57 protein-coding genes, 3 tRNA genes and 1 pseudogene (2 of these 61 running past the window's edge) are annotated in these 55,124 nt (G+C 72.4%); 21 read left to right on the plus strand and 40 right to left on the minus strand.

Annotated features, from left to right (window positions below; translation table 11 throughout):
• Positions 1-994, minus strand: the 5' portion of a protein-coding gene (gene lpdA, locus PZC42_RS13110) for a dihydrolipoyl dehydrogenase (protein ID WP_277211809.1). 410 nt of this gene lie to the left of the window's left edge; only the first 994 of its 1,404 coding nucleotides appear in the window; its start codon is at positions 992-994; its stop codon lies off the left edge, out of view.
• Positions 995-1,062: 68 nt separating this feature from the next.
• Complete coding sequence (gene rnhA / locus PZC42_RS13115) at positions 1,063-1,497, minus strand: ribonuclease HI (RefSeq protein ID WP_277211947.1); 435 nt, start codon at positions 1,495-1,497, stop codon at positions 1,063-1,065.
• Positions 1,498-1,592: 95 nt separating this feature from the next.
• On the opposite strand from rnhA, the gene PZC42_RS13120 reads away from it, so the two are divergent.
• Complete coding sequence (locus tag PZC42_RS13120) at positions 1,593-2,456, plus strand: LLM class flavin-dependent oxidoreductase (RefSeq protein ID WP_277211811.1); 864 nt, start codon at positions 1,593-1,595, stop codon at positions 2,454-2,456.
• Positions 2,457-2,630: 174 nt separating this feature from the next.
• On the opposite strand, the gene leuD is transcribed toward PZC42_RS13120, so the two are convergent.
• Together leuD and leuC are read right to left on the minus strand one after the other, a co-directional pair.
• Positions 2,631-3,269, minus strand: a complete 639-nt coding sequence (leuD, locus tag PZC42_RS13125) for a 3-isopropylmalate dehydratase small subunit (protein ID WP_277211814.1) — start codon at positions 3,267-3,269, stop codon at positions 2,631-2,633.
• 28 nt (positions 3,270-3,297) lie between these two features.
• The gene (leuC, locus tag PZC42_RS13130) at positions 3,298-4,773 is read right to left on the minus strand and encodes a 3-isopropylmalate dehydratase large subunit (protein WP_277211816.1); all 1,476 of its coding nucleotides are present in this window, start codon (positions 4,771-4,773) and stop codon (positions 3,298-3,300) included.
• A 129-nt stretch (positions 4,774-4,902) separates the two neighbouring features.
• Here leuC and PZC42_RS13135 point away from each other — a divergent pair, with 129 nt between their 5' ends.
• The 3 genes from PZC42_RS13135 (at position 4,903) to PZC42_RS13145 (ending at position 6,690) form a co-directional block, all read left to right on the plus strand.
• Positions 4,903-5,622: an IclR family transcriptional regulator gene (locus PZC42_RS13135; RefSeq protein WP_106268618.1), complete on the plus strand. Its 720-nt coding sequence runs from the start codon at positions 4,903-4,905 to the stop codon at positions 5,620-5,622.
• Positions 5,623-5,722: 100 nt separating this feature from the next.
• Positions 5,723-5,890, plus strand: coding sequence for a hypothetical protein (locus tag PZC42_RS13140; protein WP_277211819.1), 168 nt, complete (start codon positions 5,723-5,725; stop codon positions 5,888-5,890).
• 2 nt (positions 5,891-5,892) lie between these two features.
• Complete coding sequence (locus PZC42_RS13145; RefSeq protein ID WP_277211821.1) at positions 5,893-6,690, plus strand: PH domain-containing protein; 798 nt, start codon at positions 5,893-5,895, stop codon at positions 6,688-6,690.
• Between the two features lie 82 nt (positions 6,691-6,772).
• Here PZC42_RS13145 and PZC42_RS13150 read toward each other — a convergent pair.
• From PZC42_RS13150 to PZC42_RS13160, 3 genes are all read right to left on the minus strand, one after another.
• Positions 6,773-6,845, minus strand: a tRNA-Glu gene (locus PZC42_RS13150).
• 57 nt (positions 6,846-6,902) lie between these two features.
• Positions 6,903-6,975 (minus strand) — tRNA-Glu (locus PZC42_RS13155).
• Positions 6,976-7,072: 97 nt separating this feature from the next.
• Positions 7,073-7,144, minus strand: a tRNA-Gln gene (locus PZC42_RS13160).
• A gap of 188 nt (positions 7,145-7,332) precedes the next feature.
• On the opposite strand from PZC42_RS13160, the gene PZC42_RS13165 reads away from it, so the two are divergent.
• Complete coding sequence (locus PZC42_RS13165; protein WP_277211822.1) at positions 7,333-8,097, plus strand: class I SAM-dependent methyltransferase; 765 nt, start codon at positions 7,333-7,335, stop codon at positions 8,095-8,097.
• On the opposite strand, the gene PZC42_RS13170 is transcribed toward PZC42_RS13165, so the two are convergent.
• On the minus strand, positions 8,066-8,965 hold the full coding sequence (locus PZC42_RS13170) for a LysR substrate-binding domain-containing protein (protein WP_277211824.1): 900 nt from the start codon (positions 8,963-8,965) through the stop codon (positions 8,066-8,068). The two genes, PZC42_RS13165 and PZC42_RS13170, sit on opposite strands and share 32 nt — an antisense overlap.
• Positions 8,966-9,035: 70 nt before the next feature.
• On the opposite strand from PZC42_RS13170, the gene PZC42_RS13175 reads away from it, so the two are divergent.
• Positions 9,036-10,157 carry a YeiH family protein gene (locus PZC42_RS13175; RefSeq protein ID WP_277211826.1) on the plus strand — a complete coding sequence of 374 codons (1,122 nt, stop codon included), beginning with the start codon at positions 9,036-9,038 and terminating at the stop codon, positions 10,155-10,157.
• 8 nt (positions 10,158-10,165) lie between these two features.
• Here the strand turns inward: PZC42_RS13175 and PZC42_RS13180 are convergent, their stop codons facing one another.
• From PZC42_RS13180 to PZC42_RS13195, 4 genes are all read right to left on the minus strand, one after another.
• Positions 10,166-10,915 (minus strand): HAD family hydrolase, encoded by a 750-nt coding sequence (locus PZC42_RS13180; RefSeq protein WP_277211828.1) that lies wholly within the window; start codon positions 10,913-10,915, stop codon positions 10,166-10,168.
• Positions 10,912-12,375: a glutamate--tRNA ligase gene (gene gltX / locus PZC42_RS13185; RefSeq protein ID WP_277211830.1), complete on the minus strand. Its 1,464-nt coding sequence runs from the start codon at positions 12,373-12,375 to the stop codon at positions 10,912-10,914. Before gltX ends, PZC42_RS13180 begins: the two co-directional genes overlap by 4 nt.
• Before the next feature lie 80 nt (positions 12,376-12,455).
• Positions 12,456-13,097 (minus strand): class I SAM-dependent methyltransferase, encoded by a 642-nt coding sequence (locus PZC42_RS13190; RefSeq protein ID WP_277211832.1) that lies wholly within the window; start codon positions 13,095-13,097, stop codon positions 12,456-12,458.
• Between the two features lie 48 nt (positions 13,098-13,145).
• Positions 13,146-13,931 (minus strand): fumarylacetoacetate hydrolase family protein, encoded by a 786-nt coding sequence (locus PZC42_RS13195; RefSeq protein WP_277211834.1) that lies wholly within the window; start codon positions 13,929-13,931, stop codon positions 13,146-13,148.
• 112 nt (positions 13,932-14,043) lie between these two features.
• Here PZC42_RS13195 and PZC42_RS13200 point away from each other — a divergent pair, with 112 nt between their 5' ends.
• Positions 14,044-14,946 (plus strand): DUF4190 domain-containing protein, encoded by a 903-nt coding sequence (locus tag PZC42_RS13200; protein WP_277211836.1) that lies wholly within the window; start codon positions 14,044-14,046, stop codon positions 14,944-14,946.
• Positions 14,947-15,020: 74 nt separating this feature from the next.
• On the opposite strand, the gene PZC42_RS13205 is transcribed toward PZC42_RS13200, so the two are convergent.
• On the minus strand, positions 15,021-15,989 hold the full coding sequence (locus tag PZC42_RS13205; RefSeq protein ID WP_306574912.1) for a class I SAM-dependent methyltransferase: 969 nt from the start codon (positions 15,987-15,989) through the stop codon (positions 15,021-15,023).
• A 74-nt stretch (positions 15,990-16,063) separates the two neighbouring features.
• On the opposite strand from PZC42_RS13205, the gene PZC42_RS13210 reads away from it, so the two are divergent.
• Positions 16,064-17,197 carry a heparan-alpha-glucosaminide N-acetyltransferase domain-containing protein gene (locus PZC42_RS13210; protein WP_277211838.1) on the plus strand — a complete coding sequence of 378 codons (1,134 nt, stop codon included), beginning with the start codon at positions 16,064-16,066 and terminating at the stop codon, positions 17,195-17,197.
• 18 nt (positions 17,198-17,215) lie between these two features.
• Here PZC42_RS13210 and PZC42_RS13215 read toward each other — a convergent pair whose 3' ends face one another.
• Entirely contained in the window at positions 17,216-18,055 is an 840-nt protein-coding gene (locus PZC42_RS13215; protein ID WP_277211840.1) for a PhzF family phenazine biosynthesis protein, read from the minus strand.
• Positions 18,056-18,083: 28 nt separating this feature from the next.
• Positions 18,084-18,248, minus strand: a complete 165-nt coding sequence (locus tag PZC42_RS13220) for a hypothetical protein (protein WP_277211842.1) — start codon at positions 18,246-18,248, stop codon at positions 18,084-18,086.
• Between the two features lie 114 nt (positions 18,249-18,362).
• Here PZC42_RS13220 and PZC42_RS13225 point away from each other — a divergent pair, with 114 nt between their 5' ends.
• The 3 genes and pseudogenes from PZC42_RS13225 to PZC42_RS13235 all read left to right on the plus strand — a co-directional run.
• The gene (locus PZC42_RS13225; protein WP_277211951.1) at positions 18,363-19,247 is read left to right on the plus strand and encodes a 3-methyladenine DNA glycosylase; all 885 of its coding nucleotides are present in this window, start codon (positions 18,363-18,365) and stop codon (positions 19,245-19,247) included.
• Positions 19,248-19,383: 136 nt separating this feature from the next.
• Positions 19,384-19,932 carry a sugar O-acetyltransferase gene (locus PZC42_RS13230; RefSeq protein WP_277211844.1) on the plus strand — a complete coding sequence of 183 codons (549 nt, stop codon included), beginning with the start codon at positions 19,384-19,386 and terminating at the stop codon, positions 19,930-19,932.
• Positions 19,933-19,955: 23 nt separating this feature from the next.
• Positions 19,956-20,198, plus strand: a pseudogene (locus PZC42_RS13235) (3-methyladenine DNA glycosylase); the annotation flags it as partial.
• A 30-nt stretch (positions 20,199-20,228) separates the two neighbouring features.
• Here the strand turns inward: PZC42_RS13235 and PZC42_RS13240 are convergent.
• Together PZC42_RS13240 and PZC42_RS13245 are read right to left on the minus strand one after the other, a co-directional pair.
• The gene (locus tag PZC42_RS13240) at positions 20,229-20,834 is read right to left on the minus strand and encodes an Ltp family lipoprotein (protein WP_277211846.1); all 606 of its coding nucleotides are present in this window, start codon (positions 20,832-20,834) and stop codon (positions 20,229-20,231) included.
• Positions 20,835-20,952: 118 nt separating this feature from the next.
• Positions 20,953-21,489 (minus strand): CGNR zinc finger domain-containing protein, encoded by a 537-nt coding sequence (locus PZC42_RS13245; protein WP_277211848.1) that lies wholly within the window; start codon positions 21,487-21,489, stop codon positions 20,953-20,955.
• A 39-nt stretch (positions 21,490-21,528) separates the two neighbouring features.
• Between PZC42_RS13245 and PZC42_RS13250 the strand changes: the two genes are divergently transcribed.
• The 4 genes from PZC42_RS13250 to PZC42_RS13265 all read left to right on the plus strand — a co-directional run bounded on the left by PZC42_RS13250 (position 21,529) and on the right by PZC42_RS13265 (position 26,717).
• A complete protein-coding gene (locus PZC42_RS13250) occupies positions 21,529-22,503 on the plus strand; it encodes an EamA family transporter (protein ID WP_277211850.1) in 975 nt (324 codons plus the stop codon).
• Between the two features lie 20 nt (positions 22,504-22,523).
• Positions 22,524-23,261, plus strand: coding sequence for an aminoglycoside 3'-phosphotransferase (locus tag PZC42_RS13255; protein ID WP_277211852.1), 738 nt, complete (start codon positions 22,524-22,526; stop codon positions 23,259-23,261).
• Between the two features lie 109 nt (positions 23,262-23,370).
• Positions 23,371-26,112: a DEAD/DEAH box helicase gene (locus PZC42_RS13260; RefSeq protein ID WP_277211854.1), complete on the plus strand. Its 2,742-nt coding sequence runs from the start codon at positions 23,371-23,373 to the stop codon at positions 26,110-26,112.
• Positions 26,113-26,219: 107 nt separating this feature from the next.
• On the plus strand, positions 26,220-26,717 hold the full coding sequence (locus PZC42_RS13265; protein ID WP_277211856.1) for a hypothetical protein: 498 nt from the start codon (positions 26,220-26,222) through the stop codon (positions 26,715-26,717).
• A 22-nt stretch (positions 26,718-26,739) separates the two neighbouring features.
• On the opposite strand, the gene PZC42_RS13270 is transcribed toward PZC42_RS13265, so the two are convergent.
• The gene (locus tag PZC42_RS13270) at positions 26,740-27,492 is read right to left on the minus strand and encodes a TSUP family transporter (RefSeq protein ID WP_277211858.1); all 753 of its coding nucleotides are present in this window, start codon (positions 27,490-27,492) and stop codon (positions 26,740-26,742) included.
• 82 nt (positions 27,493-27,574) lie between these two features.
• Between PZC42_RS13270 and ybaK the strand changes: the two genes are divergently transcribed.
• Positions 27,575-28,069 (plus strand): Cys-tRNA(Pro) deacylase, encoded by a 495-nt coding sequence (gene ybaK / locus PZC42_RS13275; RefSeq protein ID WP_277211953.1) that lies wholly within the window; start codon positions 27,575-27,577, stop codon positions 28,067-28,069.
• A gap of 4 nt (positions 28,070-28,073) precedes the next feature.
• Entirely contained in the window at positions 28,074-28,613 is a 540-nt protein-coding gene (locus PZC42_RS13280) for a putative immunity protein (RefSeq protein ID WP_277211860.1), read from the plus strand.
• A 27-nt stretch (positions 28,614-28,640) separates the two neighbouring features.
• Here PZC42_RS13280 and PZC42_RS13285 read toward each other — a convergent pair whose 3' ends face one another.
• Positions 28,641-29,042, minus strand: coding sequence for a YccF domain-containing protein (locus PZC42_RS13285; protein ID WP_277211955.1), 402 nt, complete (start codon positions 29,040-29,042; stop codon positions 28,641-28,643).
• Positions 29,043-29,123: 81 nt separating this feature from the next.
• Between PZC42_RS13285 and PZC42_RS13290 the strand changes: the two genes are divergently transcribed.
• Positions 29,124-29,870, plus strand: coding sequence for a YggS family pyridoxal phosphate-dependent enzyme (locus PZC42_RS13290; RefSeq protein WP_277211862.1), 747 nt, complete (start codon positions 29,124-29,126; stop codon positions 29,868-29,870).
• A 10-nt stretch (positions 29,871-29,880) separates the two neighbouring features.
• Here PZC42_RS13290 and lplB read toward each other — a convergent pair whose 3' ends face one another.
• Both lplB and cimA read right to left on the minus strand, forming a co-directional pair.
• Entirely contained in the window at positions 29,881-30,969 is a 1,089-nt protein-coding gene (lplB, locus tag PZC42_RS13295) for a lipoate-protein ligase small subunit (RefSeq protein ID WP_277211864.1), read from the minus strand.
• 34 nt (positions 30,970-31,003) lie between these two features.
• Positions 31,004-32,659, minus strand: coding sequence for a citramalate synthase (gene cimA, locus PZC42_RS13300; protein ID WP_277211866.1), 1,656 nt, complete (start codon positions 32,657-32,659; stop codon positions 31,004-31,006).
• Positions 32,660-32,970: 311 nt separating this feature from the next.
• Here cimA and PZC42_RS13305 point away from each other — a divergent pair, with 311 nt between their 5' ends.
• The gene (locus tag PZC42_RS13305) at positions 32,971-33,528 is read left to right on the plus strand and encodes a hypothetical protein (RefSeq protein ID WP_277211868.1); all 558 of its coding nucleotides are present in this window, start codon (positions 32,971-32,973) and stop codon (positions 33,526-33,528) included.
• Here the strand turns inward: PZC42_RS13305 and PZC42_RS13310 are convergent.
• From PZC42_RS13310 to PZC42_RS13375, 14 genes are all read right to left on the minus strand, one after another.
• A complete protein-coding gene (locus PZC42_RS13310) occupies positions 33,515-34,645 on the minus strand; it encodes a winged helix DNA-binding domain-containing protein (RefSeq protein WP_277211870.1) in 1,131 nt (376 codons plus the stop codon). The genes PZC42_RS13305 and PZC42_RS13310 overlap by 14 nt on opposite strands.
• A gap of 21 nt (positions 34,646-34,666) precedes the next feature.
• Positions 34,667-35,800, minus strand: a complete 1,134-nt coding sequence (locus PZC42_RS13315; protein ID WP_277211872.1) for a branched-chain amino acid aminotransferase — start codon at positions 35,798-35,800, stop codon at positions 34,667-34,669.
• Between the two features lie 115 nt (positions 35,801-35,915).
• Positions 35,916-36,959: a 3-isopropylmalate dehydrogenase gene (locus PZC42_RS13320; protein WP_277211874.1), complete on the minus strand. Its 1,044-nt coding sequence runs from the start codon at positions 36,957-36,959 to the stop codon at positions 35,916-35,918.
• 61 nt (positions 36,960-37,020) lie between these two features.
• Positions 37,021-37,416 (minus strand): VOC family protein, encoded by a 396-nt coding sequence (locus PZC42_RS13325; protein WP_277211876.1) that lies wholly within the window; start codon positions 37,414-37,416, stop codon positions 37,021-37,023.
• 68 nt (positions 37,417-37,484) lie between these two features.
• Positions 37,485-38,075, minus strand: a complete 591-nt coding sequence (locus PZC42_RS13330) for an ASCH domain-containing protein (protein ID WP_277211877.1) — start codon at positions 38,073-38,075, stop codon at positions 37,485-37,487.
• A gap of 128 nt (positions 38,076-38,203) precedes the next feature.
• Positions 38,204-39,232: a ketol-acid reductoisomerase gene (gene ilvC, locus PZC42_RS13335; RefSeq protein ID WP_277211879.1), complete on the minus strand. Its 1,029-nt coding sequence runs from the start codon at positions 39,230-39,232 to the stop codon at positions 38,204-38,206.
• Positions 39,233-39,320: 88 nt separating this feature from the next.
• Positions 39,321-39,842, minus strand: a complete 522-nt coding sequence (gene ilvN / locus PZC42_RS13340) for an acetolactate synthase small subunit (protein ID WP_277211881.1) — start codon at positions 39,840-39,842, stop codon at positions 39,321-39,323.
• A gap of 6 nt (positions 39,843-39,848) precedes the next feature.
• Positions 39,849-41,672 carry an acetolactate synthase large subunit gene (locus tag PZC42_RS13345; protein WP_277211883.1) on the minus strand — a complete coding sequence of 608 codons (1,824 nt, stop codon included), beginning with the start codon at positions 41,670-41,672 and terminating at the stop codon, positions 39,849-39,851.
• Positions 41,673-41,932: 260 nt separating this feature from the next.
• Positions 41,933-42,520 (minus strand): pyridoxamine 5'-phosphate oxidase family protein, encoded by a 588-nt coding sequence (locus PZC42_RS13350; RefSeq protein WP_277211885.1) that lies wholly within the window; start codon positions 42,518-42,520, stop codon positions 41,933-41,935.
• A gap of 21 nt (positions 42,521-42,541) precedes the next feature.
• Positions 42,542-43,348: an NAD-dependent epimerase/dehydratase family protein gene (locus PZC42_RS13355; protein ID WP_277211886.1), complete on the minus strand. Its 807-nt coding sequence runs from the start codon at positions 43,346-43,348 to the stop codon at positions 42,542-42,544.
• Positions 43,345-45,069: a class I adenylate-forming enzyme family protein gene (locus PZC42_RS13360; protein WP_277211888.1), complete on the minus strand. Its 1,725-nt coding sequence runs from the start codon at positions 45,067-45,069 to the stop codon at positions 43,345-43,347. The genes PZC42_RS13355 and PZC42_RS13360 overlap by 4 nt, the downstream gene beginning before the upstream one ends.
• Positions 45,066-46,250 carry a cytochrome P450 gene (locus tag PZC42_RS13365; protein WP_277211890.1) on the minus strand — a complete coding sequence of 395 codons (1,185 nt, stop codon included), beginning with the start codon at positions 46,248-46,250 and terminating at the stop codon, positions 45,066-45,068. The genes PZC42_RS13360 and PZC42_RS13365 overlap by 4 nt, the downstream gene beginning before the upstream one ends.
• A complete protein-coding gene (locus PZC42_RS13370; protein WP_277211892.1) occupies positions 46,247-47,029 on the minus strand; it encodes a glycosyltransferase family 2 protein in 783 nt (260 codons plus the stop codon). The genes PZC42_RS13365 and PZC42_RS13370 overlap by 4 nt, the downstream gene beginning before the upstream one ends.
• Positions 47,026-48,120 (minus strand): 3-oxoacyl-ACP synthase III family protein, encoded by a 1,095-nt coding sequence (locus tag PZC42_RS13375; RefSeq protein ID WP_277211894.1) that lies wholly within the window; start codon positions 48,118-48,120, stop codon positions 47,026-47,028. Before PZC42_RS13375 ends, PZC42_RS13370 begins: the two co-directional genes overlap by 4 nt.
• A gap of 88 nt (positions 48,121-48,208) precedes the next feature.
• Here PZC42_RS13375 and PZC42_RS13380 point away from each other — a divergent pair, with 88 nt between their 5' ends.
• The gene (locus PZC42_RS13380) at positions 48,209-49,510 is read left to right on the plus strand and encodes a cytochrome P450 (protein WP_277211896.1); all 1,302 of its coding nucleotides are present in this window, start codon (positions 48,209-48,211) and stop codon (positions 49,508-49,510) included.
• Between the two features lie 18 nt (positions 49,511-49,528).
• Here the strand turns inward: PZC42_RS13380 and PZC42_RS13385 are convergent, their stop codons facing one another.
• The 3 genes from PZC42_RS13385 to ilvD (PZC42_RS13395) form a co-directional block, all read right to left on the minus strand.
• A complete protein-coding gene (locus tag PZC42_RS13385; RefSeq protein WP_277211898.1) occupies positions 49,529-50,209 on the minus strand; it encodes a 4a-hydroxytetrahydrobiopterin dehydratase in 681 nt (226 codons plus the stop codon).
• A 64-nt stretch (positions 50,210-50,273) separates the two neighbouring features.
• Entirely contained in the window at positions 50,274-51,062 is a 789-nt protein-coding gene (locus PZC42_RS13390; protein WP_277211900.1) for a hypothetical protein, read from the minus strand.
• A gap of 80 nt (positions 51,063-51,142) precedes the next feature.
• On the minus strand, positions 51,143-52,855 hold the full coding sequence (gene ilvD, locus PZC42_RS13395) for a dihydroxy-acid dehydratase (RefSeq protein WP_277211902.1): 1,713 nt from the start codon (positions 52,853-52,855) through the stop codon (positions 51,143-51,145).
• A 72-nt stretch (positions 52,856-52,927) separates the two neighbouring features.
• Between ilvD (PZC42_RS13395) and PZC42_RS13400 the strand changes: the two genes are divergently transcribed.
• Positions 52,928-53,347, plus strand: coding sequence for a Uma2 family endonuclease (locus PZC42_RS13400; protein ID WP_368860273.1), 420 nt, complete (start codon positions 52,928-52,930; stop codon positions 53,345-53,347).
• A gap of 27 nt (positions 53,348-53,374) precedes the next feature.
• Here the strand turns inward: PZC42_RS13400 and PZC42_RS13405 are convergent, their stop codons facing one another.
• Positions 53,375-53,878 (minus strand): GNAT family N-acetyltransferase, encoded by a 504-nt coding sequence (locus PZC42_RS13405; RefSeq protein WP_277211906.1) that lies wholly within the window; start codon positions 53,876-53,878, stop codon positions 53,375-53,377.
• A gap of 2 nt (positions 53,879-53,880) precedes the next feature.
• Positions 53,881-55,124 carry the 3' portion of a dihydroxy-acid dehydratase gene (ilvD, locus tag PZC42_RS13410; RefSeq protein ID WP_277211908.1) on the minus strand. 619 nt of this gene lie beyond the right edge of the window, so only the last 1,244 of its 1,863 coding nucleotides appear in the window; its start codon lies off the right edge, out of view — the gene reads right to left on this strand; the stop codon is at positions 53,881-53,883.

Consider the following 55,124-nt stretch of genomic DNA (forward strand, 5'->3'; position numbering starts at 1 on the left):
CGGCGGCGACGACGCCCTGCGCCTCGGCGACGTGCGCGAGCATGAGCTTCGCGGTGACGTCGCCGATGGCGTAGATGTGCGGCACGTTGGTGCGCATGTGGTCGTCGATCGCGATGGCGCCGCGCTCGGTGAGCTGCACGCCGGTGTTCTCCAGGCCGAAGTTCTCGACGTTCGGCGCGAAGCCGACCGCCATGAGGACCTTGTCGACCTCGAGGGAGCCAGGCTTGTCGTCCTTGACGCCCTTGTACGAGACGGTGACCGAGGAACCCTTGTCCTCGACCGTCTGCACGGCCGTGGAGGTCAGGATCTTGACGCCGAGCTTCTTGTACTGCTTGGCGATCTCCTTCGAGACGTCCGCGTCCTCGTTCGGCAGGGCGCGGTCGAGGAACTCGATGATGGTGACGTCCACGCCGTAGTTCTTCAGGACGTAGGCGAACTCCATGCCGATGGCGCCGGCGCCGACGACGGCGATCGACTTCGGCAGCTCGCGGGTCATGATCTGCTTCTCGTAGGTCACGACGTTGTCGGAGAGCTCGACGCCCGGCAGCAGGCGGACCTTCGAGCCCGTCGCGATGATCGCGTTGTCGAACGTCACCGTCTCGGTGCCGCCCTTGTTGAGAGTGACCTCGATGGTGTTGGCGTCGCGGAACGCGCCGCGGCCGTCGTACTCGGTGATCTTGTTCTTCTTCATGAGGAAGTGGACGCCCTTGGTCCGGCCGTCCGCGACGTCGCGGGACCGGTCGAACGCCTTGCCGAAGTCGAACGACACGTCACCCGACATGCCGAAGAAGTCGGCCTGGTGGGTGAACAGGTGCGCGAGCTCCGCGTTGCGCAGCAGGGCCTTGGAGGGGATGCAGCCCACGTTGAGGCAGACACCACCCCAGTACTTCTCCTCGATGATGGCGACGGACTTGCCGAGCTGGGCCGCACGGATCGCGGCGACGTAGCCGCCGGGGCCAGCTCCGAGGAGGACGACGTCGTAGTGGGAAGCCATGAGGCCACCCTATGAGGTGTCACGGCCTGCTGCGGCGTGACGTGCGTCGCACCCGCCCGGTGGCCGGTTCAGCGCACCGAGTCGACGCCGTCGTTGGCGAGCTGGTCGGCTCGCTCGTTGCCGGGGTCCCCGGCGTGCCCCTTGACCCATACCCAGCTGACCTGGTGGCGCGCCACCTCGGCGTCCAGGGCCTGCCAGAGGTCGACGTTCTTGACCGGCTTCTTGGCCGACGTCATCCAGCCGTTGCGCTTCCAGCCGGCGATCCAGGTCTTCATCCCGTTCATGACGTAGGACGAGTCGGTGTGCACCGTGACGGCGCTCGGCTGCTTGAGGGCGCGCAGTGCCTCCACCACCGCCGTCAGCTCCATGCGGTTGTTGGTGGTGAGCTTCTCCCCGCCGAACAGCTCCTTGGAGTGCCCGCCGGACTTCAGCAGGGCTCCCCATCCCCCGAGCCCGGGGTTGCCCTTGCAGGCCCCGTCGGTCCACATCTCCACGATCGGCATGTCACTCACGCGGGTCACCCTATGTCCCCCACGGTCCGGTCGATGTCAGGGGTGCGGCCTAACGTCACCGGGAGGGACGACGACGGGAGGTCACCATGAGGTTCGGCTTCATCGGCAGCTACGGGAGCCCCGTGCAGCAGGTGCACCTGGCCCAGGAGTGCGAGGCGCACGGCTGGGACGGGTTCTTCACCTGGGACGGCGTGAGCCTGGACGACGAGGGCTTCGGCGCACATCCGACCTGGGACCCGTTCGGCCTGCTCGCGGCCGCCGCCGCGGCCACGGAGCGGCTCACGCTGGGCGCGATGATCTTCGCGCTCCCCCGCCGTCGCCCCTGGGAGCTCGCTCAGCAGGCCCTGACCGTGGACCACCTCTCCGGTGGCCGTCTGGTGCTCCCTGTCGGGGTGGGGGTGCCGATCGACCGCGCCTTCACGTCGGTGCCGGGGCAGCCGACGACGCTGCGCGACCGCGCACACGCCCTCGACGAGGTGCTCGCCTGGCTCGAGCGTTCGTGGTCCGGCGAACCGTTCGAGCACCCCGGCGAGCTGGTGAGCACCGGGACGTTCCAGTTCCCGGTGCCGCCGGTCCACGGACGGATCCCGGTGTGGCCGGTGGCCGTCTGGGACGCACAGCGGCCGCCACGGCGCAGCCTCGACCGCGCCCTGCGCTGGGACGGGATCGTGCCGCAGGTGCGCGGCGACTCCCCCGAGGACGCCGAGGCCGGCCCGGACCAGATCCGCGAGCTCACCCGCTGGATCGCCGAGCACCGGGACAGCGACGCCGGGCCGTTCGACGTCGCCATGCAGGGCAGGCTCGACGCCGACCCCGCCGTCGCGCAACGTCAGGCCCGCGCCGCCGCGGACGCCGGCGCCACCTGGTGGATCGAGTCGTGGTGGGACCCCATCACGGCCACGCCCGAGAGCCTCCTCGAGCGCGTCCGGCAGGGCCCGCCGCAGCTCTGACGCCCACCCACTGACCCGGCGACGCCGTTGCACGAACGAGGACGACGCACGAACGGGCGGGCTGACGATTCCGCGCGCGGTCGTCAGACGGGAAGCGCAGGGCGCGCAGCGCCCGTGAGCGCGACCGCGCGCGGAATCGTCAGCCCGCCCGTGAACGCAAGCCGGATACGAGCGTCAGGACACCGGACGCGCAGGCTCGATCGGGACGTTCGGCAGGTGCTTGGCCGGGAGGGTCTTCGGACGCCACGAGGCACGTGTCGCCTCGAACGCGGTGATGTCCGCCTCGTTCTGCAGGGTCAGGCCGATGTCGTCGAGGCCCTCCATGAGGCGCCAGCGGGTGTACTCGTCGATCTGGAACGGCACCGTGACGTCGTCGGCGTGCACCGTGCGCGCCTCGAGGTCGACCGTGATCTCGGTGCCGGGCTTGGCCTCGAGGATCTTCCAGAGCAGCTCGATGTCCTCCTGGGCGACCATGCCGGCGACGAGCCCCTGCTTGCCGGAGTTGCCGCGGAAGATGTCGGCGAAGCGCGAGGCCAGCACGACGCGGAAGCCGTAGTCCTTGAGCGCCCAGACGGCGTGCTCGCGCGACGAGCCGGTACCGAAGTCGGGGCCGGCCACGAGCACGGAGCCGGAGGAGTAGGCCTCCTGGTTCAGCACGAACGACGGGTCGCCGCGCCAGGCCGCGAAGAGGGCGTCCTCGAAGCCGGTGCGCGTCACCCGCTTGAGGTAGACGGCCGGGATGATCTGGTCGGTGTCGACGTTGCTGCGACGCAGCGGCACCCCGACGCCGGTGTGGGTGGTGATCTTCTCCATGGGAACTCCTGTAGGAAGCGCGGGGGGCTCAGACGAAGGACGGGGCGTCGAGCGGCGCCAGCGGGGTGCCGTCGAAAGTGATCAGGTCGACGTCGCCGGGCAGGTCGAGGTCGGACAGCGAGGACAGCGTGCCGCGGATCGCGGTGGCGGCCGCGACGAGCGGCGAGACCAGGTGGGTACGCCCGCCCTTGCCCTGACGGCCCTCGAAGTTGCGGTTCGACGTCGACGCCGCGCGCTCGCCCGGCGCGAGCTGGTCGGGGTTCATGCCGAGGCACATCGAGCACCCGGCGTTGCGCCACTCGGCGCCGAAGTCCTTGAAGATGGTGTCGAGGCCCTCGGCCTCGGCCTGCAGGCGCACGCGGGCCGACGCCGGCACGACGAGCACGCGCACGTCGTCGGCCTTCTTGCGGCCCTGGACCACCTTGGCGACCGACCGGAGGTCCTCGATGCGCCCGTTGGTGCACGAACCGATGAAGACCGTGTCGACCTTGACGTCGCGCAGCGGCATCCCGGCCTCGAGGCCCATGTACTCGAGCGCCCGCTCGGCGCTGACGCGCTCGCCCTCGTCGGCGATGTCGGCGGGGACGGGCACGTTCGCGGACAGGGGCAGGCCCTGACCGGGGTTGGTCCCCCACGTGACGAACGGCTCGAGGTCGGAGGCGCGCAGGACGACCTCCTCGTCGAACTCGGCGTCGTCGTCGCTGCGCAGGGTCTTCCAGTACTCGACGGCGGCGTCCCAGTCCTCGCCCTCGGGCGCGTGCGGGCGCCCCTTGAGGTACTCGAAGGTGGTCTCGTCGGGGGCGATCATGCCGGCGCGCGCACCGGCCTCGATGGACATGTTGCAGATGGTCATCCGCGCCTCCATCGAGAGCCTGCGGATGGCCTCACCGCGGTACTCGAGCACGTAGCCCTGCCCGCCGCCGGTGCCGATCTTGGCGATGATCGCCAGGATGATGTCCTTCGACGTCGCGCCCGGGGGCAGCTCGCCGTCGACCGTGATCGCCATGGTCTTGAACGGCGCGAGCGGCAGGGTCTGCGTGGCGAGCACGTGCTCGACCTCGGAGGTGCCGATGCCGAACGCGAGCGCGCCGAAGGCGCCGTGCGTGGAGGTGTGGGAGTCGCCGCACACGACGGTCAGCCCCGGCATCGTCAGACCGAGCTGCGGGCCCACCTGGTGCACGATCCCCTGGTCGGCGTCGCCGAGGGAGTGGATGCGCACCCCGAACTCGCGGGCGTTGTTGCGCAGCGTGTCGATCTGCGTGCGGCTCGTGAGGTCCGCGATCGGCAGATCGATGTCGAGCGTGGGGGTGTTGTGGTCCTCGGTCGCGATCGTGAGGTCCGGACGCCGCACCGGTCGCCCGGCGAGGCGCAGGCCCTCGAACGCCTGCGGGCTCGTCACCTCGTGCACGAGGTGGAGGTCGATGTAGAGCAGGTCCGGTGCCCCGTCGGCGCCCTGGCGCACCAGGTGCGCCTCCCAGACCTTCTCTGCCAGCGTGCCGGCCATCTCGAGCTCCTCGTTCCGCCACCGGGGGTGGCTGTCGTCACTTGTGCTTCCGCGAACCGACGTCCTGGTCTACGACCGGAGTTTGCGTAGAACTTGCAATCTCACTGAGCGAGACGTCAGTATCGACCTATGGACGATACTAGCGGAGTCGGCGTACTGGACAAGGCCGCGTCCGTACTCGGAGCTCTCGAGGCCGGTCCGGCCACCCTGGCACAGCTGGTCTCCTCGACCGGGCTGGCCCGGCCGACGGCGCACCGGCTGGCCGTCGCGCTCGAGCACCACCGGTTCGTGGCCCGGGACATGCAGGGGCGTTTCGTGCTCGGTCCCCGTCTCAACGAGCTCGCGACGGCTGCCGGCGAGGACCGCCTGCTCGCCGCCGCGAACCCGGTGCTCACGGCCCTGCGCGACCACACGGGCGAGTCCGCCCAGCTCTACCGCCGCCAGGGCGACCACCGCGTCTGCGTGGCCGCCGCCGAGCGCCCTGTCGGCCTGCGCGACTCGATCCCCGTCGGCGCCACGCTGACCATGCACGCCGGTTCCGCGGCCCAGATCCTGCTGGCCTGGGAGGAGCCCGACCGGCTCCACCGCGGCCTGCGCGAGGCCGTCTTCACCGCGACGATCCTCTCGGGCGTCCGACGCCGCGGCTGGGCCCAGTCGGTCTCGGAGCGGGAGCTCGGCGTCGCCTCGGTCTCTGCCCCGGTCCGTGGCCCCTCGGGCCGGATCGTCGCGGCGGTCTCCGTCTCCGGCCCGGTCGAGCGCCTGACCCGCCAGCCGGGCAGGTTGCACTCGGCATCCGTCGTCGCCGCCGCCAACCGCCTCACCGAGGTGCTGCAGCGCGCCGGTGAGTGACGGCGCGCCGAACTGGTTGTCGCGGGGTCGCCCTGCAGGTCAGTAGGCTCCCCACCAGCGGGGCGACCCTGCCCCGCCGACCGAGAGGCGTGAGGACCCGATGCCGGCCAAGGCCAAGACCCTCCTGATCTGGCTCGTCGTGATTTTTCTGATCTACGCGATCGTGACGAGCCCGGACCGCGCTGCGGACATCGTCAAGGCGATCTGGGATGTGATCGCCAACGCGTTCGCCAGCTTCGGGGAGTTCCTCGCCAACCTGACCACGTAGCCGTGCGCTCGCCCGACGAGGCGGTGCGCGCCCACCGTCACCTGCGCCGCTACGTGCTGGACCACGAGCGCGTCGTCTTCGCGTCGCGCCTGCACTGGGCGGCGCTGCTTGAACCCGTCCTGACGACCGTGGGTGCCGCGATCGTCCTCGCGCTCCTGCACCAGGCGACCGGGTTCGGCGGCTTCTGGCTGCTGTGGCTGCTGCCGGCCGGGCGGCTGTTCGTCCGGTGGGCCGAGTGGTACTTCCAGTGGTTCGTCGCCACCGACAAGCGACTGCTGCTGACCCACGGGTTCGTGATCCGCAAGGTCGCGATGATGCCGATGATGAAGGTGACCGACATGAGCTACACCCGCACACCCATGGGCCAGCTGCTCGGCTACGGTCGCTTCGTCATGGAGTCCGCAGGCCAGGACCAGGCGCTGAGTCGCGTCGACTACGTCCCCGACCCGGACGCCACCTATCGCAGGCTCACCGACACGATCTTCTTCCCCACCCAGGCGGCGAAGAGTGCGCCCGAGCGAGCGCGCACGACCCCACCGGCGATCCCGCCGTCCGGGGCGCGCGAACCGCGTCCGACCACCGCCGAGCTGCCCGTGGTCGCCCCGCCGCAGAGCGAAGCACCGGCCGGGAACCACGCGCAGGACGAGAACTCCGAGGTACCGCCGTTCCCGGAGCCCGAGGAGGCGCCCCGTACGCAGCGGCGTCGTCGTGGCTGGTTCGCACCGGGCCGTGAGCAGGCGCTGTACGAACCGCCCACCAGCAGCGGCGCCGGGCCGACGGTGCCGGACCCGTTCCTGTGACCCTCGACGTGCCGTGACCCGCACGGAGGAACGACGAAGGCCCGGTCCGCAGGGACCGAGCCTCGTGACGTGCGGTGCTGTGTACCCCCAGCGGGATTTGAACCCGCGTTACCGCCGTGAGAGGGCGGCGTCCTAGGCCGCTAGACGATGGGGGCCGGACGTGACTCCGTCGCCGGAGCCGGTGCGACGGTCCACCCAGGTGGACCGCTACGTACCCCCAGCGGGATTTGAACCCGCGTTACCGCCGTGAGAGGGCGGCGTCCTAGGCCGCTAGACGATGGGGGCCTATGGTTCCTCGGCCACAGGGACCGATTTGCCGTGAGTACTCTAGCGCACCCGACAAGACCTGTGATCCTGAACGTGGGTGAGACAGCGCACTGCGCTGGGGTACCAGGACTCGAACCTAGACTAAGTGGACCAGAACCACTCGTGCTGCCAATTACACCATACCCCATGGTGTCCAGACCTACCGGGAGATTTCCGACTTTTGTCGGCGCTGCCCGTACGGCCCAACGACCCGAAACATTACCGGACCTCACGGCTGGATCCAAACCGGCGACCTGGTGCCCTTCGTCACGTCTCACCAGCCATACCTCCGCTCGGAATGATGACGGCAGGACCCGGACGTGCGACCCTGCTGGCATGCCGTCGACGCCTGACCCGCAGTCATCCTCCGACAGAGCCTCCTCCTTCTCGACGGGCGCCGACGTGTACGCCCGCGTGCGCCCCACCTACCCCGCCGAGGCCGTCGACTGGATGGTGCCGCGGGACGCCGTCCGTGTGCTCGACCTGGCCGCAGGCACGGGACTGCTGACGGGACGGCTCGTCGACCGCGGGCTCGACGTCGTCGCCGTCGACGCCTCCCGACCCATGCTCGACGAGCTCACCACCACACTGCCGGACGTCGTCACGCACGTCGGTACCGCCGAGGAGATCCCCCTGCCGGACGCCGCGGTCGACGCCGTGGTCGTCGGCCAGGCCTGGCACTGGTTCGACCCGCCCCGGGCTGCTGCCGAGATCGCCCGGGTGCTACGACCGGGTGGCACCCTTGCCGTCGTCTGGAACGACCGCGACGAGCGCATCGACTGGGTCCGCCGCTTCGGCGAGATCCTGCACCGGGGCGACGAGCTCCACCCGGTGAGCGAACAAGGCGGCAACACCCCCGCGGTGGGTGACCCGTTCGGTGAGCTCGAGGTCGCCGAGTTCCGCTGGATGCACCACCTGGCGACAGCCGATCTGCGCGCGCTCGCCGGGTCGCGCAGCTACCTGCTGACCCTCCCGGCGACGGAGCGCGAACAGCTCCTGCAGGAGGTCGACGACCTCGTCGTGACCCATCCGGACCTGGCGGGCACGAGCGAGATCGCGATGCCGTACATCACGACGGCGTACCGCGCGCGACGGCGCTGAGGCGCCGCGCCGTGGTCGACGGCGTCACCCCGTCGCGCCACACGACCCGCAGGCGGCGGGAGAGGTCGACCCCCTCCACAGGGACCGCGACGAGCCGGCCCGCGGCGACGTCGTCGGCCACCGTCAGACCGGACAGCACCGCGACCTGGCCCCCGTGCTGCACCGCCGCCTTCAGCGCTGACGTCGACCCGAGCGTGGGCAAGTGGTCGGGAACGGTCGCACCGACGGAGGCGAGAGCCCGCTCGAGGATCTCCCGCGTGCCCGACCCGGTCTCGCGCAGGACCAGCCGGGCGCCGAGCAGCTCGGCCGGCCGCACCGACCGCCGCCGCACCCAGGGGTGCGACGGTGCCACGACCGCGACGAGTTCGTCGTGGGCCACGGTCCGGCTGCGCAACCCGCGCCGCACCCCGAGGCTCTCGACGAAACCGAGCTCGGCAGTACCGTCCAGCACGAGCTCCATGACGTCGCTGGAGTTGCGGACCACCAGCTCGACGTCTCCCCCGCTTCCCTGGGCGGCGAGCTGGGCGAACCACCGCGGCACGAGATACTCGGCGACGGTCAGGCTGGCTGCGACACGCAGCGCCGTGATGGGCCCCGACCGGAGGCCCGCGGCCGCCGTCTCGAACCGCTCGGACGCAGCGACGACCTCGCGCGCCCAGCCCGCGGCCGCCTGCCCGGCGGTGGTGAGGGCGGTCCCGCGCGGCCCGCGCGCCACGAGCTCCAGACCGAGGCGCCTCTCGAGGCGACGCAGGCCGGCCGACGCTGTCGGCTGGGCGATCGCGAGCGCGCGGGCGGCAGCACTGATCGAACCGTGGGTGTCCACCGCCACGAGCAGCTCCAACGCGGCCAAGGACGTGCGCTCTGCCATAGGGCCAGTCTATGGATGGATCACGATCTCGTCCTTCCGGCGGTCACCGGACGCGGCGAGAGTGGTCACCGTGCCCCCTGTCGTCCGTCGCCTCGCCCCTGGCCTCGCCCTCACCGTCAGCGCGACGGCGGTGCTGCTCGGACTCGCCCCCACGCTGGCCTCGACGGTGCCGGCGCTGTCCCCGCTGGTGCTCGCGCTGCTAGTGGGAGCCGCCGTCGGCTCGGTGCTCGGCGCCTGGAGCCGGCGGGACGGGCTCGTGGGCCGCCCCCGCGCGGCCCACGTCGTCACCGTCATCACGCCGGGGACCGACTGGGTGGCGCGGCACGTGCTGCGTTCCGGCGTCGTCCTGCTGGGGCTGCAGCTCTCGGCGGCCGACGTGCTCGGGCTCGGCTGGCGTGGCCTGACGGTCGTGGGCCTCACGGTGGTGACGACCTTTGCCGCCACCACGGCGATCGGCCGCCGGCTGGGCGTGCCGCACGACACGACGCTCCTGGTCGCCACCGGCTTCTCGATCTGCGGAGCCGCCGCCGTCTCGGCCATGACGGGCGTCCTTGGCCGAGCCGGCGGACGACGCGGCGACCGCTCCGGGGATGCTGCGGCCGTCGCGCTCGCGCTCGTCGCGCTCTACGGCACGGCCGCCGTCGTCGTGCTGCCCCGGCTGGCCGACCTCCTCGGGCTCACGGGCGACCAGGCCGGACTGTGGATCGGCGCCAGCGTGCAGGAGGTCGCCCAGGTGGTCGCCGCCGCGGGCGGCCTGGCGGCCACCACGGCGCTCGCGACGGCCACGGTCGCGAAGCTCGCCCGCGTGGTGCTGCTCGCACCGCTCGTGGCCGCCGTCGCCGCGCATCAGTCCCGCCGCACCGCGCCCGCCGCGCGCTCCACGAACGGCCCGGCCGGCCCGGCCGGCATGGGGTCCGACGGCGGCACGCGCCCGGCGCTCGTGCCCGGCTTCGTGCTGGGGTTCCTCGGTGCCGTGCTGCTGCGCAGCCTCGACGTCGTCCCGGACCCGGTGCTCGGCGTGGCCGTCCACGTCACCACGGCCCTGTTCGTCGCGGCGATGTTCGCGCTCGGCCTCGGCGTCGACGTGCCGCGGCTGGTGCGCACCGGCGGCCGTCCGTTGCTGCTCGGGGCGTGCTCCGCCGTCGTGGTCACGTCCACGGCGCTGGGTGCCGTCCTGCTGCTGGCGCCGTGAACGCGGCGTCAGAGGCCGAGGGCCGCCGGCACGTCGGCGAGGCCCGCGGCGACCACGATCCCCGCCGTCCGCATCGCGTCGACGTCCACCGCGTGCTCGTCGGCCCGGCGGGCTCCGGGGCGGTCGAGCCACACGCCGACCAGACCGGCGTCGTGCGCCGCCCGGGCATCGATCCTCGGCTCGTCGCCGACGTAGGCGGTGCGTCCGGGCGCAGCATCGAGCAGTCGGGCACCCTCGACGAACACGTCCGGGTGCGGCTTGCCGTAGCCGAGCGTGTCGACGCCGACGAGCACCGGCAGATCGAGCCCGACGGCCGCGAGCTTGCGCTCCTGCAGCTCCACGGCGGCGTTCGTGACCACGCCGAGGCGGACGCCCGCGGCGCGCAGCCCGTCGACGAACGCGGCGGCGTCGTCGAACGCCCGCCACGAGCGCTCGAACGTGCCCCAGAACAGCTCGTCCCACGCATCGAACGAGTCCTCGCCCACGGGCGCCCCACCGAAGGTGCGGTGCAGCAGGTCCGCACGCAGCCGGCGCTGGGTGCGATGGTCGGTCTCCCCGCGGGTGTAGGCGCGGTAGTGGCCCGCCGGGTCGGTCCGCCAGTGGTCGAGCACGGCGACGTGGTCGACGTCGTCGGGCAGGTGCGCGTCCGCCACCGCCGCGAGCGCCGTGGCGAAGGCCCCCCGGGTGTCGACCAGGGTGTCGTCCACGTCGAGCAGGACGGCGTCGACCCGGCCGCCGACGGCTCCGAACGCCGTCACTGGGTCGGAGCCTGCGGCGGGTTCTCGGCGAGGCGGGCCAGGGCGGCGTCGAGGCGGCCGAGGGTGCGCTCGCGGCCGAGCACCTCGAGGGACTCGAACAGCGGCAGGCCGATCGTCCGGCCGGTCACCGCCACCCGCACGGGTGCCTGCGCCTTGCCGAGCTTGAGGCCGTGCTGCTCGCCCGTGGTCGCCACGGCGTCCTTGAGCGGCTCGGCCTCCCACGGCTCGAGCGACGCGAGGACGGCCCGCACGTCGGTGAGCAGCTCGACGGCACCCGGCTTCATCGCCTTGTTCCAGGACTTCTCGTCCTCGACCGGGGCATCGAGGAACAGGAAGTCGACGTTGTCGGTGATGTCGCTGAGCAGTGCCACGCGGGACTGGGCGAGCGGAGCCACGGCGGCGAACGCGGCGGCGTCGAACCGCTCCTCGTCCCACGGCGCGTGCGGCGCGCGCAGCCACGGCCCGACGGCGGCGATGAACTCGTCCACGGACAGCGCCCGGATGTACTCGCCGTTGAACGCGGCGAGCTTCTTGAGGTCGAAGAACGCCGAGGCGCTGTTGACGTCCTCGACGCGGAACCGGGAGATCATCTCGGAGAACGGCAGGATCTCCTCGTCGTTGCCGGGCGCCCAGCCGAGCAGCATGAGGTAGTTGACCATCGCGGCGGGCAGGTAGCCCTCGGCGAGGTAGTCCTCGAGCGCCACCTTGTCGCGACGCTTGGAGAGCTTCTGCCGCTTCTCGTTGACGATGACGGGCAGGTGGGCCCAGATGGGCGCCTCAGCGCCGAGCGCCTCCCACAGCAGCTGCTGCTTGGGCGTGTTGGGCAGGTGCTCCTCGCCCCGGATGACGTGGGTGATGCCCTCGTCGAGATCGTCGACGACGTTCGCCAGCAGGAACACCGGCGACCCGTCACCGCGGGCGACGACGAAGTCCTCCATCGCGGAGTTCGGGAAGCTCGGGTTGCCGCGGATCAGGTCGACGACCTGCGTCTCGCCCTCGTCGGGGGTGCGGAAGCGCAGCGCTCGGCCGGGTGCACGTTCCAGGCCGCGCACACGGCAGAAGCCGTCGTACCCGGACTGCTTGTTGCCGGTCCGGTCGGCGACGTCGTCGCGCGTGCAGTCGCAGAAGTAGGCACGGTCCGCCACGAGCAGGCGCTCGAGTGCTTCGCTGTGCTTCTCGCGATTCGCCGACTGGAAGTAGGGGCCCTCGAAGGTCGGGTCGTCGGCGTGCATGCCGAGCGCGGCGTGCGCGGCCAGGATGCCGTCCACCCACTCCGGCTTGTTGCGCGAGGTGTCGGTGTCCTCGATCCTCAGCACGAACGTGCCGCCCGTCTGCTTGGCGACGGCCCAGTTGAACAGCGCGGAGCGCGCGCCGCCCACGTGGAACATGCCGGTCGGGGACGGGGCGAAGCGGACACGGACCGGACGGGCGGGGGCTGCGGAACCTGCTGCGACATTCACGGGAACAGCCTAGTTGCCGGCGACCTGGTTGCTGACGCCGACGGGACGCGTCCACCTGTGGTGCCGTCGTCGGTCACGGCTCAGCGGGCGAAGACCAGGTGGTGGTCGAACACGAACCGCTCCGAGCGGACCTCCCGGAGGCCCGCGTCCGTCGCGGCCGCGACGACGTCGGCAGGCGGGTGGACGCGGAACCGCCAGTCGCTGCCGCGCAGCCGCGGGTAGACGTTGAACAAGGGGGCGGCCGCACGCATCCACCAGGTGTTCTTCGGGAACGCCAGGACGAGGTACTGACGTGCCCGGTCGGCGGCGGCCGTGACGAGCGCGCGGGCGTCCGGGTAGCAGCAGACGACGCTGTGCAGGACGACGAGGTCGGCGGGACCGGCCACGTCGGGGTGGGCGACGAGGTCACCGGTCCGTCGCTCCACGCGGCCCGCGAGGCCCGACCCGGCGAGCAGGCGTGCCGCGACGGCGTCGTAGCCCGTCGACATGTCCACGCAGACCGCGCGGTCGATGCCGGCCCGCAGCATCTCGATCTCCAGGTCGCCGATGCCACCGCCGATCTCCAGGAGCGTCTCGCCGTGGATCACGCCGTCGCGGTAGAGCTCGAGGGTGCGCTGCGGCAGGGTCGTCAGGCCGGAGCGGGCGTAGCGCGCCGCGGCACGCCGTGCCCCGCGGTGGTCGAAGACCTTCTCGTAGCCCTGCGGCTCGCAGCAGGCGGACATGCCTCCATTCGACCATGCGCACCGGGCGTACGCGTCGCCCGCGACACCTCAGACCTCGCGCCGCACCACGGGGTTGGCGAGCACGCCGAGGCCCTCGACCTCGCACTCGACCCGGTCGCCGTGCTCGATGCTGCCCACGCCGGCCGGGGTGCCTGTCAGGAGCACGTCGCCGGGCAGCAACGTCATGGCCTTCGAGGCGTACGAGACCAGGTAGTCGACGTCGAAGATCATCTGCGCCGTGCGGCCGTCCTGCTTGAGCTCGCCGTTGACGCGCGAGCGCACGCCCACGTCCTCGGGGTTCAGGTCGGTGTCGATCCAGGGGCCGAGCGGGCAGGAGGAGTCGAAGCCCTTGGCGCGCGCCCACTGGTCGTCCGTGCGCTGCGCGTCACGGGCGGTGACGTCGTTGGCCACGGTGTAGCCGAGCACGTACGCACGGGCGTTCTCGGGCTCGACGTCCTTGCACAGCTTGGAGATCACGACGGCGAGCTCGGCCTCGTAGGAGACCTCGCGGGTCCAGTCGGGCAGCACGATGGGGTCGTCCGGGCCGACGACGGCGGTGTTCGGCTTGAGGAAGAGCAGCGGCGCGGCGGGCGGCTCGCTGCCCATCTCCTGGATGTGGTCCAGGTAGTTGCGCCCGACCGCCACCACCTTGGAGCGCGGGATCACCGGCGCGAGCAGACGCACGCCGTCGCCGAGCTCGACACGCTCCCCCGTCGGCATGGCCGGCATGTAGAGCGGGTCCCCGCTCAGCACGGCCAGGTAGGTGGTGTCCCCCTCGGTCTGCACGAAGGCAAAGCGGGGGTCGTCGCCGGTGGTGAATCTCGCGATACGCACGGGTCCAGGCTAACCGGCGCCGGAGGTACGACATTTCACCCGCGGCGTTGCCTGCGTGACAGCGGGTACGTCGCTAACCTGCCTTGTTCCACTCCTCGATGAAGGACGACGCATGAGCACGCCCCCCTACGACCCTCAGTCCCCGGGTCAGCCCACCACTCCCCCGAGCCCCTACACCGACTACGGTGCCCCGGCGGCGCCGTACGGGAGCTACACCGGCTCTCCGACGCCCCCTGGCCAGCCTCCGGCCCCGGCGCCCTACGGCGCACCGCCGCCTCGGCCCGCCTCCGAGAAGCGCGGCCTCGCGATCGCAGCGCTCGTGCTCGGTATCGTCGCCCTGCTCGGCTGCTGGATCCCCATCCTCAACATCGGCTCGATCCTGCTCGGCCTCGTCGGGATCGTCCTCGGCATCGTCGCGATCGTCCAGGCGGCGCGGGGAACGGCGGGCGGCAAGGTCATGGCGATCGTCGGCGTGGCGCTGTCCGTGGTGGCCATCGTCCTGTCGATCGTGGTCTCGGTACTGAGCTTTTCGGCGTTGACCGCCTACATCGAGGAGCAGCCCTCCCTCATCGTGGAGGAGCTCGAGGACGCCGGGCTGGGTCTGGACGACCTCGAGGCGGCGACCTCGAACGCCGGTGGCGAGGTCGGGTTCGAAGAGACCTACACCTACGACGACGGCTTGGCGATCACCGTCTCGGCCCCGCAGGAGTTCACCCCGGGCGAGTACGCCGTGGGCACCGACGGTGAGGGCACCCCCGTCCTTTTCGAGATCACCATCGACAACGGCTCCGACACCGCCTACACGCCGGCGCTGCTGTACGCGAGCGTCACCTCCGCCGGTGCCGCGTCCGACCCCGTGTTCGACATGGACGTCGACTCCTTCCCGAGCTCCGACATCGCGCCGGACAAGTCGCTGACCTTCTCCAGCCCTTTCATGGTCGCGGACGTCGACGACGTGCAGATGGAGATCGATCCAGGCTTCATGGAGTACGAGACCCTCACGATCACGAGCTGACCGAGGCGGTCGCACCAGCACAGGACGCCCTCGCCGAACGACTCGGCGAGGGCGTCCTACGACGTGCGAGGGCGTCAGGCCCGGGCCAGCACCTCGCCGTGCAGGATGGCGAACCAGCCGTCCGGCGAGTGCGCCCAGGTGAGCCAGTCCTGCGCGAGCTGTTCGAGGGCCACGTCGTCGGCCAGGTTGGACTCGATGGCCTGTCGCGCAAAGTTCGACTCCACGCAGCGTTCCGCCCAGAGCTGCCCCCACCACTCGCGGTCGGTCGGCGTGGCGTAGCACCACGACGACGCGCTCGGGACGGCGCCGACGACGTCGAACCCGGCGTCGAGCACCCAGGAGAAGAGTCGACGGCCGGCGTCGGGCTCGAACCCGTAGGCGTGCGTGACCTCGTGGTAGAGCGTGTTCCACTCGGTCAGACCGGCGGACTCGGGGTACCAGGCCATGGCGGCGTAGTCGGCGTCCCGCACGGCGACGAGCCCGCCGGGCACGGCGACGCGCTTCATCTCCCGCAGCGCGGCGACCGGGTCCGACAGGTGCTGCAGGAGCTGGTGGGCGTAGACCAGGTCGAAGGTGTCGTCGTCGAAGGGGAGCTCGTAGGCGTTGGCCTGCTGGAAGCGGACGTTGTCCGCGCCGATCGCCGCGGCGTGCGAGCGTGCCGCTTCGAGCACCGTCTCGGAGGCGTCGACGCCCACCACGTCACCGCCCGCGACGATGCGAGCGAGGTCGGTCGTCACGGTGCCCGGCCCGCAGCCGACGTCGAGCACGTGCATGTCGTCGCGCAGGTGGGGCAGCAGGAACCCGGCGGAGTTCTGGGCCGTGCGCGCCCGGTGAGCGCGCAGCACGGACTCGTGGTGACCGTGCGTGTACGACTCGGACTCCTGGCTCGGCACCGTCTGGTGGGTGCTCGGGGCCTCGATCGCGTCGGAGAGCGCCGCACCGTGCGGCTCGTCGGAGGCGCTCCCGTTCGGCCCGTCGGCCGGGCTGCCGAAGCTCGGCGCCTCCGGGAACTCGGGCTCGGACTCCATCGACAGATCGCTCATGGGCACAACCTAGTGAACACGCCGCGCCGGGACATCCTGTGCTCACGAGACGGACGCTGCGGGATCATCGGCGCATGACCTCCGACGACGGCGCTCCAGGTCCGGGCGGACCGGCAGCGGCCCGCAGGTTCGCACGGCCCCTGCGGCGAGCCGGCTCGCGCCTGCGTGGCGGTCCTGGCCGGGTGGTAGGCCTCGACGTCGCGCGCGGCCTGGCCGTGCTCGGCATGTTCACCGCTCACGTCGGCGTGGCCGAGGGCCCGACGGCGTGGCTCGAGGTGGCGGACGGCCGCTCGTCGATCCTGTTCGCCCTCGTGGCGGGCGTCTCCCTCGCCGTCGTCACCGGCGGGTCGCACCCCGTGACCGGTGACGCCCTGGTGCACGCCCGCGCGCGCCTCCTCGTGAGGGCGGTGCTGCTCCTCGCCCTGGTGGGCCTCCTCGACCTGCTCGGCACCCGCGTGCTGCTCATCCTGGGCTTCTACGCCGCCTACTTCGTCCTGGCGCTGCCGTTCCTGCGCTGGGGCCCGCGCCGCCTGACCCTCGCCGCCGTCGTCGTCGCCGTCGTCGGCCCCCCGATCGCCTACTGGGGCCCACAGCTGCTGGCGAGCTCCGGCCTGCGGCCGCCGCGCGACGGTTCCGGGGCGCTGACCGACTTCCTGCTGACAGGGCACTACCCGGCCGTGGTGTGGATGGCCTACGTCTTCGCCGGCATGGCGATCGGGCGGTGCGACCTGCGCTCGCGCAGGCTCCAGGGCTGGCTGGTACGCGGCGGGCTGGCGGCCACGGCCGTCGGCTACCTGGCCTCGTCCTGGCTGCTGGACCGGCTCGACCAGCAGTCGGCGGCCTGGGCGCTCGCCCGGTCCGGACCGCACGACGACACGTTCTTCGAGGTGCTCGGTTCGGGCGGCTTCGCCCTGACGGTGCTGGCGCTCTGCCTGTACGCCGGACGCCTCGGCGCGATCGTGCTCGCCCCGCTGGCCGCCGTCGGCTCCATGGCGCTCACCGTCTACTCGCTGCAGATCGTGGCGATCTGGCGGTGGGACCTGGTCGGCTCGACGACGAACGGCCCGCTGGCGGTGATGATCCTCGTGACGCTCGTCGCCGCGACGGCGTGGCGGGCACTCCTCGGACGCGGGCCCCTCGAGCGGGCGATCGGCGGGGCCGCGCTGCGCGCCGCGCCGCGGCCGGCGGCCGACCGACCGGCCGCCTGAGACCCTCGGCGTGGCGCGTCAGATGCTCACGTCGCCGCGCACCGTCGTGACCGTGGCCCCGCCGACCCAGACCGTGCCGTCGTGCGCACGACGCACGTGCACCCGTCCTCTCCGGCCGATCGCGGTGCCCTGCGAGGCGACGTACTCCCCGGGCAGCACCGATCCGGCGAGCCACTCGCCCACCCCCGCGTTCAGCGAACCGGTGACGGGGTCCTCCGGTACGCCGAGGCCCGGGACGAACCCGCGCACCTCGACGTCGGCATCACCGGCACCCGGGGCGTGGGCGCCGACGGCACCGATGTCCAGGCCGTCGAACGCACCGAAGTCGGGCTCCAGCGCCAGGACGGCGGCGGCGTCCGCGAGGCGCACCGCGACCCAGCCGGGGCCGTTGTCCACCCACGCCGCGTCGACGACGTCATCGCGCGCGATGCGCAACGCTCGCGTGATGCGGTCGAGGTCGTCTGCGGACACCGGGCCGGAGCGGCGCAGCGGAGGCCCGGCGAACGCCAGGCGGTCGGCCGAGCGGTCCACCGGCACCAGGCCGACGCCGCACTCCTGCACGACGACGTCGTCCGACCGAGGGGTGCCCCCGGCCTCCAGCCAGGCGTGCGCGGTACCCAGCGTCGGGTGCCCGGCGAAGGGCAGCTCACCGCCGGGCGTCCAGATCCGCACCCGGTAGTCGGCGCCCGGGTCCGCCGGGCGCGCCAGGAACGTGGTCTCCGACAGGTTGGTCCACCGGGCGAAGGAGGCCATCTGCTCGTCGGTGAGGTCGTCGGCGTCGTGCACGACCGCGACGGGGTTGCCGGTCAGGGGCCCGGAGCCGAACACGTCCACCTGGCTGAACCGGAGAGCTGTCATGCCGGCACCCTAGCGGCATGCGTCCCGGTCAGCCGGCGTAGCGGAGCAGCATCCAGAACATGGCGGACAGACCGACGAGCAGACCGACGGCGGGGCCGTGCTGCTGGATCCAGGTGTCCTGGGGCACGTGGGGCGTGGGCTTGACGCCGTCCTGCTCCGGATCGAGGTCAGACTGCGTTCCGATGGTGGCCATCATCACCACCTCCCGTCCCCTCGATCATACGCCGCAGCCACCTACCCTGGCAGGGTGACGACCCCTGTGCCCGACCTCGCCGACGCGCCTCGCCGCGCGCCGCGGGCCGTCGTCGTGCGCGACGCACCGGACCGGGCCACCGCGCACGCCGCACGCGCCGACCGGCTGACCGCCGTCTGGCGCGCCGCCCGCGAGCACGGCACGAAGCACGCGATCGAGGACTTCCTGTTCACCTACTACCCGACACGACCCGGGGTGCTGCGCCGCTGGCACGCCGGGGCCGGCGCGGCGGTCTCCGCGCCCCTCGAGGACGAGCGGCACGGCTGGCGCTGGTACCGCAGCACGACCCTGCCCGACGGCGAGGCCGGCGTGACGCTCGACACGCCCGCGTTCCTCGCGGACCGCGGCGACGCCGTGCGCCACGTCCGCGCGCTGGTCGGGGCGACGGCGGCCCGGCCGGGGTCGTTCGGGTGCTTCGGCCTGCACGAGTGGGCCATGGTGTACCGGGACGCCGCCACCGGACGCGACCACCGGCACCCGCTGCCCCTGCGGCTCGGTCACGACGGGACGGACGCCGTGGTCGAGTCCCACCGCATCGGCTGCTCCCACTTCGACGCCTACCGGTTCTTCACGCCCGAGGCCCGCGAGGCCAACGAGCTGCGACCCACCCGCGAGCGCCAGGTCGCGATGGAGCAGCCGGGCTGCCTGCACGCGAACATGGACCTGTTCAAGTGGGCGCTGAAGCTGGGGCCTGCCGTGCCCGGCGATCTGCTGCTCGACGCCTTCGAGCTGGCGCGCGACATCCGCTACACCGACATGGCGGCGTCGCCGTACGACGTCTCGACCTACGGTGTCGAGGCGGTGGCGATCGAGACACCGGAGGGCAAGGCGGAGTACGTGCGGCGCCAGCGCGGGTTCGCCGGACGAGCGAACGTCCTGCGACGTCGACTGATCGGTGTCTGCGACGCACTGCTGGTCCGGTCATCGATCAAGGGCTGATCGCAGCGCGTCAGCCGCGTCCCACTGCACGTCGTCTTCTTCGAAGCCGGTAGGCAACGAACGGGCACCAGTGAGATGGCCGGGCCGCTCGCGTGCCGGCCAGAAAGTCTCTCAGCCGTTCCGGCAGGATGTCCGCATGACGGTGGAGGCGATGACGAGCGGTGACTGGTATCAGGACAGCCCGGAGCTCACCCGGTTGCGGCATTGGTGCGCAAGGACACTGGATCGGCTGCGTCAGGTGGCCATCGCCGACCGGAGCCGCCGTGACGACATCCTCCGTGAGCTGCTCGGTAGCATTGGCGAACGGGCCGAGGTCGTGCCGACCTTCCGGTGCAGCTACGGGTTCAACATCACGATCGGCGCGGACGCATTCGTGAACGCCGATGCTTTCTTCATGGACGACGCCCCGATCGTCGTCGGCCCGAATGCTCGCCTCGGGCCTTCGGTGCAACTCATGACGGCGTTGCACCCGGTCGACGATCACGAGATGCGACGCGCCGGCTGGGAGCGTGCCCTCGGCATCGAGATCGGTGAGAACGCCTGGCTCGGGGCAGGCGTGATCGTAGGGCCGGGGGTTCACATCGGCAAGAACACCGTCGTCGGCGCAGGCAGCGTCGTCCTCAAAGATCTGCCCGCGCAGGTCGTAGCCGCTGGAAGCCCCGCCACGGTCATCCGTCGAACCTGACCCGAGCGTTCCGACTCTCCCAGGAGCTGGGGCCCGCGGTCCCCGGCGATCTGCTGCTCGACACGTTCGAGCTGGCGCGCGACATCCGCTACACCGATATGGCGGCCTCCCCGTACGACGTCTCGGCCTACGGAATCGCGCCGGTCGCCATCGAAACTCCCGACGGCAAGGCCGAGTACGTGCGGCGACAGCGTGACTACGCCCAGCGATCGAACGTCCTGCGGCACCGGCTGGCCGAGGTCTGCGACCAGGTGCTCGACGACTGAGGTCGCGGACCCCGGCCTCGCCGGTCGCGGTCACAGACCCACGGAGTCCGCTCCGTGCTCGGCCTGCTTCGTCGTGAACCCCTCAAACTCCAGCTGGTCGACGAGTCCGGAACGAGAGAACGCGGAGTAGTCCATATAGGACTCGGCACTCAGCGCGGCCTGCTCCATCCAGTCCACCTCCACGGCGTTCACGCCGTGCTCGGCCTGCTTCGTCGTGAACCCCTCGAATTCCAGCTGCTCGACGAGCCCCGACTTCGAGAACGCAGAGTGGTCCAGGTAGGACTCGGCGCTCAGCGCGGCCTGGTCCTTCCAGCTCACCTCCAGGGCGTTCACGGCGTACTTGGCGTCCTTCGTCGAGAAACCTTCGAACTCCAGCTGCTCGACGAGCCCCGACTTCGAGAACGCGGAGTAGTCCAGGTAGGACTTGGCGCTCTCGCGCGCATTCGACTGCGAGACGCTTTCAACGGGCTCGTCAGCCTCCTCCTCGGCCTCCGCTTCGGCCGGCTCCTCCTCGGCGCTTTCCTCGGTGACGGTCGTCGCGGCGGCCGGCTGATCCTCCTCAGGCAGCGTGCAGGCCGCCAGGCCTGCAGCCAGAAGGCTCGCCACGAGGGCACCGGTCAGTCTTGTGTTGCGCATGAGAACTCCCCACCAGATGACGCTGTCCCTTCCATCTGACACCTGGTCCGGCCCGCACGACGGCCGGCCTGGAAGTTTCACCCGCTCCGACGTGACGTCGCAGACCGGGCGGGCAGGATCACCCCGCGGCGCGGCGCGCGCGGTGGGCTGCCTGGGCGTTGCGGTTGGTGCAGGTGGCCGAGCAGTAGCGGCGCGACCGGTTGCGTGACAGGTCGAGCACGACGCCGGAGCAGTCGGCGTCGGCGCAGACGCCCAGCCGGGAGTGCTCGTCGACGCGGACCACGTCGATCATGGCCATCGCCGTCTCGGCGAGGATGCGGTCGGCCAGCGGGGCGCCGTCGTCCACCGCGTGCAGGTGCCAGTCCTCGTGCTCGTGGCGCACCAGGCGGGGCACGGCGCCGACCTCGGCCAGCATCGTGTTGACGATCCCGGCGACGTCGTCGCGGTCCGCGAGGAGCAGCTCCCGCAGCCGCGGTGCGAGGTCCAGCACCGCGGCGTGCTCGTCGGCGGTGCGGTCGTGGCGTCCGGTGTACCCGTGGCGGTGGAAGAACGCGTCGAGCTCGGGGACCGTCGTGAGAGTGACAGGCGGCTCGACGGCGTTGACGAGCTCGACCGCCGATTGCAGCGCCCCCGCCGTGTCATGAGTAAAAGACATGTTGACACATTATCAAGGATGGCCGTAGCGTCATGAGCCATGAAGCCTATGACGCCTGACGTCCGCCTCGCCCGGCACCCGGGCACCAGCACGGGGCTCGTGCTCGCCCTCGTCTCGGCTGTCAGCTTCAGCCTCTCCGGGCCGCTCGCCGGCGCCCTGTTCGAAACCGGCTGGACCCCTGGCGCCGTCGTCCTCGTCCGGGTCGCGATCGGCGCCCTGGTGGTCCTGCCGTTCGGCATCAGGGCGCTGCGCGGCGACTGGGGCGCCGTGCGACGCAACGCCCGGATGATCCTGGCCTACGGGGCGCTCGGCGTCGCGGCCACCCAGTTCTGCTACTTCGCCGCCGTGCAGCACATGCAGGTCGGTCCGGCGCTCCTCATCGAGTACTCGGCGCCCGCCGCCGTCGTCGTCTGGCTCTGGCTGCGTCACGGCCAGCGCCCCGCGCGGGCCACGTTCGGCGGCATCGCGCTCGCCCTGGCCGGGCTCGTCCTGGTCCTCGACCTCACCGGAGCCCGGGTCTCGCTCGTCGGCACGGCCTGGGCGCTCGGCGCCATGGTGGGCGCCTCGGCCTACTTCCTGCTCAACGCGCGGGCGAACACCGGGCTGCCACCCCTGAGCCTGGCGGCCGGTGGCCTCACGGTCGGAACGGTCACGCTCGGCACGCTCGCCGCCGTCGGGGTGCTCCCCGTCTCCGCGTCCGCGGCACCCGTCGTGCTCGGCGGGACCACCGCACCCTGGTGGGCGGTGCTCGCCATGCTGGGCCTCGTGACGGCCGGGGTCGCCTACGTGACCGGCATCGCCGCCGGGCGGCGGCTCGGGGCACGGGTCGCCGCCTTCATGGGCCTGCTCGAGGTGCTCAGCGCGGTGCTGCTCGCCTGGGCCCTGCTCGGCGAGCTGCCGAGCCCGGTCCAGCTCGTGGGCGGGGTCCTCGTGCTCGCCGGGGTCGTCGTTGTCCAGCAGGGCGAGGCCTCGGCGGCGCGCCGCGCGACGGCGGTGCTCGCCGCGAGCGCCTGACCTCGGCGAGGATGTGGCGCATGATCCGCCCGCTCGCCGCCGCACCCACCGAGCCCGTGACCGTGCCGCCGGCCGTGCGCACCCTCGCCGGCGACGACCACGTCACCCCGGTCTGGCGCAACGAGCTGGGCGGCCTCACCTTCCGCCTCACCGGCGCCACGGAGACGCGATTCGTCAAGTGGGTGGCGGCAGGGACGCCCGAGCTCGACCTCGACGCGGAGGCCGCGCGGCTCACGTGGGCGGCGCGCTACGCCGTCGTCCCGCACGTGCTCGACCGGGGCCACGACGAGGACGGCTCGTGGCTGGCCACGGCGGCGATACCGGGCCGCTCCGCCGTCGACCCGGCCTGGCTGGCCCGGCCCAAGGATGCCGCCCGGGCGATCGGCGCGGGACTGCGAGCGCTGCACGACGCCCTGCCGGTGGACACCTGCCCGTTCTCCTGGAGCGCCGAGGAGCGCATCGCCCGGCTGGACGACGCCGCGCGCGAGCAGGTCGGCCCGGTTCCCGCGGTGGACCGCCTCGTGGTGTGCCACGGGGACGCGTGCGCGCCCAACACCTTGGTGGCCGACGACGGCGCACCGGCCGGGCACGTCGACCTCGGCACGCTCGGGGTGGGCGATCGCTGGGCCGACCTGGCGGTGTCGAGCATGAGCCTGGGGTGGAACTTCGGCGACGGCCACGAGGCGGCCTTCTTCGACGCGTACGGCATCGCGCCGGACGCCGAGCGCATCGCCTTCTATCGGCGGCTGTGGACCTGACGAGGTCTGATCGGCAGTCCGTGTTCTGATCGGCAGTCCGGACTGCCGATCAGAACACGGACTGCCGATCAGTCGTCGGGGTCGGGCCGGGCTGGGAGAATGACGCACGATGACTGCCACCGACGCTCCCGCGACCACCTCGACCACGACCCCGCGTCCTGCCGGCACCTTGCTGCCGTACCTGCCGCCCCCCACGGGCAAGGCACCGGACCCGGATGCGCTCTTCGAGGGCTTCGGCGAGTGGGCGGCGTCGACGGGCAGGTCGCTCTACCCCCACCAGGAGGAGGCGCTGCTCGAGCTCATGACGGGTTCGCACGTCGTCCTGGCCACGCCGACGGGCTCCGGCAAGTCCATGGTGGCGATGGGGGCGCAGTTCGCGGCGCTGGCCGCCCGGCGCTCCGGCAAGGGTGGGCGGACCTACTACACGGCGCCTCTCAAGGCACTGGTGAGCGAGAAGTTCTTCGACCTGGTCGCGGCGTTCGGCTCGCGCAACGTCGGGATGATGACCGGCGACTCGGCGGTCAACGCCGACGCGCCGATCATCTGCTGCACCGCGGAGATCCTCGCCAACCTCGCCCTGCGCCGCGGGACGGGCACGCCGGGCGAGGACGACTTCATCGCGCAGGTCGTCATGGACGAGTTCCACTACTACGGCGACCCGCAGCGCGGGTGGGCCTGGCAGGTGCCGCTGCTCGAGCTGCCGCACACCCAGTTCCTGCTCATGTCCGCCACCCTCGGGGACACCACCCGGCTGCGCGAGGACCTCGCCGAGCGCACCGGGCGGGAGGTCGCCGAGGTCGCCGACGCCGAACGACCCGTACCGCTCACGTTCTCCTACGTCCAGGACCCGCTGCCCGAGGTCATCGAGGAGCTCGTCACGACCCACCGCGCACCGGTGTACGTGGTGCACTTCACGCAGAAGGACGCCGTCGACCGGGCCCAGGCGCTGCTGAGCAGCAAGCTGGCCTCCAAGGAGGAGAAGGCCGCCATCGCCGCCGAGATCGGCGCGTTCCGGTTCGCCACCGGGTTCGGCAAGGTCCTCAGCAAGTACCTGCGCGCCGGGGTCGGCGTCCACCACGCCGGCATGCTGCCCAAGTACCGGCGGCTCGTGGAGCGCCTCACCCAGCGGGGCCTGCTCAAGGTCGTCTGCGGCACGGACACCCTGGGCGTCGGCATCAACGTGCCCATCCGCACCGTGCTGATGACCTCCCTGGTCAAGTTCGACGGCGAACGGATGCGTCACCTCACCGCGCGCGAGTTCCACCAGATCTCCGGCCGCGCCGGCCGTGCCGGGTTCGACACCCTCGGGGAGGTCCTCGTCATGGCCCCCGATCACGTCGTCGAGAACCGCAAGGCCGTCGCCAAGGCCGGCGACGACCCGAAGAAGCTCAGGAAGCTGGTCCGCAAGAAGGCCCCGTCGGGGTCCGTGAACTGGACCGACTCCACCTTCGACCGCCTGCGCGACGCGCCGCCCGAGCCCCTGGCGAGCCAGTTCCACGTCAACCACGCCATGGTCCTCAACGTCCTCGCCCGCACCCGGGACGAGCACGCCACGGACGAGGCAGGCGCCGTGGACCCCGTGGAGGCGATGCGGCACCTGCTCACCGCGAACCACGACACGGCCGCCCAGCAGGCCGAGCACGTCCGTCAGGCGCTGCGCATCTACCGGTCCCTGCGGGTCGCCGGCGTGGTCGAGCGGGTCCGGGTCCCGGACCCGAGCCGCCCGGCAGGCTACCGGCCCAGCGTCCGGCTCGAGGTGGACCTCCCCCGCGACTTCGCGCTCAACGCCCCGCTGTCGCCGTTCGCCCTGGCAGCCATGGACCTGCTGGACGTCGATTCCCCCACGCACGCCCTCGACGTCGTCTCCGTCATCGAGGCGACCCTCGACGACCCCCGCCAGATCCTCTACGGCCAGCAGCGCAAGGCCCGCGGCGAAGCCGTCGCGGAGATGAAGGCCGAGGGCATCGAGTACGACGAGCGCATGGAGCTCCTCGAGGAGGTCACCTGGCCCCGGCCGCTCGCCGAGCTGCTCGAACCGGCCTTCGCCCAGTACAAGCAGACCAACCCGTGGGTCGCCGGCGCCGAGCTCGCCCCGAAGTCCGTGGTGCGGGACATGCTCGAGCAGGCCATGACGTTCGCCGAGCTGGTGAGCGTCTACGGCCTCGAACGCACCGAGGGCGTCGTGCTGCGCTACCTCGCCGACGCCTTCCGTGCCGTCCGTCAGGTCGTCCCGGAGGAGCACCGCACCGAGGACGTGCAGGAGGTCGTCGAGTGGCTCGGTGAGCTCGTGCGCGGCGTCGACTCCTCCCTGCTCGACGAGTGGGAGCGCCTGCAGAACCCGGTCGACGACGACGCCGACGACGTCGTGGAGGGCGAGCTCGCCGAGGCGGGGGCCGAGGCACCGGCACGCCCCGTCACCGGCAACCCGCGGTCCTTCCGCCGTCTGGTGCGCAACGCCATGTTCCGCCGCGTCGAGCTGGCTGCCCGCGAGGACTACGACCGGCTCGAGGCACTGGACAAGGCCTCCGGCTGGGACGGCGACGCGTGGGCCGACGCCCTGGAGGAGCTCTTCGAGACCCAGGGGGACGACGCGATCGGGTTCGGCGCGAACGCCCGCGCCACCGCCCTGCTGACCATGCGCGAGCCGGGCGCCGAGCTCCCGGCCGGGGCGACGGCGTCGGGCGGCGACACCATGGCGACCGTACCGCCCGGCACGTGGTGGGTGCGTCAGGTGCTCGACGACACGAACGGCGACCGCGACTGGGCGATCACGGCACTGGTCGACCTCGCCGCGAGCGACGAGGCCGGCGCACCGGTGGTGCGAGTCGTCCAGGTCGGCCGCCTCGCCTAGAAAGTCCGCAACGTCCCGTGCGTCCTGCCGAGATGTTGCGGGCAACGCCCGGCGGCCATTCAATCGGCAGAGGGGAACGTCCCACCTCGACGAGCCGGGAGGCCGCCATGGACAACACCACCATCATGTGGATCGTCGTCGGGATCGTCGTGGTCATCCTGGTCGCGCTGCTCGCGTGGTTCTTCGCGCGCCGGTCGCGCACCGCCGCCGAGAAGAGGCACCAGGACGATCAGGCGGAGGCCGCAGAGCTGCGCCGCGAGGCCCAGCACGAGCGGGTCGCGGTGCAGGAGCGGGAGGCGTCGGCCGCGAAGCTCGACGCCGAGGCTCGGCTGGAGCAGGCCGAGGCCGACCGCAAGGCCGCCGAGGCCGCGCGGCTCCAGCAGGAGGCGCAGGAGCGCAGCGCACGTGTCGGCGAGAGCCGGGCGGAGGTCGAGGAACAGCTCCGGCGTGCCGATGAGCTCGACCCCGAGCACCAGGGATCGACCGGGACGGTGCACATCCACGAACCCGGCAGCGAGGGCAGGCCGCCCGAGCACCGCGCCGACGCGCCGGCGGACACCCACGACAGCGACCAGGCCGAGGGCGAGGGTCGGCACCGCTCCTGATGGTTGCCGCGCTCGGTCACCGTCACAGGTGGGCGAGGCCGCGCGTCAGGGTCGCGAGCCCGCCCACGTAGGCGAGCACGATGAGCACCCGCCGGGTCGCGGTCGCGGAGACCCGCGGGGTGAGCAGCTCGCCGATCGCGAGACCGCCGACGATCGCCACCATGAGCAGCACCCACTGCCACCCCGCGAGCGCCGGGAACGAGGCGTCCGCCAGGACGAGCTTGGCCACCAGCGCGGCCAGGGCGTTCGCGGCGAAGAACGGTTGGGCCGTGGCCGCGAACCGCCTCGGGTCCCACCCGGTGAGCACGGCGTAGACGGCGACCGGTGGCCCACCGATGCCCGCCGCCACGGACCCGAACCCGCTGGCCACACCGGTCATGGCGAGCGGCCAGCGCGCCTCGACGCCGAGCGTGCGCGCACCTTCCCGGCGCAACCGTGTCGTGGCGACCGCGAGCGTCATGGCGAGGATCACCACGAGCCCCACCGTGGCCTCCAGGGCAGGTGCGCTGACGTCCCGCAGCAACAGCGCGGCCGGTACCGTGACCGCCACGGAGGACACGGTGAGCCACCCGAACGCACGCCACTGGACGTCGCGCACGACCCGCCCGAGGATGATCGTCGAGGCGATCGCGCCGGCCAGGTTGACGAAGAGGACCCCTTCGAGCGGCCCCACGATCAGCACGATGAAGGGGCCGGCGACCAGCCCGAACCCCATCCCCGTGACCCGCTGCAGGATCCCGCCGACCAGGATGGCGAGGACGAGGAGGGTGAGCACGGCCCCCACGGTACGCCGCAGGTGTGCCGCCCCCGGGCCCGACGCCGGCACGCAGGCTGCGACGTCGGGCACACTGGGCCTCGTGGCCCGGAAGAAGTCGGCGAGCGGCGGCACCCCTGCCGTCCTCGCGCTGGAGCAGGCGGCAGTGCCGCACACCCTGCACCCGTACACCCACGACCCGGCGAGCGACCTGAGCTACGGCCTCGAGGCCGCCGTCGAGCTGGGCGTCGCCGCGGAGCGGGTGTTCAAGACGCTGCTGGCGGACGTCGACGGCGAGCTGGTGGTCGCCGTCGTGCCGGTCACGGGATCGCTGGACCTCAAGGCGCTCGCGCGTGCGGTCGGCGGCAAGCGCGCCGCGATGTCCGACGTCGCCCGGGCCGAGCGAGCCACCGGCTACGTGGCCGGCGGCATCTCGCCGCTCGGCCAGCGCACCCGGCACCGCACGGTGCTGGACGGGTCGGCCGCGGCGTTCGACGTCGTCTACGTCTCCGCCGGGCGGCGCGGGCTCGACGTGGCGCTCGCACCGTCAGACCTCGCACGGCTCACGGGCGCGACGACCGCGACGATCGGTCGGTGAGCGCATGGACGACGTGCGGCGCGAGGTCCCGCTGTCCATGGACGAGCTGCGCGCGGTCACCGGCTACGGCATCAACTGCGCCACAGGGGTGCTGGGCCACTTCACCGCAGCCCGCCCCGGCGACACCCGGCCTCAGGAAGCGCTGGCGGCGGCCCGAGCCTTCGCCGACGGCGGCCCTCGGCGTGCAACGCTGCGATCCGCCTCGTGGGCGGCCCACCACGCGGCCCGGGATGCCGGAACGACCCCTGCCGGAGAGGCCGCCCGGTCCGCCATGAGCGCGGCCGCGGCCGCGTTCCTGCACCCCCTGGCCCAGGCCCACCAGGTCAAGCACGTCCTCGGAGCCGCGGCCCACGCCGCCCGCGCCGTCGAGCTCGCGGCCGGCGGGGACCCCGGCGCCGGCACCCGTCACCTCGACCAGCTCCGAGACCGGGCCGGGACGACGGTCACGCAGGTGCTGCGGCGCTACCCCGCCGCCCCGCCCGGGGGCGGGCGCGTCGGGGAGCTGCTGCGGGCACTGGACGACGCGCTGCGCGAACGACCCTGAGCGGTCGCCCACCGAGCCGCCCGGACGCTACCTCCGCTGGTACGTCGGGTAGCGCGCGTCGCTGGGCACGATGTCCTTACCGAGGGGGAGCAGCGAGATGGGGATCATCTTGAGGTTGGCGATCGCGAGCGGGATGCCGATGATCGTGACCGCCTGGGCGACGGCGGTCACCACGTGGCTGATCGCGAGCCAGATCCCCGCGAACACGATCCAGATGATGTTGCCCAGCACCGACCAGCTGCCCGCTCCCGGCTTGTCCACCACCGTGCGCCCGAAGGGCCACAGCGCATAGCCGGCGATCCGGAAGGACGCGATGCCCCACGGGATGGTGATGATCAACAGGCAGCAGATGATGCCCGCGACGGCGTACCCGAGCGCGAGCCACAGCCCGCCGAACACGAGCCAGATGACGTTGAGCAGTGCCTTCACGTCTCTCATGATCCCATCGCGAGCGGTCGCACGGGATCCGGGGACACCCTGAGTCCACCCCGGCGTTCATAGACTGGCCCCATGCCCTCCCTCCACGACCGGCTCGCCGCGGTGCGCGCGCGGGTCGACGACGCCGCGACCTCCGCCGGGCGCGACCCGGCCGGCGTCCGCCTGCTGCTCGCCACCAAGACGCAGGACGCCGGCACGGTGCTCGCGGCCGTCGTCGCGGCGACGGACCTCGCCGCGGCGCGGGGCGACGACGGGGCGGTGCTCCTCGGCGAGAACCGTGTCCAGGAGCTCGTCACGAAGGCGCCCGCGCTGGCGGAGCTGGTGGCGGCCGGACGTGTGGAGGTGCACATGATCGGCAACCTGCAGCGCAACAAGATCAACCAGATGCTGCCGACGGTCACCGGGCTGGAGACCGTGGACCGGGTCTCGCTGGCGGACGCCCTGGCCGACCGTGCGGCGCGCGCCGGGCGGTCGCTCGACGTCATGGTCCAGGTCAACGTCTCGGGCGAGGAGAGCAAGTCCGGGGTGGCACCGTCGGGCGCGGTCGCGCTGGCCCACCACGTGGCCGCGCTCGACGGGCTGCGGCTGACCGGCTTCATGACGATCGGAGCCCGGTCGCAGGACGACGGCGTCGTGCGGGCAGGCTTCTCACGGCTGCGAGCGATCCGTGACGAGGTGCTCCACGGCGGGGCGCCGGGCACCAGCGCGGCGCGCGAGCTGTCGATGGGGATGTCGACCGACCTCGAGCTCGCCGTCGCCGAGGGCGCGACGATCGTGCGCGTCGGTACGGCGGTCTTCGGGGAACGGCCGGCTGCCTGACACGTCCCGGTCAGGGCACCCGGTGGATCCACTTCTCGGTGGCGAACTTGGTGCGCACCAGGTCCTCGGCCCTCTCGAGCTCTGCGGGGCGCAGCACCGACTCCTCGGTCTTGTACCGCTCGGCGAAGTACCGCGCGAAGGCGTCCACGACGTCGTCGCGGGCCATGCCAGTCTGCGAGCGCAACGGGTCGACGCGCTTGTTCGCGCTGGGGGTGCCCTTGTCGGACATCTTCTCGCGGCCGATGCGCAGCACCTCGAGCATCTTGTCCGAGTCGATGTCGTAGGCCATGGTCATGTGGTGCAGCACCGCTCCCCCGGCGAGCCGCTTCTGGGCCGAGCCGGCGAGCTTGCCGGCCGGCGAGGCGACGTCGTTCATCCCCGAGAAGTAGGCCTCGACGCCGAGCTCGGCCAGCGCGCCGAGCACCCAGGCGTCGAGGAACGCGTAGGACTCCTCGAAGCTCATCCCGTCCACGAGCGAACCCGGCACGACGAGGGAGAACGTCACGCAGTTCCCGGCCTCCATGAACATCGCTCCACCGCCGGAGATGCGCCGGACCACCGTGACGTCGTGGCGCGCGACGCCCTCGTCGTCGATCTCGTTGCGGTACGACTGGAACGACCCGATGAAGACGGCTCGCTCGTCCCAGTCCCAGAACCGCAACGTGGGGCCTCGCCGCCCTGCGGCCAGCTCCTCGGTGAGCACCTGGTCGAGCGCCGCGAGCGTGCGCGGCGGGAGCGGGCCCGGGCGCAGCACCTCGAAGGTGTGCTCGTCCCACGTCGTGGCCAGGCCCAGCGCGCGGCGCACCACCACGGCGACGGACCAGGCGTCGAAGCCGATCATCGCGAACGGGCCGGGGAGCGTCCCGGACCGTTCGGCCTCGCCGAGCGACTCCGTCACCACCTGGGCGAGCGCAGTGGTGGAGGTCGACACCGGCAGCCCCGTCAAGGCTGTGTCGATGACGTCCAGCGCCTCGTCAGGCTCCAGGAAGAAGTCACCCGACAACCTCACCTGCGTCAGGACCGCGGGATCCGACGAGGAGTCGACCTCGAGGTCGACCGCGACGAGCTTGCCACCGGGAACCTTGTACTCACCGTGCACGGGACCACCGTACCCGCGCACCGGGGTGACCCCGTCAGAGCGGGTCGACCCCGGCGTGCACCAGTCCGTAGACGTGCGCGTCGATGAGGGCCTCCCAGGCGGCCTCGATGATGTTCGGTCCGACGCCGACCGTCGACCAGGTGTGGTGTCCGTCGGTGGTCTCCACCAGGACACGCGTGGTGGCGTCGGTGCCGTGCTCGGCATCGAGGATGCGCACCTTGAAGTCGACCAGGTCGAACTTCTGGATCTGCGGGTAGACCCTGGTCAGGGCGTGCCGCAGCGCCTGGTCGAGCGCGTTGACGGGACCGTTGCCCTCACCCGTGACGACGATCCGCTCCCCGCCGGCGTGCAGCTTGACCGTGGCCTCGGCCAACGCCTCGGCGTCGCGCCGGTCGGCGTTCGGCTCGCCGTCCTTGCGACCACCGGAGGTCTCCACGATCGCGCGCCAGGACTCGATCCGGAAGTAGTGCGGGCGGTCCCCGGTGAGCTCCTCGCGCAGGATGAGCTCGAACGAGGCGTCGGCGGCGTCGAACGTGTAGCCCTGCGCCTCGGCGTCCTTGACCCGCGTGGTGACGCGCGTGAGCAGCTCACCCTGGCCCGCGAGGTCGAACCCGAGCTCGCGACCCTTGAGCTCGATGGAGGCACGGCCGGCCATGTCGGAGACGAGCATGCGCATGTCGTTGCCGACGGCGATCGGGTCGATGTGCTGGTACAGGTCGGGGTCGATCTTGATCGCGCTCGCGTGCAGGCCCGCCTTGTGGGCGAAGGCGCTCGCCCCCACGTACGGCTGCCGCGCGTGGGGCGCGATGTTGGTGATCTCCGCGACAGCGTGCGCGATCCGCGTCGACTCAGCCAGACCGTCCCCCGGGAGCGTCGAGATCCCGCTCTTGAGCGCGAGGTTCGCCACGACGGCCATGAGGTCGACGTTGCCCGTGCGCTCCCCGTAACCGTTCACGGTGCCCTGGACGTGCGCGCACCCGGCGTCGACGGCGGCGAGGGTGTTCGCGATCGCGCAGCCGGAGTCGTTGTGCGCGTGGATGCCGAGCAGGCTGTCCCCCGCGAGGGCGTCCCGGCCGTGCGGCATCCCGAGCGCCTCACGCAGCTCGGTGACGATCTCCCCGACCCACGACGGCAGCATGCCGCCATTGGTGTCGCACAGTGCCACGACCTCCGCGCCGGCCTCGAAGGCGGTGGCGACGGCGGAACGGGTGAAGCCGGCGTCGTACCGGTAGCCGTCGAAGAAGTGCTCCGCGTCCACCACGACGCGGCGACCCTCACCCACCAGGAACTCGACGGTGTCGCGGATCATCGCCAGGCCCTCGTCCGACGTCGTGCGCAGCGCACGCTCGACGTGGCGGACGTCCGACTTGGCGACCAGCGTCACGACGGGCGCCTCGGAGTCCAGGAGCGCCCGCACCTGCGGGTCGTCCCACGCACGGGTGCCCGTCTTCCGCGTCGCACCGAACGCGGCGAGCACCGCGTTCCTCAGCTCGATCTCCTTGGCGGCACGCCGGAAGAACTCGGTGTCCTTCGGGATGGCGCCCGGCCATCCACCCTCGATGAAGCCCACCCCGAGCTCGTCGAGGAGCGGCGCGATCGCGAGCTTGTCCGCGACGGAGAGGTTCATCCCCTCCTGCTGCGCGCCGTCGCGCAAGGTGGTGTCGTATACGTGGAACGGGGCGGTGGCCATCGGTGGCTCCCGTGGGGGATTCGATGCGGGCAACAGATCTGGACAACAAAAAAGACCCTCCGGGTACGGAAGGTCTGCGCGTCCGGTCAGGTGAACCGGACGCGCTAGCTAATGAGGCAGTGGCGGCGCGCGTGGCGCCGACGTGCGCGAGTCATGGCTCACATAGTGCCACACCGCTCGTCCCACGGTCACTCGCTCTCACTCTGCGGACCACCGAGCAGGCCCGAATAGCCCCTGGGGCGGGGTGTTGGATGGTGCCGACGGCGCATCTGTGGTCGGCTGAAGCGTCGACGACGGCGAGGAGGCAGACCGTGAGCGATCCCCAGGGTCCCCACGACCCCACCCAGCGGCACCAGCCGGTGCCCCCTGAGCAGGTGCAGCCACCGGGATTCCTGCCCACGCCAGGACCTGCACGAGAGGCTGTCCCGCCAGAGGTGCCAGGCCGACCGCGCCTCGACGTCGGGCGCTACTGGGCTGGTGCCGGTGCGACGGTGCTGGTCTGCGCCCTGCTCGGCTTCACCGCGTCGGTGATCTTCAGCGAGGTGTTCGACATCGGCCTCATCGCCCCACCGGACATGGTCGCTGCCGGCGACGACGCCTCGTGGGCCGGGGCCGGCGCGCTGTTCGCCCTGCTGGCGGCCGCGGTGCTGCACCTGCTGGTCGTCGTCGCTCCGCGTCCGCGGATGTTCTTCGGCTGGCTCGTCGGGCTGACAGCCGTGATCCTCGCCGTCCTGCCCTTCACGGGGAACCCCGACCCGCTCCCCGCCGTGATGACCGCCATCGTCTGGCTGATCCTCGGCGTCGCGGTGTCCTCGATGCTCGGCTCCGTGCTGGGGCGTACCTTGTCGGTGCCCGTCACGCCCAGGTGACCGCACGGTCGGCGACGTCGTCGGCGAGGTGCCCGAGCAGCGCGTCAGCCTCGGCCTCCACCGCTTCCCGGCCCGCCGTCGGCCCGGCGATCGCCGTCAGGCGGAGCACGGCGCCGGCGTCCGAGCGCTCCAGGGTCCACGTCCCGGCGACCCGACCGTCGACCCAGTACGTGGGCAGGATGTCGCCGTTGCGGCGGTAGACCGCCGCCGTGCCCTCTTCGTCGAGGAACCGCCCACGGTCCTTGAGCGCGACGAGCAGATGCTCCCAGCGAGGCAGGAAGCGGACCGGCGCCGGGGTGTCGGCGGGGACGACCTCACCGTCGGGCAGGTCGAACAGCTCGGTCCCGTCGGGACGGACGAGGACGCGTGGCCCGATCTCGGCGAGCGCCACCTTCAGGGGGGTGGCCCGGCGGATACCCAGCCCGTGGCCGATGTCCGCCATGGTCGCCGGCCCGAACGCCCGCAGGTAGCCGACGACGGCGCGCGCCCTCGCGGCGTCCAGGTCCGGACCCGCCTCGTCCGCGCCGACCCCGCACCACGCTGCGCCCTCGACGTAGGAGGACGGGCCGTGGCTCCCCCGCAGGCCGCTCGGCGGCACGTGCACCAGTCCGCCGCCCGCCGACGCGAGTCGCCACCACGGCCGCCGCACACCGGCCGGGACCGCGTCGGCGACATCGACCCCGGGGTGGCGCTCGGCCGCGAAGGCCTCGATGTCGTCCATGGTGCGAGCCGTGGTGCGGCACAGCTCACGCACCGCGGCGTTGAGCTCGACCAGGTCCACGCCCGCCCGGCGGGCGCTGGCTCGCCAGCTCGCCAGCCGTTCCGCCGCGCTGACCGCGTCGAGGTCGGCCCAGCGTGCCGCCGGGACCAGGTGGAGCGTCGAGCGCATGACCGTCGCCTTGACGACCTCGCGGTCGGTCAGTGTCCGCTCGAGGTCCGTGGTCGTCTCCCCGGACCGGCGCGACCACAGCGCCGTGTACGGCGTGTCGGGGTGCTGTGCCTGCAACCCGCCGACGTCGTCGATCACGCCGGCGACCGGCCCGTCCGTCCGCGCGAGCAGGTGCTGCCGGGCCAGCGTGGTCCGGTTGAGCTCGTCGAGCGTGACCTCGGCCGTCATCGCGGGGGCACCACCCGGAGGTCAGGCCAGGCGTCGCATCCAGCCGTGCCGGTCCGCGGAGCGGCCGTACTGGATGTCGGTGAGCTCGGTGCGGATCTGCATCGTCAGCTCACCGGGCTCGCCGTCCGCGACGGTGTGGTCGAACGTCCCTCCGGCCAGGCGCCCCACGGGCGTGATGACGGCGGCGGTCCCGCAGGCGAAGACCTCGCGCACGCTGCCGTCGGCCAGGCCCGCCACCAGCTCGGTCAGCGGGATCCGGCGTTCGACTACCTCGTGCCCGCGGTCGGCGACGAGCTGAAGGATCGAGGAGCGTGTGACGCCCTCGAGGATGGATCCGGAGAGCTCAGGTGTGTGCACGGAACCATCGGCCATCACGACGAAGACGTTCATCCCGCCGAGCTCCTCGAGGTAGGAGTTCGTCGTGGCGTCGAGGAAGCACACCTGGTCGCAGCCGTTCTCCTGTGCCTGCGTCTGCGGCAGGAGGCTCGCGGCGTAGTTGCCGCCGCACTTGGCGTTGCCCGTGCCCCCGGGGCCGGCGCGGTGATAGTCCTCGGCGACCCAGATCGACACCGGCTTGACGCCCCCGGGGAAGTACGGACCGACCGGCGACGCGATGCACAGGTACTCCACCTCGGCCGCGGGACGCACCCCGAGGAACGCCTCGGACGCGAACATGAAGGGCCGCAGGTAGAGGCTCGAGTCGGGACCGCCGGGCACCCAGGCGATGTCGGTGCGCACCAGGGCGGCGATGGAACCGATGAAGTCATCCACGGACAGCGCCGGCAGGGCGAGCCGGTGGGCGGAGCGGGCGAAGCGGGCGGCGTTCGAGTCCGGCCGGAAGGTCCACACGGAGCCGTCGGCGTGCTTGTACGCCTTCATGCCCTCGAAGATCTCCTGGGCGTAGTGCAGGACGGCGGTCGCCGGGTCGAGCTGGAGCGGCCCGTACTTCTCGATCCGCCGGTCCAGCCAGCCCGTGTCCTGGCGCCAGGTGACCCGCGCCATGTGGTCGGTGAAGACCGTACCGAAGCGCGGCGCGGCGAGCGCGGCCTCACGTTCGGCGTCGGGCGTCGGGGCGTCGGACTCCTCGACGTCGAACAGGGCGACGAGGTCCTCCAGCTCGGCGGGGAGGATGGCTGAACTGTCGGTGCTGGTCATGTCTTCGGACCCTTTCACGTGCGGACTCCTGCAGTCTTCCACGGCTTCGCCGCCGTGACCTACACGAGCACCGGTCCGATCCGCCAGGAGTGGCCTCCTCGGTCGCCGACCGGGCTCAGCCCGCTACTCGAGCGGCGAGGTCGCGACCGACCTCCGCCGTCGTGCGCACGGTGTCGCCGCGGGACACGAGGTCCGCCGCCACGGCCGACTCCACACGCCGCGCCTCGTCGGACAGCCCGAGGTGGTCGAGCAGCAGCGAGACCGACAGCACGGTGGCCGTCGGGTCCGCCTTGCCCTGGCCCGCGATGTCCGGCGCCGAACCGTGCACCGGTTCGAACATCGACGGCGCGGTGCGGTCCGGGTTGATGTTCGCCGACGCGGCCAGGCCGATCCCACCGGTGATGGCGGCGGCCTGGTCGGTGAGGATGTCGCCGAAGAGGTTGTCGGTGACGATGACGTCGAACCGCGACGGGTTGGTCGTGAGGAAGATCGTGGCGGCGTCCACGTGCAGGTAGTCGGTCGTGACGTCGGGGAACTCGGCGTTGACCGCCTCGACCGTGCGGCGCCACAGGTGACCCGCGTGGACCAGCACGTTGTGCTTGTGCACGAGCGTCAGGTGCTTGCGAGGACGTGCCTGGGCGCGGGCGAAGGCGTCGCGGACGACCCGCTCCACGCCGAATGCGGTGTTGACCGAGACCTCGGTCGCGATCTCGTGGGGCGTACCGGTGCGGACAGAGCCGCCGTTGCCGACGTACGGGCCCTCGGTCCCCTCCCGGACGACGACGAAGTCGACCTCGCCCGGGTTCGCCAGCGGGCTCGTCACGCCCTCGTAGAGCTTGCCGGGGCGCAGGTTCACGTAGTGGTCGAGCGCGAAGCGGAGCTTGAGCAGCAGGCCGCGCTCGAGGACGCCGGACGGCACCGACGGGTCGCCGATCGCACCGAGCAGGATCGCGTCGTGGGACTTGATCCGCTCCAGGTCGCTGTCGGTGAGCGTCTCGCCGGTGGCGTGCCAACGACGCGCGCCGAGGTCGAACTCGGTGGTGGAGATCTTGAGGTCGGATCCGGCGACGGCCGCGTCCAGGACGGCGAGCCCCTGCTCGACGACCTCGGTCCCGATGCCGTCTCCTGCCACCACTGCCAGGTCGATGTTGCGCGTCATGGACCGAGCCTACGCTGCCCCGGGCCATGATGCGGACACGCGTCTCGCGATGCGGACGCTACTACTCCCGCGCTGACAGGACGCAGAACTCATTGCCGTCCGGGTCGGCCAGGACGGTCCACGTCGCCTCGGCCGGCTGCCCCACGTCGACGACCGACGCACCCATCCCGACCAGCCGCGCGACCTCGGCGTCCCGGTCGTCGCTCACGTGCGGCGCGAAGTCCCAGTGCAACCGGTTCTTCGTCGACTTGGGGTGCTCGACGGGGACGAAGACCATCCCCGGCGGGACCTGGTGGAAGTCCAGCCGACCGGTGAGCTCGCGCGCCCACGGAGGCACCACGATGCTCTCGGAATCCAGCTCGAAGGCCACGTCCCAGCTGAGCGCCTCGGCCCACCAGCGGGCCAGCGCCCGGTGGTCGGTGGACTCGACCACCGTGGAGTACCAACGCAGTGTCATCGCCTGCTCCCCTCGTCGGCACCCACGCTAGACGCCGCCCCAGACAGCCGCTCCCGGCCGACGGCGCGTCACTCGGAGTAGATGACCTTGAACTGCTCGCAGACCACCTCGAGGGACGGGTCGAACTCGTGCGGGGTGCCGGCGAGGGTGCGCCGCCAGTACCGCTCGTGCTGCTCCCGCCACGTCTCCAGAGAGCGGTCGTCCTCGCCCTCGGCCCAGGCATGCTCGGCCGTGACCGCCTCGAACGGCACGACGTCGACCTGTGTGGTCCGCACCAGGGCCCGGGGGATGCCCTCGCCGTCGAGAAGGATGGAGAGGTCCCCGCGGCGGGGGAGCTCTTCGGCGGCGTTCTCATACTCGACGACCAGAGAGGCCGTCGCCGTCTTGGCCCCGGCGAGCACCAGCTCCAGCAGTTCGTTCGCCAACGCCGGTGAGTCCCCGAAGGCCCACGCGGGCGGTGGGACGACGTTCTCGGCCCGCTCACCCACCGAACCGCCGTGGCTGGTCCGGCCGGCGCTCGGGCGGGCCGTGTCCCAGAACCTGGTGATCTCCTCGGCCTGCACCGTGTCTTCGAGCGGCGGCAGACCGCTGCCCGGATCGTGGCTCGGCTGCCCTCCGGTCGGTGGGAGGTAGCCCGTGGTCGCGTCGTCGTCCGTCATGCGGCCATCCTGCCAGGCCACGGCGTCGACGGCGCGCCGCCGTGCGCTGCCTCGCACACGCACGTGCGGCCGCCACCCCGGGGTCGGGGTGGCGGCCGCACGCGTCGTTCGCTGACGAGGGGTGGGTGTCAGCGAGCGGCGCTGCCCTCCTGGTAGTCGGAGTCAGCGGGCTTGATCCACGCGAACATCTTGCGCAGCTCGCGACCGGTGGTCTCGATCGGGTGCGCCTCGCCCTTGGCGCGCAGCTCCTTGAACTCCGGGGCACCGGCGTCCTGGTCGGCGATGAAGCGCTCGGCGAAGGCACCCGACTGGATGTCCGCGAGCACGGCCTTCATGTTCTCCTTCACCTCGGGCGAGATGACCCGCGGGCCGGAGACGTAGTCGCCGTACTCGGCGGTGTCGGAGACGGACCAGCGCTGCTTGGCGATACCGCCCTCGACCATGAGGTCGACGATGAGCTTGAGCTCGTGCAGCACCTCGAAATAGGCGACCTCGGGCTGGTAGCCCGCCTCGGTGAGCGTCTCGAAGCCGTACTGCACCAGCTGGGAGGCACCGCCGCACAGGACAGCCTGCTCACCGAACAGGTCGGTCTCGGTCTCCTCGGTGAAGGTGGTCTTGATGCCGCCGGCGCGCAGGCCGCCGATGCCGGCCGCGTAGGACAGCGCGAGGTCCCAGGCCGAGCCCGAGGCGTCCTGCTCGACGGCGACGATCACCGGCACGCCACGGCCGTCGACGTACTCGCGACGCACGAGGTGACCCGGGCCCTTGGGCGCGACCATGAGGACGTCGTGACCGGCCTCGGGCTTGATGTAGCCGAAGCGGATGTTGAAGCCGTGGCCGAAGACGAGCGCGGTGCCCTCGGTCAGGTTCGGGGCGATCTCGTCGCGGTACAGGTCACGCTGGGCCTGGTCCGGGGCCAGGATGACGACGACGTCGGCCTCCTTGACCGCGTCGGCGACGGTGAGGACCTTGAGGCCCGCGTTCTCGGCCTTCTGCTGCGAGGCCGAGCCGGCGCGCAGTCCGACGCGGACGTCGACGCCGGAGTCGCGCAGGTTGAGCGCGTGGGCGTGGCCCTGGCTGCCGTAGCCGATGACCGCGACCTTGCGCTGCTGGATGATGGACAGGTCGGCGGCGTCCTCGTAGAACATCTCAGCCACGGTGGTGCTCCTCTTTCTCGGGGTGGTTCGCGTCGGGATGGTGTCGGGTTGATGGTGCCAGGCGTCGGCGGGAGGCGGTGCAGGCGTCTCAGGCGCTGCGCACCCGCTCCAGGGCCCGGTCGGTGATGGACCTCGACCCGCGCCCGACGGCGAGGGTCCCGGACTTGACGATCTCACGGACGCCGTAGGGGGCGAGCGCGGCCAGCAAGGCGTCGAGCTTGGCGGCGGTGCCGGTCGCCTCGACGACGACCGTGTCCGGCACGACGTCGACGACGTGCGCGCGGAACAGCTCGACGACCTCCAGGACCCCGGACCGGTTCGCGGCGTCGGCCTTGACCTTCACCAGCAGCAGCTCGCGCTGCACCGACACCTCTGCGTCGAGCTCGACGATCTTGATCACGTGCACGAGCTTGTTGAGCTGCTTCGTGACCTGCTCGAGCGGGTGCTCCTCGACGTCGACCACGACGGTGATCCGGGAGATCTCCTCGTGCTCGGTGGGGCCGACGGCCAGGGAGTGGATGTTGAAGGCGCGGCGGGCGAACAGGCCGGCGACGCGCGTCAGGACGCCAGGCTTGTTCTCCACCAGCACGGACAGGGTATGACGGGACATGTCGGCTCAGTCCTCTCGGTCCCAGGCGGGAGAGATGCCCCGCGCGTACTGGATGTCGTCGTTGCTCACCCCGGCGGCGACCATGGGCCAGACCATCGCGTCGCGCGAGACGTTGAAGTCGACGACGACGGGACGGTCGTCGATCTCGTTCGCCCTCTTGATCGCGTCGTCGACCTCGGACTCGTGCTCGACCCGGATGCCCGCGCACCCGTACGCCTCCGCCAGCTTGACGAAGTCGGGGATCCGCACGGTGCCGTGCCCGGTGTGCAGGTCGGTGTTCGAGTACCGCTGGTTGTAGAACAGCGTCTGCCACTGACGGACCATGCCGAGCGAGCTGTTGTTGATCAGCGCCACCTTGATCGGGATGTCGTTGATCGCGCAGGTCGCCAGCTCCTGGTTGGTCATCTGGAAGCACCCGTCGCCGTCGATCGCCCAGACGTCGCGGTCGGGCTCGCCGACCTTCGCGCCCATGGCCGCGGGGACGGAGTAACCCATGGTGCCCAGACCACCGGAGTTGATCCAGGTGTTCGGGCGCTCGTAGCGGATGAACTGCGCCGCCCACATCTGGTGCTGGCCCACGCCCGCGACGTAGATCGCGTCGGGTCCGGCGATCTCGCCGAGCCGGGAGATCACGTGCTGCGGGGCGAGGTGCCCGTCCGCCGTCGGCGTGAAGCCCAGCGGGTACGTCTCGCGCCAGGTGTCGATCTGGTGCCACCACGCCTCGACGTCCGGCTTGCCGACACGCTCCTGCTCGGCCTGCAGGGCGGGAACCAGCTCCTCGATCACCTCGCGCAGGTCACCGACGATCGGCACGTCGGCGGCGCGGTTCTTGCCGATCTCGGCGGGGTCGATGTCCGCGTGGACGATGGCCGCGTGCGGCGCGAAGCTCGACAGCTTGCCGGTCACCCGGTCGTCGAACCGGGCTCCGAGGGCCACGACGAGATCAGCCTTCTGCAGTGCCGCCACGGCCGGGACGGTGCCGTGCATGCCGGGCATGCCCAGGTGCTGCGGGTGCGAGTCCGGCACCGAGCCACGCGCCATGAGCGTGGTCACGACGGCGGCCCCGGAGGTGTCCACCAGGCGCCGCAGCGCCGCCGAGGCGCCCGACCGGATGATGCCGCCGCCGACGTACAGCACCGGACGGCGGGCCGTGGCGAGCAGCTTGGCGGCCTCGCGGATCTGCTTGGCGTGCGGCTTGGTCACCGGGTGGTAGCCCGGCAGCGCCAGCTCCTGCGGCCACGAGAAGGTGGTGCGCTCCTGCATCGCGGACTTCGCGATGTCGACCAGCACCGGTCCCGGCCGCCCGGTCGAGGCGATGTGGAACGCCTCGGCGATGGTGCGTGGGATCTCGTCGGGGTCGGTGACCAGGTAGGAGTGCTTCGTGACCGGCATCGTGATGCCGACGATGTCCGCCTCCTGGAAGGCGTCCGTCCCGATGGCCGGTGCGGCGACCTGCCCGGTGATGGCCACCATGGGGATGGAGTCCATGTTGGCGTCGGCCAGCGGCGTCACCAGGTTGGTCGCGCCCGGGCCCGACGTCGCCATGGTCACGCCGACCTTGCCCGTGGCATGGGCGTAGCCGGACGCCGCGTGGCCCCCGCCCTGCTCGTGGCGGACGAGGATGTGGCGCACCCGTGCCGAGTCCATCAGCGGGTCGTAGGTGGGCAGGATGGCCCCGCCGGGGATGCCGAAGACGTTCTCGACCCCGACGGCCTCGAGCGACCGGACGATCGACTCGGCGCCGGAGACCGGCTCGCCTACCGAGCGGTCGACGCCGCGCGGCGTCGTGCGCGCAGCCACCTGGGCTGGTGTCGGGTTCGGCTGGCCCATGGGGTCTCTCCTGCCGGTCGATCGGGTGGGGTCCAAGGAATCTGTGCAATGAAAAACCCCCCGGTCCCGGTGCCCAGGGACTGACGAGGGGTGAGCGCGCTGACGAAGCCTGTGCGTGGCCTCAGCCGGCGCGCTCAGGAAGTACTACGAGAAGAATCGTCTGCACGTGACGCACGTTACGCCGTCGGGCGGCGGATGTCACGCCATGGTCCGGCCGTCCCGCATGCTGGACGGCCGGACCATCTGGCACGCCCAGTGGGTCACCCCTGCGGATCGACGCCGGCCTCGACCGGCAGCGGGTCGTCGTCGAACGCGGGCAGTCCGTCGATGCTGGTCCGGTTCTTGGCGCGCCGGTAGGTGGCCTGCCCGTCGAGCCCCTTGCGGTCCATGAACTCCGGCAGCAGGTCGCGCTCGCCCACATGGTCGTAGAGCGGGATGCCGTACCCGCACGAGTCGGAGACCCGTTCGACGTCGACCACGATCACGGCGCGCGCCCCGCGCCGTTCGCCGAAGTGCCCGGCGAGGTCGGCGAACTCGGCGTCGTACAGGCTCACCACGCGGCCGCGGCCGTGCAGGCGCACGATGTTCGGCGGCCCGTCGAACGCGCAGAACATGAGCGTGATACGCCCGTTCTCCCGCAGGTGCGCGATCGTCTCGGCCCCCGACGCGGTGAGGTCGAGGTAAGCCACGGTGTGGTCGTCGAGCACCACGAACGTCCCGTCGATGCCCTTCGGGGACACGTTCACACGGCCGTCACCGGACAGCGGCGCCGTGCCGACGAAGAACACCTGCTGGGCCTCGAGGAACGCCCGCAGGCGACCGTCGATCCGCTCATGCACCTTTCCCATGGGCGACACGATGCCAGACGGTCACCAGTCCTCGGCACCGGCGAACGACGTGGGCACCGGCCGCACACCCACGCCGCGCCGCCGCAGCACGTCGACGACGGCGTCCCGCAGGACGACCGGTTCCGCGTCCGCCACGTTGACGACCAGCGGCGTGCGACCGCTGCCGGCCGCCCCCGGTCTGCCCGCTGCCAGGACCTCCAGGGAGGCGGCCGCGCGGACAGCCTCGACGAGTGTCTCGACGTGCGTCAACGACTGCCGCGCACGGCCGCCGCCGGGCAGGACGACGACCCCGCCGCGCGCCGCGGCCTCGATCCGTGGCAGGAGCGTGCCGTCGCCCGGGCCGTAGACCGCGTGCGGGCGCAGGATCACGACCTCGCCACGGCCGCGGTGACGTGCCGCGTCGTCGACCAGGTATCGCTCGGCCGCCGCCTTGGTGCGGCCGTACGGCTCGAGGTAGCGGTCCACGGGCGCCTCGGGCTCCCGTGCCCGCACGCTCGGGACGAAGGGGTCGTAGACGCTCCCCGAGGAGATGTGGACGAACCGAGCGGCACCGAACGTCTCCCGCACGGCGCGGGTCCCGACGACGTTGACGGCGTGCGCGACCTCGGGCGAGCACCAGTCCGACACGGCCGCACCGGCATGCACGACGACGTCGACGTCCGGTGGGTCCGGCAGCGGCCCGCCGGTGAGGTCCCAGCGGCGGTGCCGGGCGCCGTCGACACCGGCAGGTCCGCGGGAGAAGGTCCACACCTCGTCGCCGCGCGCGACCGCGTCTCGCGCCACCGCGCCACCGACGAACCCGGAGGCGCCGGTGACGGCGATCCTCACGTCGGGCCCGACGGGCGCGACGGGCCTGGTGCACCCGGCGCGTGCGGAGCCCGGCACCACCGGGCAGCGGCACAGGCGAGGGCGTGCCGGTCGGGCTTGCGGCTGCGTCCGGTCAGCGGAACGTGCGTGCCGTGCAGCACGACGTCGGGCAGCGCGTCGTGGTCGACGACCTCGGGCAGCACGGCCCGCACCCGCGCGACGAGAGGGTGGAGCGGGTCCAGGTCCACCGCGGGCGGGCCACCCGTCCCCGGCTGGGATCCCGTCGGGGAGTCGGCTCGCGAGGTGACAACGAGCGCGACGAGCTCGTCGCCGTCGTCCTGCAGCACCCCGACCAGCACCGCCTCGCCGACACCCTCGATCGCGGCGATCCGCGGCTCGAAGAGTCCGGGATAGATGTTCGTCGTGCCGCGGATGATCATGTCCCGCGTCCGTCCCACGAGCACGGTCCGCCCGTCGGGCTCGAAGCGGGCGAGGTCACCGGTGCGATGCTCGGTCGCCCTCCTCGACCCGTCACGACCGGACCCGTCGAGGTCGTGCAGGTACCCGGCCATGAGGGAGGGGCCGCCGAGCACGAGCTCACCGACGCCGTCGTCCAGAGTCCCGTCGACCGGCACCAGGTGCGCCTCCACGCCCGGGAGGGGACGTCCTACGAGATCGCCGTCGCCGTCGAACGCGAGCTTGTCGGCCGCCTCGACGACCGCGACAGGCAGGATCTCCGTCATCCCGTAGACGCCGACCCACCGGGTGCCGGGCAGGACGCGGGTCGCGCGCTCGAGCAGCGCGCGGGTCACGGGTGCTCCGCCGACGAGCGCGACCCGCGGCCCGCGGGCAGGCAGACGACCGTCCTCGACGGCGTCCAGCAGCACGGTGACGTCGGCCGGCACGAGGTAGGTCCCCGCCGCCCCGGCGAGGCAGCGACCAAAGGTCACGACGTCGCGGCTCGGCGGTTCGGCCGGTACCGACCACGTGGCACCGGCGAGCAGCGCAGGCATGCCCAGGAGCATCTGGTCGGTGTGCACGACGTCGCCGGGAGCGAGGTCGAACACCTCGCGCAGCAGGTCGCACCCGGCCAGCAGCGATCCGGCGCCGTGCACGACGGCGCGGGGCTGCGCCGTCGTGCCGGACGTGAAGACGACGAGCGCCTCACGCTCCGGGTCGAGACCAGGGAGCGCGTCGACGTCCGGGGCCGTGCGTGCCAGGGACGCCGCCGCCCGCGAGCGGCGCGGGACACCCGGCAACCAGGGCCCGGCGTGCACGTGGCGCACGGACAGCGTGGCGTAGTCGGGCAGCAGGATCCCTCGGGAGCGGGCGAGGCGACGCAACGGCCCGCGCGAGACGGCGTAGAGCAACGACTCGGTCATCGCGAGCGTCGGGCGGGCCGCGGCCACGCGGGCGGCGAACAGCTCCGGGGTCGACCCGGGGTCGACGAACACCACTGTCGCCCCGGCGCGGACGGCACCCAGGGCGAGCACGACCCCCTGCGGCCGGGGGCGGACGGAGAACAGGGCACGATCGCCGGCGCCGAGCCCGTCGGCGGCGAGCGCCGTGGCGGTCGCGGTGATGTGTCGCGCGAGCTCGCCGTAGGTGACCTCCTGGCGCACCCGCGCGCCACGCCGAGCGCCGCGGGTCCACCGACGCAGCGCGACGTCGTCCGCGGACGCGTGCCCGGCAGCACCGCGGGCGAGGACAGGAGCGAGCAGGTGGGCGGCGGGTGTGCTCATGCGGCCTCCACGACCAACGAGCGATAGGCAGGGATGAGGACGCCACGCGCCACCGACCGGTGCACCACGGCGACCGCACGCCCCGCGTCCGCGACGGGTCGCAGGGCGTCGAGCACGGCGTCGACCTGCGCCAGGGCGAGCGGCATCCCGAGGCAGAAGTGCGGTCCCGCGCCGAACCAGAGGTGCCGCACCGCGGCGTCGACCGGTGCGGCGGGGTCGAACGGTCCGGCGTCACGGCAGCAGGAGATCGTCGCGATGACGATCCGGTCACCGGCCCGCACCCGCACACCGCCCACGGTCGCAGGCGCCCGCACCGACCGCAGCATCACCGGCGTCGGCGCCGTGATGCGCAGCGCCTCCTCGACGACGCGGCCGCGCAGGGCCGCACCTTCGGTGGTCGACGGGTCCGCGGCCAGCAGCCGGTCGAGCCAGCCGGTGTCGGCCGCGAGCGCGACCAGGCGCGGGACGAACGACTGGATGGTCTCCGTCCCGGTGAGGACGAAGGCGCCCACCGCGCCCATCGCCTCCTCCTCGGACAGCCCGAGCTCGCGCATCCGTCCCGGCACGGTCGAGGGGTCGGCGGACCGGTAGGCGTCGAGCGCCGGCGCCGACAGTCGCGCCAGGACGGCACGTGCATGCCGTACCTGGGAGGGCGTCAGGCTGCGGCGGTGCAGCCGCACGAGCCCGACGATCGACTGCGCGGCGGTCATCGCCTCGCCCACGGCGGTATCCGTGGGCGGCAACCCGGTCATCGCACAGATCACGGTCCCGGCGGTCGTGGCCGTCTCGGCGACGACGTCGACCCGCTCCCCCGCCAGCAGGCGCTCCGGGAGTCCTGCCAGCACCTCCGGCACGCTCACGGCGACCAGCTCGCGCACGGCCCGCGGCGTGAACAGGCCCGCCAGCGACCGGCGCAGCCGCGCATGATCGGAGCCCTCCATGTTGAGCAGCACCGAGGGCCCGAGCACCGGCGTCCACAGCTCCGACGGCGCTCCGGGGCCGACCTTGGAGAAGTGGTCGGTGTCGAGCAGGACCTCGCGGGCGGTGGCGGCGTCGGACACGACCACCCCGATACCGGGCACGCGCACGACCGGACCCAACCGGCGCAGGCCCCTGATCGCCGGGTAGACCACCGGGTGCGCGCCGCGCTGGATCCGTTCCTCCCAGGCGAGGGCCGTCATCGGATGTCCACGACCTCGGGGCGGTAGCGGTGGTCGGCGTACCAGCCGAGGGTGCGGACCAGCCCCCAGGCATGAGCGCGACGCGTGGAGGCGCGCACCACGACCTCGCGGTGGGCGCCGTAGCGCGTCGTGAGGCGCCGGACCGCGTTGACGAGCGCACGGTCCTCATGGACGTCCTCGATCGCGGTGCGAGGGAAGCCTCCGGCCGCCACGTACAGCTCGGCGGTGATCGCCACGTTGCAGCCCGCGGCCATGACGTACGGCCCGCGGTACGCCGGGTCCTGGTTGCCGGGCCGGAACCGCCCGAACGTGCTCGCGACGACGACCGCCGCCGCCAGCACGCTCTGCTGGACGCGTGAGACCGGCCGGTCGTCGGTGCGCGGCACCAGACGTCCCGCGACGAGGTCGTGCCCGGACGCGAAAGCGGCCCGGACGCGGCGTGTCCAGTCCGGTGCCGGCAGACAGTCGGCGTCCGTGCGCGCGAGATGCGTCGCCCCGGCGGCGATCGCAGCGCGCATCCCGGTGTCGGCGGCGGCGCCCGTGCCCTTCTGCGGCTCGTCGACCACGCGCCAGCGCGCCATGCCCCAGGCCGCCGCCGTGGCGCGCACGAGATCGCCGGTCCCGTCGGACGAGCCGTTGTCCACGACGACCAGGTCGAAGTCGGTGTCCTGCTGGTCGCGCAGGGCGGCCAGGGTCGCACCGATGCCGTGGGCCTCGTCGAGGGCCGGCACCACCACGGCCAGCCGGGACCGCGGTGCGGGTGCGCGCCTTCCGCTCACAGCCGCACGACCATCGCACCGATGCTGATCCCGCCGGCGAGACCGACCAGCACCACGAGGTCGCCGGGGCCCACCAGCCCGGAGTCGAGGGCCGTGCGCACCTGCAGCGGCAGGGTCGCCGAGGCGACGTTGCCGTGGTCGGCGACCGTGACGAGGGTGCGTCCGGGCGGCAGGCAGAGCGCGACCCGGACGTCGTCGAGGTACGCGACGGCCACCTGGTGGACGGCGACGAGCGCGACGTCGTCCCAGGTGACGCCCGCACGCTCCAGGGCTTCGAGCACGACGTCGGGACCGAGCGCGAGGAAGGCGTCGCGCAGCCGCGACCCGTCGATCTCGAAGTAGGTCCGCTCGGGGTCGCGCGGATGGGCGGTCCCGCCCCCCGGCAGCATGCCGACGTCCCAGTGCTGCGAGTCCGCGCCGAAGGCGCTCGCCAGGATGCCCCGCGGCGCCGGGCGTCCCTGCGCGTCCCGCGCACCGGCCTCGTCCGGGGTGGCACGGCGTACGAGGACCGCCGCCCCGGCGTCCGACATCGTGTAGCCCGGCGCGGAGAGCAGGTACGTCGCGCGGTCCGGCACGTCCTGGCGCACCCCGCGGGACGGTGCCTCGCCGCAGGCGACCAGGACCGTGGCGTACCGGCCCGCACCGATGAGCGCCTCGGCGACCTCGATCGCGTTGAGCACCGAGTTGCACGCGTTCTTGACGTCCATGACGGGCGCCCGCACGCCGAGCTTCGCCGCGACGATGTGGCTCGTCGCGGGCTCGACCATGTCCTGGCTCGCCGACGCGAAGAGCAGCAGGTCGACGTCGGCGGCCGCGATCCCCTCCGCGGCGAGCAGCTTCTCCGCGGCCGCGACCGCGAGGTCCGACGCGTCCCAGGAGTCGGGCAGGACGTGCACCTGACGCACGCCGGTCAGCCGCGAGACCATCGGGACCTTCGGGACGGCTCCGGGGTTGCGCGCGGCAAGCTCACGCTCGGCAGCGCGCACGTCGACGACCCGTGCGGGCAGATGGACGCCGACGGCGGCGATCACCGCCGTCGTGGACGGCGGGCGAGGCATGGCCGGGACGGGCCGCGGCGGATCGACAGGCACCCGCGACAGGATAGTGGCGCCGGCCCCTCCGTCCCCGCCGTCCACAGGTCCGGCGCGGGTGATCTCGGGCGTGCACCACACTGGTCGGGTGAACGGGGACCCCACTGCTGCGACAGCTCCCACGAGTCGGCGACACCTGCTGCCGACGACCCGCCACGAGCTGCAGGTCCTCGCCGCCGCCCGTCCGGCGATGGCCGGGATCCTCGTCGCGGGCGGCGTGCTCGCCGGGCCGCGCCCGGGTGGGGCCGGTGGCCTGCGCCAGGTCCCGGGCCTCGGGTGGGTCACGGCGGACCCGACGGTCGGCCGTCAGGTCCTGACCGACCACCAGCACTTCACCCTCGTCGCAGAAGGTGGCGTCGGGCACCTGTGGGCGCAGATCCTGGGCGACTGGGTGCTCGACCTCTTCGACGGCCCCGGCCACCACGACCTGCGCGCGCGCTCGCGTGAGCTCTTCACCGAGGCGAACGCAGCGACGCTCGTCGGCACCGCCTGGGGCGACGAGCTGGCCCGGGTACGCGGCGAGCTCGCCGCGGGCGAGAGCGTGGACGTCGGGCACCTCGCACGGGTGCTCGTGGGGCGGATGATGATCTCGCTGCTCGGCATCCCCGGGCCGCGCGACGCCGAGCCTCCGAGCACCGCCGAGGCGCTCGCCGCCTTCACCACCGGTGAGCGGCTGGCCGCCATCGCGCTCGGCAGCGCCGGGTCGACCTACCTGGCACCCGAGCAGGTCGCGTCGGCGCGAGCGCTCGTGGCCGAGCTGACGCGCGGTGTGCCCGACGGGTGGCGGCACGCCTCACCCGACCACCTGCTCGGACGGTGCCGCGAGATCGGCCTCGGCCTGTCCGAGACGACCGGGCTCGCGAGCCTCCTGCTGGTCGCGGGCACGGAGACCTCCGCCTCCGCGATGAGCCGCACGGCGGCGCTGCTCGTCGACACCGGTGAGCAGCACCGGTTGCTGCGCCGGCTCGCCGCCGAGCGCGAGCGTCCCGTCGAACGTGCGGCCGGTGAGCCGGACGCGGTCGAGAACGCGGTCCGCGAGGGTCTGCGCGTGACGAGCCCGGCGTCCGTCATCGGGCGCGGCGTGTCGGCAGACGTCGAGGTCGCCGGCCGGACGCTGCGAGCCGGCGAGCGCATCCTGATCCTCACCTGGGCGGCGAACGTCGCCGCAGGTCCGTTCCGGGCGGACCGCCCGTACGCGCCTCAGACCCGCCAGCTGTGGTTCGGCGCGGGGCGGCACCTGTGTCTCGGGGCAGCACTCGCCCGCGCAGAGATCGCAGCCCTGCTGCACGCGCTGTGGGACGACGGCGCGCCGCTGCGGATCGTCTCCCGGCGTGCGACCCGGCGTGCCCTCGTCCCCGGCTACGACCGCCTCGTCGTCGCGCGCGCCTGACGCCACCCGCGCCACGGTTCAGCGCTCCGCGGCCTCCGGCCAGGTGCACACGCACGCCTCGTTGCCCTCGGCGTCGGCCAGCACCCACCAGGCCGGGGCGAACTCGTCGGTGACGAGCCGTCCCCCTGCTGCGACCGCGTCGGCGACCCGCTGCTCGGCCACGTCGTAGCCGACGTAGACGTCGAGGTGGATCCTGTTGCGTTCCTCGCGCGGTGCGTCCATCTGCTGGAACCACACGGTCGGCAGGCACCCCGACGGGTCGGCCAGCGCCGGGGCAGCGTCGTCGGGGTCGCCACCCGTCGTCGGCTTGTAGCCGAGGACGGCACGCCAGAACGGCTGCACGGCCGGGCCGTCGAGCACGTCGATGGCGATGGTCAGCCCGGCCGCGCCTGCCGGCTCGACCGGCACGTCGAGCTCACGGGCCGCCTGCGAGATGCGTGCCGCGAGCGCCACGTCCCGTTCGCTCAACCCGCCGACGTCGTGCGACGACAGGCGCACGACGACGGTGCCGTACCGCAGGTCGACGTCGGGGTGGTGGTTCGCGGCCTCCGCCAGCTCGCCGATCGCCTCGACGAGCTGCACTCCCGTGGTGAAGCTGCCGGTGCGGAAGACCGCCGTCGCCCGTTCACCGGCGAGAACCCGCCAGTCCGCGGTGCCGTCCGCGTCCTGGAAGCCGGCCGCGCTGATCCGATCAGTCATGGTGACACCTCCGTACCCCACGCTAGGGCCGGCACCCGCCACGCGCCGCTCGGCCGCCGCCGGCTCAGCCCGGCGTGACCGTCCACTCGCCGTCGGTCGTGATCGCCAGGACGCCCGGCTGGGCCAGCTCCACCACGTCGGTGAACTCCTCGGTGTCACCGAACATGCGCGCCGCGGCCTCGTCGGTCCCGAAGTAGCGGCCCTGGAAGGAGTCGTCGGCGTCCGCCGGCATCCAGGAGACCTCGGCCTGCGCGGCCTCGCCCCCGAGGAAGATCACCGTCGATCCCGTGCCGGACCAGGGCCCGGCCTGCGGCGTCAGGTCGTTCCACGAGGAGAACCGCAGCGTCCACGGGCCGTCGGCGGCGATCCACACCGACTGCTCGGCGTCGGACCCCTCGAAGACGTCCATGAGGTACTCCCCCGTCAGGGCACCGTCCGCCTCGCCGAAGGGCGTCCCCCGGCCTGGGCCGGTCAGGACCGTGGTGCCGTCGCACCGCGCGCAGTCGAGCTCGATGACGACGGCGAACTCCCCGTCCCGCACGAACGTCACCTCGGCGTCGCCCTTGCCCTCGGCGGTGGCCGCGCTGCCGCCGCCGACCGTCCCGGCGGCGACGGACTTCTTCGGCGGTGCGGTCGGCCGGTCCGGCGTGGGCTCGTCCTCCGGCTCGTCGACCTCCGGCTCCGCCGTCGGTTCCGGGCTGGGCTCGGCCGGCGCCTCGTCGCCGGCGGCCGGGGTCGGGCTGGAGCCGCCGTCCGCCGCTCCCCCGCCGTCGGCGTCGGTGCCGCACCCGCTCGTCAGGAGCGACAGGGCGACGAGGGCGGCAAGGGGCGCGAGCTTGCGGGTCGTGGTCACGGACCGCAGGCTCTCATGCTCCCAGCCGTCCGGGCCACCGCCACCACCTGCCGAAACGGCCCTGCGTCGGCCTCCTGGGCTCAGCCGAGCACGGCGCCCCGCGAGGCCGACTGGACGAGCTTCGTGTACTTGGCGAGGACTCCGCGGGTGTAGCCGTGCGGCACCGGCGCCCAGCCCTCGGCCCGGCGCGCGGCGAGCACCTCGTCGTCGACGAGCACGTCCAGCGTCTTGGCCGCGACGTCCAGGCGGATGCGGTCGCCGTCGCGCACGAACGCGATCGGCCCGGCGTCGACCGCCTCCGGAGCGATGTGGCCCACGCAGAGCCCGGTGGTGCCGCCCGAGAACCGCCCGTCGGTGATGAGCAGCACGTCCTTGCCCAGCCCGGCGCCCTTGATGGCGCCGGTGATGGCGAGCATCTCGCGCATGCCCGGGCCGCCCTTGGGGCCCTCGTAGCGGATGACGACGACGTCGCCGGCGGTGATCGTGCCGTCCTCCAGCGCGTCGAGCGCGCTGCGCTCGCGCTCGAACACCCGCGCCGTGCCCTCGAACACGTCGGAGTCGAACCCGGCGCTCTTGACGACCGCGCCGTCGGGGGCGAGGGATCCGTGCAGGATCGTGATGCCGCCGGTCGGATGGATCGGCTCGGCGAGCGCCCGCAGGATCTTGCCGTCCGGGTCCGGCGGGTCGATCTCGGCCAGGTTCTCGGCCACGGTGCGCCCGGTGACCGTCAGGCAGTCGCCGTGCAGCAGCCCGGCGTCGAGCAGCGCCTTCATGATCACCGGCACACCACCGATGCGGTCGACGTCGTTCATCACGTACCGGCCGAACGGCTTGAGGTCACCCAGGTGCGGCACCCGCCCCGCGACCCGGTCGAAGTCCTCGAGCGTCAGGTCCACCTCGGCCTCGTGCGCGATGGCGAGCAGGTGCAGCACGGCGTTGGTCGACCCGCCGAACGCCATGACGACGGCGATCGCGTTCTCGAACGCCTCCTTGGTGAGGATGTCGCGCGCCGTGATGCCGCGACGGAGCATCTCGACGACGGCCTCGCCGGACGCGTGCGCGAACGTGTCGCGGCGACGGTCGGCCGACGGCGGCGCCGCGGACCCCGGCAACGACATGCCGAGCGCCTCGGCGGCGGAGGCCATCGTGTTGGCCGTGTACATGCCGCCGCACGCCCCCTCGCCGGGGCAGATCGCGCGCTCGATGCGGTCGACGTCGTCACGCGACATCAGACCGCGGGAGCACGCTCCGACGGCCTCGAACGCGTCGATGATCGTGACGTCCTTCTCCGTGCCGTCCGACAGCTTGACCCAGCCCGGCATGATCGACCCCGCATAGAGGAACACGCTCGCCAGGTCCAGCCGCGCGGCCGCCATGAGCATGCCGGGCAGCGACTTGTCGCAGCCGGCGAGCAGCACCGAGCCGTCCAGCCGTTCGGCCTGCATCACCGTCTCGACCGAGTCCGCGATGACGTCGCGCGAGACCAGCGAGAAGTGCATCCCCTCGTGCCCCATCGAGATGCCGTCCGAGACGGAGATCGTGCCGAACTCCAGCGGGTACCCGCCGCCGGCGTGCACACCGTTCTTCACGGCTCCCGCGAGCCGGTCGAGCGAGAGGTTGCACGGGGTGATCTCGTTCCACGAGCTCGCCACGCCGATCTGCGGCTTGGCGAAGTCGTCGTCGCCCAGCCCGACGGCGCGGAGCATGCCGCGTGCAGCGGTGGCCTCCAGACCGTCGGTGACCTGGCGGGAACGGGGCTTGATGTCGGGTGTGGTTCCGGCGTCGGCGCTCATGGACCGAGCCTAGGGCCGACGGCGGCACTCGGCCGCGCGGACCTGCCGACGTGTCGGTGGCACTCCGCCCTCATCTTCATGCTCCGTCTCCGCCTCGGCGAGCAGGCCCCGGCCGGCTACGTCGTGGACAGCGCGATGACCGTCCGGCTCGACGAGCACAACCGGCCTGAGCCCGACCTCCTGGTGTCGACGGCTGACATCCCGCCGGACGCCACCTGGTACGACGCCAGCCAGGTCATCCTGGCTGTCGAGGTTGTCTCCCCTGAGTCCGCCCACCGCGACCGCACGGTCAAGCTCCGCAAGTACGCCGAGGTCGGCATCCGGCACTTCTGGCGGATCGAGGACGAGGACGGGACGACCGCGATCCACGCCTACGAGCACGACGACGCGACCGGCTCCTACGTCCCCGTCGCGATCGCCCGCGACACCCTCGAGCTCGACCGCCCGTTCGACATCCGCATCGAGGTGCCGGCCCTGTACCCGGCCGACTGACCCCCCGACCGACCCTGCCGACCGTCCTCAGCGGGCGATCGGGCGCGCCCAGATGCGTGCCACGGTCCGGACGTTGCCGGACTCGAACGGCTTCGACTCGCCGGTCGCCCGGTAGCCGAGCGCACGCCAGAACGGCTCGGCCGCGTCCCGATTGATATCGACGACGGCGAGCCGCAGCGTCGCGGACTCGGGCCAGGTCGCCACCAGTTCCTCGACCGCCGCGTGCAGCGCGCGCCCGAGCCCCTGGCGGTGGCGACTCGCGGAGGTCTGCAGCAGCCCCACGTGCGCGTACCCCACATCCGGCCACCCGCGAATCACGTCGGCAAGCCCGACCAGCTCGTCGGCATCGTCGTACAGGCCGAGGACGCGCTTGGCCTCCGGTGCGGTCCCGGGCGGGCGCTCGGTGAGGGCGTCGACGGCATCCTGCCGCGAGGCCGCATGACCCGTGACGCGAGCCGAGTATCCGCCGTCGTCGGCGAAGAGCCGCAGGACGGCGTCGACGTCGTCAACCGTGAGGTCGACGATCCGCATCCTCAGCGGCGGGTGACCAGCGAGACGTCCCGCACGGCGCCGCGGTCGGCCGAGGTCGCCATCGCCGCGTACGCCTGCAGCGCGGGCGAGACGTACCGGTCGCGGTCGAGCGGCTGCCACGGGTTCTCCGAGGCCTCCATCTTGGCCCGTCGCTCGGCGAGCACCGCGTCGGGGACGTTGAGCTTGATGGCACGCGAGTCCACGTCGATCTCGATCTCGTCGCCGTCCTCGACCAGGCCGATGAGCCCGCCGGCGGCCGCCTCCGGCGACACGTGGCCGATGGAGATGCCGCTCGACCCACCGGAGAACCGGCCGTCCGTGATGAGCGCGCAGACCTTGCCCAGCCCGCGCCCCTTGATGAAGGAGGTCGGGTAAAGCATCTCCTGCATGCCCGGCCCACCGGCGGGGCCCTCGTACCGCACGACGACGACGTGGCCCGGCTCGACCTGCTTGGTCAGGATCTTCTCGACGGCCTCGTCCTGCGACTCGCACACGAGGGCCTTGCCGACGAAGTGGAACACGTCCGGGTCAACGCCCGCCGTCTTGAACACGGCGCCGTCCTCGGCGAGGTTGCCGCGCAGCACCGCGAGCCCGCCCTCGACGGTGTAGGCGTGCTCGAGGTCGCGGATGCAACCCTCGGCGGCGTCGGTGTCGAGGGACTCCCACCGGTTCTGCGTGGAGAACGCCTGGGTGGTGCGGACCCCGCCGGGCGCGGCGTGGAACAGCTCGAGCGCCTCGGGGGTCGCCTTGCCGGAGCGGATGTCCCAGTCGTCCAGCCACGCCTCAAGCGTGGGCGTGTGCACGCTGGTCACGTCGGTGTCGAGCAGGCCGGCGCGGCGCAGCTCGCCCAGCAGCGCGGGGATGCCGCCGGCCCGGTGCACGTCCTCCATGTGGTAGTCCGGGTGGTTCGGTGCGACCTTGCTCAGGCACGGCACCCGGCGGCTGATGTCCTCGATGTCGGAGAGCGTGAAGTCGATCTCGCCCTCCTGCGCCGCCGCGAGGACGTGCAGCACAGTGTTGGTCGACCCGCCCATCGCGACGTCGAGCGCCATCGCGTTGTGGAACGCCGCCTTGGTGGCGATGCCGCGCGGGGCAGCCGAGTCGTCCTCGTCGTCGTAGAACCGCTTGGCGAGGTCGACGATCGTCCGCCCCGCGGAGAGGAACAGCTCCTTGCGGGCGGTGTGGGTGGCGAGCGTGGAGCCGTTGCCGGGCAGCGACAGGCCGAGCGCCTCGGTGAGGCAGTTCA

Source organism: Isoptericola croceus (assembly GCF_029382255.1).
Classification (GTDB): Bacteria; Actinomycetota; Actinomycetes; order Actinomycetales; family Cellulomonadaceae; genus Isoptericola; species Isoptericola croceus.

Excerpts from the sequence above, each read along its gene's own strand:
- rnhA (WP_277211947.1), bottom strand. The coding sequence starts at position 1,497 with ATGCCGATCGTGGAGATGTGGACCGACGGGGCCTGCAAGGGCAACCCC.
- PZC42_RS13120 (WP_277211811.1), top strand. The coding sequence starts at position 1,593 with ATGAGGTTCGGCTTCATCGGCAGCTACGGGAGCCCCGTGCAGCAGGTG.
- leuD (WP_277211814.1), bottom strand. The coding sequence starts at position 3,269 with ATGGAGAAGATCACCACCCACACCGGCGTCGGGGTGCCGCTGCGTCGC.
- leuC (WP_277211816.1), bottom strand. The coding sequence starts at position 4,773 with ATGGCCGGCACGCTGGCAGAGAAGGTCTGGGAGGCGCACCTGGTGCGC.
- PZC42_RS13135 (WP_106268618.1), top strand. The coding sequence starts at position 4,903 with ATGGACGATACTAGCGGAGTCGGCGTACTGGACAAGGCCGCGTCCGTA.
- PZC42_RS13140 (WP_277211819.1), top strand. The coding sequence starts at position 5,723 with ATGCCGGCCAAGGCCAAGACCCTCCTGATCTGGCTCGTCGTGATTTTT.
- PZC42_RS13165 (WP_277211822.1), top strand. The coding sequence starts at position 7,333 with ATGCCGTCGACGCCTGACCCGCAGTCATCCTCCGACAGAGCCTCCTCC.
- PZC42_RS13170 (WP_277211824.1), bottom strand. The coding sequence starts at position 8,965 with ATGGCAGAGCGCACGTCCTTGGCCGCGTTGGAGCTGCTCGTGGCGGTG.
- PZC42_RS13190 (WP_277211832.1), bottom strand. The coding sequence starts at position 13,097 with ATGTCCGCCTGCTGCGAGCCGCAGGGCTACGAGAAGGTCTTCGACCAC.
- PZC42_RS13200 (WP_277211836.1), top strand. The coding sequence starts at position 14,044 with ATGAGCACGCCCCCCTACGACCCTCAGTCCCCGGGTCAGCCCACCACT.
- PZC42_RS13205 (WP_306574912.1), bottom strand. The coding sequence starts at position 15,989 with ATGAGCGATCTGTCGATGGAGTCCGAGCCCGAGTTCCCGGAGGCGCCG.
- PZC42_RS13210 (WP_277211838.1), top strand. The coding sequence starts at position 16,064 with ATGACCTCCGACGACGGCGCTCCAGGTCCGGGCGGACCGGCAGCGGCC.
- PZC42_RS13215 (WP_277211840.1), bottom strand. The coding sequence starts at position 18,055 with ATGACAGCTCTCCGGTTCAGCCAGGTGGACGTGTTCGGCTCCGGGCCC.
- PZC42_RS13220 (WP_277211842.1), bottom strand. The coding sequence starts at position 18,248 with ATGGCCACCATCGGAACGCAGTCTGACCTCGATCCGGAGCAGGACGGC.
- PZC42_RS13230 (WP_277211844.1), top strand. The coding sequence starts at position 19,384 with ATGACGGTGGAGGCGATGACGAGCGGTGACTGGTATCAGGACAGCCCG.
- PZC42_RS13240 (WP_277211846.1), bottom strand. The coding sequence starts at position 20,834 with ATGCGCAACACAAGACTGACCGGTGCCCTCGTGGCGAGCCTTCTGGCT.
- PZC42_RS13245 (WP_277211848.1), bottom strand. The coding sequence starts at position 21,489 with ATGTCTTTTACTCATGACACGGCGGGGGCGCTGCAATCGGCGGTCGAG.
- PZC42_RS13250 (WP_277211850.1), top strand. The coding sequence starts at position 21,529 with ATGAAGCCTATGACGCCTGACGTCCGCCTCGCCCGGCACCCGGGCACC.
- PZC42_RS13255 (WP_277211852.1), top strand. The coding sequence starts at position 22,524 with ATGATCCGCCCGCTCGCCGCCGCACCCACCGAGCCCGTGACCGTGCCG.
- PZC42_RS13260 (WP_277211854.1), top strand. The coding sequence starts at position 23,371 with ATGACTGCCACCGACGCTCCCGCGACCACCTCGACCACGACCCCGCGT.
- PZC42_RS13265 (WP_277211856.1), top strand. The coding sequence starts at position 26,220 with ATGGACAACACCACCATCATGTGGATCGTCGTCGGGATCGTCGTGGTC.
- PZC42_RS13280 (WP_277211860.1), top strand. The coding sequence starts at position 28,074 with ATGGACGACGTGCGGCGCGAGGTCCCGCTGTCCATGGACGAGCTGCGC.
- PZC42_RS13290 (WP_277211862.1), top strand. The coding sequence starts at position 29,124 with ATGCCCTCCCTCCACGACCGGCTCGCCGCGGTGCGCGCGCGGGTCGAC.
- cimA (WP_277211866.1), bottom strand. The coding sequence starts at position 32,659 with ATGGCCACCGCCCCGTTCCACGTATACGACACCACCTTGCGCGACGGC.
- PZC42_RS13310 (WP_277211870.1), bottom strand. The coding sequence starts at position 34,645 with ATGACGGCCGAGGTCACGCTCGACGAGCTCAACCGGACCACGCTGGCC.
- PZC42_RS13315 (WP_277211872.1), bottom strand. The coding sequence starts at position 35,800 with ATGACCAGCACCGACAGTTCAGCCATCCTCCCCGCCGAGCTGGAGGAC.
- PZC42_RS13320 (WP_277211874.1), bottom strand. The coding sequence starts at position 36,959 with ATGACGCGCAACATCGACCTGGCAGTGGTGGCAGGAGACGGCATCGGG.
- PZC42_RS13325 (WP_277211876.1), bottom strand. The coding sequence starts at position 37,416 with ATGACACTGCGTTGGTACTCCACGGTGGTCGAGTCCACCGACCACCGG.
- PZC42_RS13330 (WP_277211877.1), bottom strand. The coding sequence starts at position 38,075 with ATGACGGACGACGACGCGACCACGGGCTACCTCCCACCGACCGGAGGG.
- ilvN (WP_277211881.1), bottom strand. The coding sequence starts at position 39,842 with ATGTCCCGTCATACCCTGTCCGTGCTGGTGGAGAACAAGCCTGGCGTC.
- PZC42_RS13345 (WP_277211883.1), bottom strand. The coding sequence starts at position 41,672 with ATGGGCCAGCCGAACCCGACACCAGCCCAGGTGGCTGCGCGCACGACG.
- PZC42_RS13350 (WP_277211885.1), bottom strand. The coding sequence starts at position 42,520 with ATGGGAAAGGTGCATGAGCGGATCGACGGTCGCCTGCGGGCGTTCCTC.
- PZC42_RS13360 (WP_277211888.1), bottom strand. The coding sequence starts at position 45,069 with ATGAGCACACCCGCCGCCCACCTGCTCGCTCCTGTCCTCGCCCGCGGT.
- PZC42_RS13365 (WP_277211890.1), bottom strand. The coding sequence starts at position 46,250 with ATGACGGCCCTCGCCTGGGAGGAACGGATCCAGCGCGGCGCGCACCCG.
- PZC42_RS13385 (WP_277211898.1), bottom strand. The coding sequence starts at position 50,209 with ATGACTGATCGGATCAGCGCGGCCGGCTTCCAGGACGCGGACGGCACC.
- ilvD (WP_277211902.1), bottom strand. The coding sequence starts at position 52,855 with ATGAGCGCCGACGCCGGAACCACACCCGACATCAAGCCCCGTTCCCGC.
- PZC42_RS13405 (WP_277211906.1), bottom strand. The coding sequence starts at position 53,878 with ATGCGGATCGTCGACCTCACGGTTGACGACGTCGACGCCGTCCTGCGG.